Here is a 57671-nt window from a genome sequence, read left to right as displayed (position 1 = left end):
GCCCGTTCGGACACACGCCCCGTGAAGCCCTGGCGATGCGGCGTCACCCTGCGCGGGCGATTCCTCGGTGGAGCTACGGATGCGTCGCTCCGTAGGCCGAAATGTGTCATTCCTCAGGCTCGGCGTAGTCGTTTGCAGCAGCAGGCGGTGAGGCCGACAAGGGGGACGGCGTTCGTGTCGATGGTTGAGTCGGCTACCCGGTCACCCGGGACATGGCGTGTTCGATGCCCCATCTGGCGCGGCCTGAGCGTTTGCCGGACTGGATGCGCTTGCGGGCGATACGGACGCCGATGTGCTCGGCACGGACGGGGTGGAGATGGGTGACACCGCCACCGGCGCGGTGCTCTTCGAGCTCTTGCATCCGCGTGACGTGAACATCGCCACGTGACTCCTGAGGGACAGCCGAGGGAGGCCTGTCACTCCGGGAGGGCAGCAGGCTCGTCGTCCCAGGCCATGGAGGACATCCTCCAGCCTTCGCGGGTCCGCAGGAACTGGGTGGTCTTGTGGCCGCACCCCTCGAAACGCGCTCCGTCCCGGACACCGGCCTTGCGGTACTCGGAGAACCGGTGCGCGACCGATCCGAAGAGCTCCGTCCGCTCCGAGACCTCCCACTCGGAGAACTCCGTCAGCGTTCCGTCGGTGAGCATCTTCTGACGGGGCTCGACGAAGGCGTCCACATCCATGATCACGGGGTCGTTCCCGATGTTCGAGATGAACCGCCCCTCCGGGACGAACACCTCGCGGATGATCCCGAGGTCGGCTCGCCTGCCACCGGTGTTGGTGAAGGAGTCCATGAACTGGCTCATCAGCCGGTCGATTTCCGCCCGGTCGTCGGCCGGGGGAGCCGACCGGTCCTCTGCGGGAGGCCACTCCTGCGCCAGGACGGACCACACCTCGCTGTCGTGCCGGAGCCCGCGGTAGGGATAGCGCTGCCGGAGCACGCCGTCCCGGGTCATGCCCAGACGGCGCGCGGACGCGATGCTGCGGGTGTTGCCGGACGCGACCCACCACTCGACTCTGCTCATCCCGCGTTCGGTGAAGGCCCAGTCGATCAGAACCCTGCACGCACGGGTCACCAGCCCGTGCCCCTGCCCGGCCTCCTCCAGCCAGCAGCCGATCTCGCACACTCCCGAAACGGTGTCGAAGCGGGTGAACATGACGCCGCCGACGAGCACACCGTCCAGCCGGATCCCGTATATCCGGCCGCTGTCGGAGGACGAGCGGTCGGCGTAGCGCTGGAGGGTCGTCCTGGCCGAGGCGAGGTCGGTGGTGAGCGACGCCCAAGGGATCCACGGGTCGACCAGAGGGCGGGCCCGGTCGATGTGCGCGAGGAACTCCGGTGCCTGCCAGGGTTCCAGAGGACAGAGCTGAGCGTGGTCGTCGAGGGGATGGGTGAACATGGGCGTTCCGCCTTTCAGGTCCAGCCGGCCGGATTCTCGGGCAGGAAACTGCCGACAGGCATAGGGCGAGCGGGTACATAACAATCGTTTGGTACGTAGGATAGCGGCATGGCACCCCCCGCACCCGGAGATCACGAAGCCCGCCGCAAGGACGTGTCCGAGGCCGTATGGCGCGTCCTTGCAGCCAAAGGGTTCGGTGGTCTGACGCTGCGCGCCGTCGCCGCCGAGATGGGCGTCTCGACCGGCTTGCTGACGCACTACTTCCCGAGCAAACGGGCCCTCGTCACGCACGCGTTGGACCTGCTGGAACACGACACGGCGGGACGCCCGCGCCGGACTCCTCCCGCCGACGGTCTACCCGCCGTGCGGGCCATGCTGCTCGACATCCTGCCGCTCACTCCGGCCGACACCGCCCGGAATCGCATCTGGGTCAGCTCCTGGGACCTGTCCCTCGCCGACGAGACGCTGGCCGCCGAACAGGGCGACCGGTACACGAGGTTGCGCGACCGTTTCATCCCTCATCTCGAGACGGCACGTGACCGAGAGGAGATCCCTCCGAACACCGACACCGGTCAACTGGCGGCAGCCACCGTCGCCTTCGTCCACGGACTCGTGGTCCAAGCACTCTTCGACCCCGGCCGGTTCTCCGAGGACGTGCAGATCGCCATGGTCGACGACTTCGTCGCCCGGCTGGCCGGGTCGGGGCCCTTCACCGGACAGGTCGCTCCCCATGCAGCTGCTTCCGACGCCTCCGCCGCCCGCCGCCTGAGGCGGGCAGCCGTGACCGGCGAGCACTGATTACTGGCTTCGGGCCGGCGGTGTACCAGACGGCCTACTTCGCCTCCGTGCAACAGGCCGGGCTGACCGTGGCCACGGGGGTGACTCGGGGCGCGGCTCCGGTACTGGTCGCCGCCGGAGCCCGGCTCATGCCGGGCGAGCGCACCGGTCCCGCCGCAACCGCCGCGCTGGCGAGCGCGGTCGGCGGCCTGGCGCTGCTGACGGCCGGACGGGCGCACCGCCCCGCCCCTCTGGTGGGCATCGGATACGCGCTTCTCTCCGCCGCCGGCTCCGCGGGCGTGACTCTGCTGGGCCGTCTCTCCCGGCCGGGAGAACGCCGGTGGCACGAGGGGGTCCACGGTGACCGGCTTCGCGGTCGGCATGGTCTGCCTTCTGCCGCCGGCCCTGGTGGAGGGCCTGTTGCCTGACGTGGCGCGCCCGGGGTGGACGCTGGGCCGGGTCCTCTACCTGGGCGCGGTGCCGGCGGCGCTGGCGTACACGGTGTTCTTCGTCGGCCTCGGCGCCGTCAAGGCGACCCCGGCTTCCGTGGTCGCCCCGGTGGAGCCGCTCACCGCAGCGGTCATCGGTGTCCTGTTCTTCGGCGAGCGGTCCGGCGCGATGGTGCTCGGCGGCACGGCTCTCCTGCTGTTCGCCGTGCTGTTCCTCGCCGCCGCCGCGGGGGCAGGCCGAGCGGCGTCCGGACCGCTTCCGTGAGGTCGGCGCGGGACCGCTCGCCCGCGGAACTGCCGCGCTCTGCTCCTCGGCTACCGGGGCCCCGGCCCGCCTTCCGGCCGGGAAGGGCCAGCAGACGCCGCCTCGTCGGGCGAGAGCTGGAAGATCCTGCGTGACCGCCGACTCAAAGGCGACGGAGGGCTGACGGTGTCGCGCCCGGCTCTTCCTCCAACAAATCCAAGATCGTTACGGGGCGACCCTCAGCCACACCGAGGTTGTCACACCCCGCTCCTATGGTGGACCCATGACGCAATTCCACGACTTCAACTTCAAGCTGCTGGTCATCGAACAACTCATGTACTCCGACAAGACGCTCGCCCCCACGTTCGAATTGGGATCCCATCTCGTGGAGCAGGGCCTGATCAAGGACGACGGGGATCCCGCGTACGCGTACACCGTGCGGAATGGTCTGAGTTATCAGGTGGTGCCCATCGCCCGGAACTACTTCGAGGCGTTGGAGATCAGCCCTGAGCTGCTGGCCACCGTAGAGGAGCTGTTGCTCGACGGTGGACACAGCGTCTACTTCCACTGCTCCCCGATCTGGGACGGGGAGGACGACCTCTACGATGTCCACTCCCTCGACGACCTGCAGCTCCTGCCCAACCTCAAGCACATCAGAGGTGCCGACGACTTCTGGCCGCCGGAGTTCCTGGAGGTCCTGCGCGAGCGGGGGATAGCGACTGATGGTTAGGACCTGTGCGCCGGATCATCGTTCAGAGGAAGAGTTCCCGGGCTCGACGGGCCACCTCGTCCGGCGTGAGGTCCTCCAGGTGTGTGAGGAAGACCCAGATGTGGCCGTAGGGGTCCTTCATCATGGTCGTGCGGTCGCCGTGGAACTGGTCGGCCGGGGGCTGCAGGAGTTCCGCACCGGCCGCGGTGGCCTGCCGCGCCAGAGCATCGACGTCATCGACGAAGACGTGCAGGACCACGGTGGTTCCGCCGACAGCCGTCGGTGCGCTGAAGAGTGGTCCCTCGGCGTCGCCCAGCATGAGGGTGGAGCCCTGGATCCTGACCTCTGCGTGCATGATGCGTCCATCCGGGCCGTCGAGGCGGAAGAGCTCTTCGGCGCCGAAGGCCCGGGCGTAGAACTCGATGGCGTTCGCGGCGCCGTCGACCATGATGTGGGCGACGACGGCGTTGCGGTAGGTCTCGGGAACGGCGGTCTCGGTCATGGGAACTGCCTCCTCGGATGGCTGCTGCCGATGACCCTGAAGGTAGAAGCTGAACCGCGCTTGAGGTCAAACGTCGATCGATGGGCGACCGAGACGACTCCCGGGCTGCCCATGGCTCGGACAACGACCTCACGCCTTCCCAGCCCGGCCCCGTGGCGCAGTGCGCCAGGAAGGACGGCTGATCACAGCCGTACTCACTGAGCTCACCGACCAGGACGTCTCCATGCAGGAGCTGCCATCGCGTATCTGGTGGCCCAGTGCCTCCCCCCGGTCGAGTCTGCTGCACGCTGGGTGCGTGCCTGCGTGCCTGCGTGCCTGCGTGCCTGCGTGCCTGGGTGCCTGGGTGCCTGCGTGCCTGCGTGCCTGGGTGCAGGTCTTGGGCCGTAACAGAGCAGGCGGGCTTCTGCCTGAGGTGTTGCCGGGCCTCGCCAATAGACTCCGATGCCATGGTGGCTGCCACACCCGTATCGCCCGTCCCGGTCGCGCCGGACGGTTTGACCAGCAGGGCCAAGAGGTTCGTCGCGTGTGAAGGCATCCTTGTCGCCCGGCAGGACATCGAGCGTCACCGACACGCCTGGATCGAGCACGGTGTCCCGGCCGTGGAGGTCGATCGCGCGGTGGCTTTCGACGACCTGTGGGGCGGTCTCGCGCTGCCGTCGGCGCCGTTTTACGAGAGCGGCCCGCGCGTCTTGGGCGCGGACGCTCCCGAAGGCTCGGACGCTGAGGGCTGGTGGATCCCCGCCGGGGACTGCCGCTATTCCATGGCCTACGGATTCATGATCGGCCCTGGTGGCGAGTTCGGGATCCACGGCTACCACTGGGCACCGTTGCATGCCAGTACCGAAGGCTGGGTGGAGTCGCTGGCACTGGCCTGCCATGCGAGACGCTGGGCCGAAACCATCACGAGGATCACCGGCGAAGCCGTCGAATCCCTGGACCTCGAAGGGTACGAGCCGGTACCTGAGGTACGGGGCTTGACCGACACCTGGTGGCGAGGCAAGGACTCCCTCATCGCCCTGTACCGGGGTGAGGCCGTCAGCATGGACGCTCCGGGATGCCTTGAAGCCCATGTCTACGGTGGCCTTGACGAGTGGGGACTTCACGGCGGCTGACTGCTGGCCGGCCGGGTTCTGAAGATGGTGCCCCCTGAGACAACACCAGACGCAGCCGCCGACAGCGCTGAGCCCAGTCACCGGATCCGCCAGACACCGGGCTGAAGCACACAGCGGTTCGGGAAGCGGAAGCCCGCCACGCCCGACGCCACTCAAAGATCATTTGCGGGGCAGTCCACAGGCGCGACCGGACCGCATGGCAGAAGTCGTTACTTTGGCCGGGCCGCGGCGTTTGTCTGATCACCAGGAAGTGATCGCGTTCGCACCCTCGATGAGAGTCCTCGATGAACACGCCTCTCGAACTCGCTGAAGCCTACGAGACCGACAAGAACCCTCTTTTCTCCGTTCTGCACTCCCTTGGGTGGGGAGACCTGCTCAACCTCGGCTACTTCACACCCCTGACACTGCTCCGCCTCCCAGGCGGCCTGTCGTCCTTCCAGGAGGACCTCGTCAGCCGTTCGCTCGGCCTGCTGCGGATCCAGCCGGGCGAACAGGTTCTCGACGTCGCCTGCGGCGCTGGACACACCACCCGCCGGATCGCCGAGCAAGGCGCCTTCGCCACCGGCATCGACCTCTATCCGCCTCACGTGGCGCAGGCCCGCCGGCAGCACGGTGACGATGTCCGCACCAACTTTCTGCAAGCCGACGCCACCGACCTGCGTTCCGCCCCCGCTTTCGGTGACGCCGCGTTCGACAAGGTCCACTGCCTGGAAGCCGCGTTCCATTTCGGGCCCGATGGCCGCCGCGCCTTCCTGGAAGAGGCCTACCGTCTCCTCAAGCCCGGCGGCCGGCTCGTTATCGTCGACTTTGCCTGGGCCACCGGTGATCCCGCCGAGATCAACGCGGCCGACCCCGGGCGTGTCGTTCGCGACACGTGGGCATTCGAGGAATTCGAACCGCTCGACCGCTACATCCGTCATGCGATCGACATCGGATACCGCCCGTGCCATGTCCATGATTGGACCCGTCCCGTCGCCCGACGCTTCATGACCGTCGGCGTCCTTGGCGCCGGCCTGGCCCTCTCACCCGCCGGGCGTGGCCTCCTGGGACGGGTGCTGCCCCCTCTGAAAGATCTGACCCGTGCCCAGTGGCTCTCCTTCTCGAGCATCGTTCTGGCGCACGTGCCCGTTCAGCGTGCCAGCCGTTACATCGCGCTCGTTCTGGACAAGCCGGCCCGTGAGGCGTGACCGTTGCATGTGTCGTAGGGCACCCGGACGTGGTCGACGGGCGGGGTGATTGCCGAAAGGAGGGCGAAACCCCGATGCCGATTCCTCGTTGAACGGGTCCTGGACCGAAACCGAGGAGGATCACCTTGGAGCTGACGGGCGCACGTGCCCACGAAGCCCCCGAGCACCGGTGGGGCGCGGGGCGGGGGCGGACGAGCTGGCGGCGGTTCGCTCTCGCGGCAGCCGGCTCGTCCGCACTTGCCGTCGGTACGATCGCGACCACGACCGCGGCGGCCGTCCCCGTGTCGTTCGCCATGGCGGGCAACCCCTTCTCCGTGACCGCCCAGCGACTGGAGGCGGAGGGCGCAGTGCAGTTCGCCTCCTTCCGTGAGAACGCTTCGGGCGGGCAGACCCCCGTCGCGGCCGTCGGCCTGCGCAAGGCCACGCTGTACGGCTTGTGCCAGTCAGCGGTGGCCCGTACGCCGCTCGGCACCGCGACGCTGCTGATCCGGGCCGACGAGCAGAAGCCGGTACGGGTCTCGTCGATGGCTCTTGACCTGGCCCTGTTGCAAGGGGACATGACGTTCGGGCAGGTGGAGATGGGCCGGGACGCGGCCACGCTCGAGGGTGGCGGTGTCACCGGGCCGTCGGGGACTTACGGCCAGCAGGCGGGCACGCTGACGATCGAGCACATGCGCCTTGAAGCCTGGTCCGTCACCGCCGGGATGTTCTCGCTGAACGGCGCCACCATGCAGGTCGTTGCAGGGAAGCACCCATGCCGGTGAGGAGCGGCCGCCGCCCTGTCGCTGCAACGGTGTGCACCGCCGCTTCCGGCGCGGAACTCGGTTATTTCCCACTGGCCGACCCGGGGCTGCTGCCCGTGCAGGGCACCAGTGGGGCGACGGCGGTGATGCTGGCGTTCGCGCTGGCCGGCTGCGCTGTTCACATGTGGACACGGCCCGCGCGGGCCGCGTACAGCGGGAGTGCCGCTATTGCATTCGGGCTGCTGTCCTACCCCTTGGCCAACCTCGGCGGCTTCCTCCTGGGTCTGTTCCTCGCTCTGCTGGGGGGCTCACTGGCGCTGGCCTGGCAGCCGCCGCTCGCTCATGTGCCGACCCCCTGGGAGGCGCAGACGGAGCCGGTACCGCACACCGGCGCCGACGCCGGGAACAGCAGGTGAGTCATCGCTCCGTGCTCCGACGACCGGTGGTGGTAGCGGCATTCACCCTGCTCGTCTGCTTGGCTCCTGCCGGGGCACAGGGCACCCCTGGCGCGCCGCCGGGCGGCCGGGCCGAAGCTGGGGCGGCCGATCGCGCCGACGGTGCTGCTCGGCCTGACCGCGGCTGTGACCCCGGCGGGTTGCCCTCCGTCGCTCCGGACCGCGGCACACGCGAGCCCGCGGCCCGTGCCGTGGTGGCATGCATGTCCGCGGCGGTCCAGGACAGCGGTGCCGCCCTTGACGGGGTCACGTTGCGGGGGGCCACGCTCACCGTCGCCGGTCTCTACTGTCCCCCCGCCACGGACACCTGCCGGGCGGTCTCGATCGACCTGCGCAAACCCCGTATCCGCTACTCCGGCGGCGCCGGGGCCTCGTGCATGACGGCCGAACGCATCACCCTTTCGGGAGCCGTGCGTTTCCGCGCCTCCCACCTACGCGGAAGGGTTTTCGGGGTTCTGCCTGTGACCCTGTCCAGTCGCACGGTGCCTCCGGTGCCCGTGCCGTACCTGGAGCTCGAGGGCGTCGTGGCGCACGGTCTGTGGACCTCGGCAGGCCGGGTTGAGGCTACGGCGACGAGCATCGGCCCCGGCAGCGCCTGCGAGAGCGTACTGCGGCATCACGCTGATACGGCGTCGGTCGGTACGTAGGCCGGGGCAAGGCAGTTCCCCTCGGTCGGCTTCGCGTCGGGGAGGTCGCCGACCGCGGCCGACAGACGGTGTCCGGTCATAGGTACGGAGTTGGGCGCGCTGCGGTCGAGGATGTGGGCCCACGGCGCGGCGAGCTCTTGGTGAGGAGTGGTGTCGGCGGCGCCACCCTGGCGTCCCTTTCCGTGCGGCCCTGCTGAGCGCACGGCCGCGGGCGGCCCTGACCGGAAAGCACACTCCAGCGTCCCCCAGGCACCAGCGCCGTCAGTCGCTGTGCCACCGCGGGGCAGTGCACGTCTCAAGGAGTCGCACCATCCGGTTCATGCGCTGAGAGGGCGACGATGGTCGGGGAGAAATCATCGTACAAAATACTCCTTAAGGCCCATTCGGGTGAAGTCCGCTGCTCCAGATGGCCGTGCCGTTTCCGAGCCGACTTCCCACCGGTTGTTCATGGCAGTGGGGCGATGGGTGAGACAGGCCTGGGAGTCCCGACAATTTCGCACACCGTCGCAAGGCGGCCGCGTCCTGGTTCCTCCGAGCTTTGGAGCTGCTGAAAGTGCATGTCGCTCTTACCGGTGCCACCGGGTTCCTTGGACTGCGCCTTCTCCGTGAGCTGCTCACGCGCCACGACTCACTGACAGTTCTCGCGCATTCCGGTGGAGCGTGCGCGCTCAGACGGATCACGAGGTTCATGGAGCTGACCGGCGCGCCCGCCAGTCTGGTCGAGGAGCTTCCCCGCAGGCTGCGCACCGTAGACGTGGATCTGGGACGACCCCGGATGGGACTTTCGGCTGACGCATTCCAGGAGTTGGCAGATGAGCTGGACGTGATCTGGCACAGCGCGGGCAACATCAAGTTGGACGACGCTCTGGTGAATCTCCGTCAGGTCAACGTCGAAGGCACCCGGACCGTACTGGAGCTGGCCGCCGTGGGCGTCCGGAAACCGGTGGTCCACCACATCAGCACCGCCTTCGTCGGCGGAGCGCGACGTGACGGCGTGCTCTACGAGGACGAACTGGACGACACGCACGGCTTCGAGAACGGATACGAGCAGTCGAAGTACGAGGCCGAGGTCCTCGTACGTGAATGGTCCCGGGTGCATGGACGCCCGGTCGTGATCATGAGGCCCGGCGTCCTGGTTACCGACCTGCCACCCCACCCGGACCTGCCGCGCCATCCGATGCAGTTCATCCGTGAGGCCGGGCAGAGCTGGCTGCCTGAGGTCACCGGCGCCATGTCACACGGGAACCGACCGGTGCTGCGGATGCCGGGCCACCCCCACGGTCACCTGAACCTGATGCCTGTGGAGCATGCGGCCGCTGTCATGGTCCAGTTGGCGGGCATGCCGTCCTCGGGGCGGGTCGACACCTACCACGTCGTCCACGAGCACGACGTGTCGGTCGACGTCATGACCGCACTGACCGAGCGGTTCATGCGCGTGCAGGTGAAGATCGTCGACGAGGCGCCGGAGGATCCGACCCCCCTTGAAGCAGCCACGGACCTCTACCCCGGGTTCATGGCCTATCTCAAGCATCGTCGCCGTTTTGACGACACCCGCGTACGGACCCTGTTGGGTCCGGTTTCCTCAGGTATCCGTGTGGGTGTGGAGTACCTGTCCAGCGGCCTCACCACGAAGGCGACGGCAGTGTCGGGTACGGGGGCGCGTTGATCCCGACGGGCTGAAGCCGTCTCCCTGCCGCCGATTTCCCCCTCGTGACGCGACGTCCACACCCCCTTCGAGAGGAACCCGACCCTTGTCCGTACTGGCATGTCCCGACGAAGCCGACACCGCGTCGCCGGCGTTCACCGCCGAGCAGATCGAGGTCTGCGTCCGGCGGATTCGCGAGCATGCGCACATTGTCACCGGCACCACGGGCCGGGAGCTGGGCCTCGTGATGGGCCCGAGACCCGCGGGCCCGGTCGTCGGCACGCTGCCGCCGCTGTATCCGGAGTGGCTGGGCGGGCGGGACTTCTGTGACGCGCATGGCGTCCGCTTCCCTTACGTTGCCGGCGAGATGGCGAACGGCATCGCGTCGACGCGGATGGTGGCCGCCATGGCCCGGGCCGAGATGCTCGGGTTCTTCGGCGCAGGCGGCCTCGGACTCCCCGAGGTCGAGCGTGCCGTGCACGAGTTGGCCGCGGAGCTGGCCGGCGCGTCCAACTGGGGTGTGAACCTGATCCACTCGCCCGGCGAACCCGAGCTGGAGTACCGCGTCGCCAAGCTGCTTCTGCGGCAGGCCGTCCCCTGCATCTCGGTGTCGGCGTTCATGGGGCTCACCCCCGCCGTGGTGCTGTGTTCGGCCGCAGGGTTGCGCCTGGGGGCGGACGGGCAGATCGCGCGTCGCACGCGGCTCTTCGCCAAGGTCTCGCGACCGGAGGTCGCCGAACGCTTCCTCTCTCCGGCGCCCCCCGAGCTGTTGCGCCCCCTGGTGGAACGAGGAGAGCTCAGTGCGGAAGAGGCCGCGCTGGCCGCACGGGTGCCGGTGGCCGAAGACATCACGGTGGAGTCCGACAGCGGCGGACACACCGACAACCGGCCACTGGGTTCCCTGCTGCCACGGATCCTGGGCCTTCGGGACGAACTCACCCGGCGCGTCGGCTACGCAAGGACGGTCAGGATCGGTGCCGCTGGAGGATTGGGCACACCCGAAGGGGTGGCCGCGGCGTTCGCACTCGGCGCGGCCTACGTGGTGACGGGGTCGGTGAACCAGGTCGCCGTCGAAGCCGATGTCTCCGACGACGCGAAGGCGATGCTGGCCGCCGCCGACATCGCGGACGTGATCATGGCTCCGTCCGCCGACATGTTCGAGCTGGGCGTCAAACTCCAAGTTCTTCGGCGCGGGACCATGTTCGCGCAGCGGGCCGGGCGCCTCTACGAGGCCTATCAGGCCCATCCGTCCCTGGAGGAACTGCCGCCACAGCTTCGCTCCAAGATCGAACAGGAGGTTCTGCGGGGCCCGATCGACGAGATCTGGGCGCGGACCAGGCGGTTCTGGCAGCAGCGCGACCCGGCTGAGATCGTGCGCGCGGAGAAGGACCCCAAGCACCGTATGGCCCTGGTCTTCCGTTGGTACCTGGGGAACTCCAGCCGCTGGGCCATCACCGGGGACAGCGCCCGGCGCAGCGACTACCAGATCTGGTGCGGTCCGGCGATGGGCGCGTTCAACCGATGGACCGCCGGCAGCTTCCTGGCCGAAGGGGCCAACCGCTCCGTGGTTCAGATCGCGCTGAACCTGCTCGAAGGCGCCACGGTGACCACTCGTGCGCACCAGCTCCGCACGTACGGCGTGCCGGTGCCGACATCGGCGTTCGTCTTCACGCCGCGCCGCCTCGCCTGACCACGCCCACCCACCGAACGCGCCAACCGTACCTTCGAACCAAGGGACAGCATGTCCGACATCCGCCCCACCCAGGTCCCGATCGCCGTGGTCGGTATCGGCGCGCTGCTGCCAGGTTCGCCGGGCGCCGACGGCTTCTGGCGCACGGTCGTGGCAGGCCGCGATCTGATCACGGACGTCCCAGCCAGCCGCTGGCTCGTCGAGGACTTCTACGATCCCGATCCTGCCGCCCCGGACAAGACCTATGCCCGCCGGGGGGCCTTCCTCCCAGAGGTCGGGTTCGATCCGCTGGCCTTCGGGATCCCGCCGAACACCCTCGCCACGACGGACACCGCGCAGCTGCTCGCCCTCATGGTGGCCGAACAGGTCCTCGTCGATGCCGGCGGGCTGGCCGGAATGGACCGCGAGCGCGTCGGCGTCATTCTCGGCGCCGGCTCGACGGAACTGCAGATGCACATGGCGGCGCGCGGTCAACGCCCGGTGTGGCTCAAGGCCCTGCGGGAGAACGGCATTCCCGAGGACGAGGCGCAGACCATCTGCGACAGCATCACCGACCACTACGAACCCTGGAAGGAGTCGACCTTTCCGGGGATGCTCGGCAACGTCGTCGCGGGCCGGATCGCCAACAGGTTCGACCTGCACGGCACGAACCACATCACCGACGCCGCGTGCGCGAGTTCCTTCGCGGCCCTTTCCACGGCGGTGAGCGAGCTCTCCCTCGGCCGGTCCGACCTCGTGATCAGCGGTGGCGTGGACGCCTCGAACGACGTCGGCATGTTCATCTGCTTCTCCAAGACGCCGGCCCTGTCGCCCAGCGGCGACTGCCGGCCGTTCTCGGAGGCGGCCGACGGCACGATGCTCGGCGAGGGCATCGCCATGTACGCGCTGAAGCGGCTGGCCGACGCCGAGCGTGCCGGGGACCGGGTCTACGCGGTCATCCGGGGGATCGGCACCTCGTCGGACGGCAGGAGCACCGCAATCTACGCGCCCTTGCCCGAGGGGCAGTCCCGGGCTCTGCGGCGTACCTACCAGGAGGCCGGTTACGACCCGGCGACCGTCGAGCTGGTCGAGGCACACGGCACCGGGACGAAGGCGGGGGACGCCGCGGAGTTCGCCGCGCTGCGCGAGGTCTACGAGGAGTCCGGCCGGGCGGACGGGCAGTGGTGTGCGATCGGCTCGGTCAAGTCGCAGCTCGGCCACACGAAGGCCGCCGCCGGTGCCGTCGGGCTCCTCAAGAGCGTCCTTGCCCTGAACCACAAGATCCTCCCGTCGACGATCAAGGTGGATCGGCCCAATTCCGCGATGGGGATCGACGACAGCCCGTTCTACGTGAACACCCGGTCGCGCCCATGGGTGCGCGCCGGCGACCACCCGCGCCGCGCATCGGTGTCCAGCTTCGGTTTCGGCGGAACCAACTTCCACGTCACGCTGGAGGAGTACGTCCCCTCCGCCGCCTCGGGCGGCCGTTCGGCATGGCGGACCCGCACGGCGCCCACCGAGCTGATGCTGCTCAGCGCTCCGTCGGCAGCCGCCCTGCTCGAACGGAAGCTCGACGGCGACCGCCCGCTGGCGGACATCGCCCGGGAGAGCCAACGGGACTTCCGGGCGACCGACCCCGTACGGCTCGCCGTCGTCGTGTCACACGAGGACGACCTGTCGGAAAAGCTCGAGCAGGCCTTCACACTGATCCGTCGGCAGCCGGACACGGGATTCTCCACACCGACCGGTGTCCATTACGCCAACGGCAGCCCCTCCGTCGGCAGGATCGGATTCCTCTTTCCCGGACAGGGCGCCCAGTACGTCGGCATGGGCGCGGACGTGGCGATGCTGTCCCCTGCCGCCCAGGCCGTCTGGGACCGTCTGGGAGCCGTGGAACTGGGCGACCGTGGTCTGCACCGGGTGGTGTTCCCGCCGCCGGCCTTCAGCGACGAGGAGCGCACCGGCCAACAGGCGCTGCTGACCGCTACCGAGTGGGCGCAGCCCGCTCTGGCGGTGCACAGCCTCGCGCTGCTCGAAGTACTGCGCGGTCTCGGCCTGCGGCCCGACTGCGTGGCAGGGCACAGCTTCGGCGAGCTGGTGGCCCTGCATGCCGCGGGTGCACTGGAGGCCGAGGCGCTCGTGGGACTCGCCCGCAGACGCGGTGAGCTGATGCGCGAGGCCGCCGCCACACCGGGTGCGATGCTGGCAGCAGCGGCAGGACGCGACCAGGTCGAGGACGCCATCGCCGGCATCGGGGCCGAGGACGTGTGGCTCGCCAACCACAACGCCCCGGCCCAGGTCGTGGTGTCCGGCGCGACGGAGTCGATCGAGGCCGTCGAGCGGAAGCTCGCCTCCGAAGGAGTCCTCACCCGACGGCTGGAGGCCGCGACGGCCTTCCACAGCCCGGTCGTCGCACCGGCCGGCAAACCTCTCCTCGCGTACCTGCGGGAGGTCGCGCTCGGCGAACTCCGGCTCGAGGCCTACGGGAACGCCGACGCCGCGGTGTACCCGTCAGAACCTGACGAGATCCGGCGCAGGATCGCGGACCACCTCGCCTCACCCGTGCTGTTCCGCGACGAGATCGAGGCGATGTACGCCGCGGGGGTGCGGACGTTCGTGGAGGTCGGCGCGGGCGACACGCTGACGGGCCTGGTGGGCCAGATCCTCGGCGAACGCGAGCACGTGGCGGTCGGTCTGGACCGCAAGGGGCGCAACGGAATCACCTCCCTTCAGGAAGCGATCGGGCGACTCACCGTGTGGGGCGTCTCTCTCGACCACGAGGACCTGTGGGTGCCGTACGCGCCTCCCGCAGCAGCAGCCAAGGAGCACAAGCCCAGGATGACGGTACAGATCAGCGGAAAGAACCAGGGTCGGCTCTATCCACCCGCCGGTGGGGCCGACGCGCTGCCCGCACCGAATCCGCCCCGCTCGCCGGAGGAACCCCCGCGCTCCGCACCGGCCGCGCCGATCCCGGCGCCGATCACCGCGCAGGTCACCGAGCCCGCACCTGGCGGGCTCGGCGCGCGGGCCGTCCCTGTGCCGGCCGGGGGGCCGGGCCTGGACGCCGACTGGTACGCGCTGCTCGACAACGCCCAACGGCAGACCGCGGAGGCCCATACGGCCTGCCAGCGCATGCTCATCGACAGCCACCTGGCCTTCCTGCAGATGACGGAGACGACGTTCGCCGCGCTGCTGGGAGCGCGGGGCGGTGAAGGTGCGCCCGCTCCACAGCCGGTTGCGGCGCCCAGCCTGCCGACCGTACGGACGGTGGTGCCCATGCCGCGCGAAGACGTCGGACCCTTCGAGACAGCCGTGCCCTCATCGGCCCCCGCACCTGCTGCCGCACCTGTCGTACTTCCGAATGATCCACCGGTCCCGGCTCCAGCTTCTCCGGCCACGCCCCAGGACCTGTCCCCGACATCGTTCGAGGCGCTCCTGCTGTCGGTAGTGGCCGAGCGGACGGGCTATCCGGTCGAGATGTTGAACGTGGACATGGAGCTGGAGTCGGACCTGGGGGTCGACTCGATCAAGCGGGTGGAGATCTTCTCCGCTGTGTCGGAGCTGGTCGGTGGCCGTCCGGAAGCCAACGGCGATGTGGGGGAGCTCCTCAAGCTCCGCACCCTGCGTCAGATCGTCGAAGCGTTCACCGCCACCGTTACCGCCACCCCCTCGGATTCCCCTGCCGCCGGTCCGGCCGAGACGCGGAGTACGGATCAGCGGATGCCGGCCCCGCACCACGCGCCCGCCGAGCGGGCCGAACTCAGCAGGCTCGCCGTCCGCACCCTTGACACGCCCGCGCCCGGTCTGACGATGGCCGGTCTCGGTGACGATCCGGTCGTGGTGATGGATGACGGCTGTGGCACCGCCGAACGGGTGGCGGCCAAGCTGATCGACCACGGCATCCAGGCCACCGTCGTGCCCAGCGTTCCCGCGGACGCTCGCGCGGTCGTGTACCTCGGCGGCCTCGCGCCGCTCAGCACACCCGACGACGCGCTGAAGCTCCAGCGGGACGTCTTCCGCGCGGCGCGGTCGGTCGCATCGGGCTTCACCGCCCAGGGCGGCGTGTTCGTAGCCGTACAGGACACCGGCGGTGACTTCGGGCACGATGGCCGGCAGCCCGACCGCGCCTGGCTGGGAGGCATCGCCGCACTGGTCAGGACCGCGGCCAGGGAATGGCCGAGTGCCTCGGTCAAGACCATCGACTGTGAGCGCGGGGGGCGCGATGCCGAGGCATTGGCCGAGGCGATCGTCGGGGAACTGCTGGGCGGCGGGCCGGCGATGGAGGTCGGCCTGCGAGCGGACGGAACCCGCACCACCCCGAGCGCGGTCCCGGCAGCGGTGGAACCCGGTCCGGCCGTGAACATCGGACCGGATTCGGTGATCGTGGCGACCGGCGGGGCCCGCGGGGTGACCGCAGCTGCGCTGCTGGACCTCGCGAGAACCCACCGGCCCCGGATCGTGCTGCTGGGCCGCTCCGAGCCCACCGAGGAACCGGCAGGACTGGCTGCGGCCACGGACGAGGCGGCTCTCACCCGTGCCCTCGCCGAGCGCTCCGGCACGAAGGCTCCCGCCGTGATCGGCGCCGAGGTCCGCGCGATCCTGGCGGCCCGTGAGATCCGCTCCACGGTGGCGGCCCTGGAAGGCGCCGGTTCCCAGGTCCGGTACGTGACGGTCGACGTCCGGGACGGCGGACAGCTCCGCACGGTCCTGGAGGGCGTACGCCGGGACTGGGGGCCGATCACCGGGGTGGTGCACGGCGCCGGAGTTCTGGCCGACAAGCTGATCGCCGACAAGACCGACGAGCAGTTCGAGAGCGTTCTCGCCACCAAGGTCGGCGGCCTGCGCGCGCTGCTGGCGGCGACCGAGGGCGATCCGCTCGACACGATCGTCCTGTTCTCCTCGGTGACGGCCGTGGTCGGCAACGCCGGGCAGAGCGACTACGCCATGGCCAACGAGGTGCTCAACCACGTGGCCTCCGCCGAGCGCGCCCGGCGCCCCGACTGCCTGGTGCGGTCCATCGCCTGGGGCCCCTGGGACGGAGGCATGGTCACCCCCGCGCTGGCCGCGCACTTCGGCCGGGCCGGCGTCCCCCTCATCCCCACCGAGCAGGGCGCCGCGGCCTTCACCGCCGAGCTGGGGGACCCGGGCGCCGACACCCGGGTGGTCGTCGCGGCCGGTGACGGGTTGGGCCCGATGGCAGCCGCCACCGAGCCCATCGAGGCTCAGTTGCGGATCCGCGCGCACACACATCCCTACCTCGCCGACCACGATGTCGCCGGAGTCCCGGTGCTGCCCGTGGCGATGGCCCTGGACTGGTTCGTCGGTGCCGCCGCGGCCTGGCGGCCGGATGCCGAACACGTGGTGCTGCGTGACCTGCGCGTCTTCAGCAAGGTCGGGTTGCCGCACCTCGACAGTGCGGGCCATCGGCTCACCCTGCGTGGTCGCCGCGCCCTGACCGGACTGCCTTCGAGCCTGGAGGCCGAGCTGCTCGGGGAGGACGGCATGCCACACTTCCGGACCCACCTGGAGTTCGAGGCAGGTCCCCCTCACCCGGCGATCTGGGACAGTCCGCGGGGACTCCTCCCCGCGCAGCGCACCGAGATCTACGACGGCCGGGTGCTCTTCCACCGGCAGCGCTTCCAGGCCATCCGCTCCCTCCACGGGATCGGGGCGGACGGGGCCGAGGCGACAGTGTCCGGTCTGACCGAGCTTGGCTGGGGCGGCGATCGCTGGCAGCTCGACCCGGCGGCGGTGGACGGTGGCTTGCAACTCGCCCTCCTGTGGGCAGAGCAGGCGCTCGGGGATGCCACCTTGCCGATGGCGGTCGCGGAGTGCCGGGTGCACCGGCGCGGCCCGGTCGACGGCCCCGTGCGATGCGTGGTGAAGGCCAGGAAGGTGCACGAAACGGGCGCACGCTGCGACGCGGCACTCGTCGACGCGGACGGCTCCCCCCGCGTGGAGCTGATCGGCGTGGAACTCGTCCGACGCCCCTCCTGACCCCGCTTCCCCGGCTTCGTCCGGGTTCGTGAAATGAGACTGGTCACCCGTATGGGATACGAACCGATCGCCATCGTCGGCCGGGGATGCGTGTTTCCCGACGCGCTCGACCCCGACACCTTCTGGGACAACATCGCCGCACGCCGGTGCAGTCTGTCGCCGGTCCCGGAAGGCCGATGGAGGCTGCCGCACCGGTGGGCCATGGGCACCGTCGACGACCACCTCGACCGCACCTGGACCGACGTCGGCGGCTACGTCCGGGACTTCGAAGCGGCGTTCGACCCGAACGGTTTCCTCGTCACCCCGGAAGAGATCCTCGGCCTGGACCCGCTGTTCCACTGGGTGCTGCACGGTACCCGGCAGGCCCTGCGGGAGGCCGGACACGACGAGCCGTCGGCACGCGCGGGACTGGTCCTGGGAAACCTGTCCATTCCCACCAGCGCGGGCTCGGCCTTCGCCGAACACGTGTGGCTGTCCGAGAGGACACCGTCCCTGCTGTCCGGCGCGAGGCGAGCCAGGCCCGACGCCCGGAACCGTTTCTCCTCGGCGCTGCCCGCGCACCTCGCGGCCAGGGCACTCGGGCTCGGTGCAGGGGCCTTCGCGCTCGACGCCGCCTGCGCCTCGTCGCTGTACGCGATCAAGCTGGCCTGCGACCGCCTCCACGACGGCACGGCAGACGTCATGGTGGCCGGGGCGGTCAACCGGGTCGACAACCTCTTCCTGCACGTGGGGTTCTGCGGCCTGTCCGCGGTGAGCCGTACCAGCCGCAGCCGTCCCTTCCACCGCGACGCCGACGGGCTGCTGCACGGCGAGGGCGCCGGATTCGTCGCACTGATGAGACTGCGCGACGCACTCGCGCGGGGCACGCCGGTGCTCGGTGTCGTCCGGGGGATCGGGCTGTCCAACGACGGCCGCGGACGGGGACTGCTCAGCCCGGCGCAAGAAGGCCAGGAGCGGGCGATGCACCTGGCCTACGCCATGGCCGGAGTCGCACCGCGCACGGTCTCCCTCGTCGAGTGCCACGCGACGGGGACCCCGCTCGGCGACGCGGTGGAAGTCCGTAGCATGGCACGGGTCTTCGCGGACGGTTCCGATGTGCCGATCGGCTCGGTGAAGTCGAACGTCGGGCACCTGCTGGCCTCGGCCGGCGCCGGCGGACTGCTCAAGGTGCTCGGTGCGATGAAGGCGGGTATCCGTCCGGCCACGCTCGCCGCCGAGGAGCCGCTGGCCGAACTACGCGGTACCGGGCTGCGGGTGCTGGGTGAATCCGAGCGGTGGCCCGGCCTTCGCCGGGCGGCGGTGAGCGCCTTCGGCTTCGGCGGGACCAACGCCCATCTGATCGTTGATGCCTGGAGCGGTGCCGAGGGCGGGGGAGTGGCGTTGCCCGCACCGCCGCGTCCGCCGAGCACGCCCGTGGCGATCGTGGCCGTCTCCGCCCGAGTCGGGGAGGGGGCCGGCACCCAGGACTTCCGCCGCTCGGTGCTCGACGGTCGGCGGCAAGGGCCGATGACGAGGATCGGCGTGGGCCTGCCGGGTCTGTGCATCCCTCCCCTGGCTGTCGAACAGGCACTTCCCCAGCAGAGCTTGATGCTGGAGGTCGCACGGGAAGCGGTACGGGACGTGAAGGTGCCGCGCGAGCGGACCATGGTCCTCGTCGGTGCCGGGGTGGACCCGGAGATCGCCCGCGCCACCGCACGCTGGCGTGCGCCGCACTGGCTGGAGGAAGCCGGGAGCACCGACGCCCCGGGCCTGGTAACGAGCCTGCGGGACGCTTTCGCCCCCTCTTTCGGAGCGGAGCGGGTCGTCGGCAACCTGCCCAACCTCGTGGCCAACCGGATCAACACCCAACTCGACCTGGCCGGCCCTGGATACACGGTGTCGGCGGAGGAAGCCTCCGGTCTGGTCGCACTGGACCTCGCGGCCCGCGCGCTCAGGGCCGGCGAGGCCGACGCCGCGCTCGTGGGCGCCGTCGACCTCTCCTGCGAACCCGTCCACCAGGCGGCCCTACACGAGCTCGGACGGGAGACGGACACCGGGGACGGCGCGGTCGTGCTGGTGCTCAAGCGTCTCCGTGACGCCCGCAGGGACGGCGATGCCGTGCTCGCCGTTCTCGATGACGCATCCTCCCGGCAGCCCGACGGTTCCGCGGGCGAGCCGGATGTGTTCCTCGGCGACGAGGCGAACGCCGGATGTGACCCCGCCGAACTGTTCGGCCGCGCCCACGCGGCCCACGGCCTGTTGTCGGTCGCGGTCGCGGTGACCGCTCTGCAACACCGTGTACTGCCGCGGGCGGGAGGTCCCGCCGAATGCCGTCCGGGGCTGCGTACCGCCGACGTCGTGGTGTCCCCGCTGGAAGCGCCACCGGTACGGGTGCGGCTGCGCGCCGCTGACGCTGAACCCTGGGTGCCCGGACCGACGCCACGACTGCACGTGTACTCCGGTCAGGACCGGGAAGGGGTGCTCGCGGCGCTGAGGGCGGGTACCGAGTCCAGCGAGGGCCCGGCGCGCCTGGCCCTCGTGTCGGACGGTGACCCTCGAGAGCACCGCGAGGCCGCGCGCCGCTGGCTCGCGGAGGGCGGCGTCAGGCCAGCCGGCGCGGCGTATCGCGAAGCCCCGGTGGTGGGTGAAGTCGCCTTCGTGTTCACCAACGGGTCGGCCGCCTACCCGGGCATGGGCCGTGAGCTGCTGCTGGCCCTCCCGGCACTCGGTGACGCGACCGCCGCCAGGTACGGGCCGGCGGCCTTGCCGCCCACGTCCGGATCCGCGCCGACCGTACTCGACCAGATCTGGGGGGCCGCCCATCTGGCGGCCGTTCACACCGAGTTGACGCGGGACCTGCTCGGACTGCGGCCTGACGCGGCCATCGGCTACTCCTCCGGCGAGTCGGCCGCCCTGGTCGCCCTCGGCGCGTGGCAGGACGTCTCGGCCCTGCGCCAGGACAGCTGGGAGAGCGGCCTGTTCACCAGCGAACTCACCGGCGAGCTCCGAGCGGTTCGCCGTGTCTGGGAACAACTCGGCGTTCAGGGCGACCGTTGGTCGAGCTACCTGGTCACAGCGCCCCTCGACCGGATCCGCGCGGAACTCGCGGGCGAACGAGCCGTCCACCTGCTGGCGATCAACGCCCCCGGTGTCTGCGTGGTCGGCGGCGAGTCGCGGGCGTGCGGCGCCGCCATGGCCCGCTTCGGAGCCGCACGGGTCATTCCGATCGACTACGACCTGGCCGCCCACGCCCCGGAACTGGCCGGAGTGCGCGACCGGTGGTGGAACCTCCACCACCGCCGCACCAGCGTCGTGCCGGGAGTGCGGTTCTACAGCGGGGCCACCACACACTGGTACACCCCGACCGCCGATCGGGCCGCCGACGCCGTCACCGCGCAGGGCGTCGGGACCATCGACTTCGCAGGCACGATCGAGCGGGCGTGGGCCGACGGGGTCCGCGTCTTCGTCGAGCACGGGCCGCGTGGCCTGTGCACGGGGTGGATCAAGCGCATCCTCGGTGACCGTGACCACGTGGCCGTAGCGCTCGACTCCCAGGGGGGTGGAGTGTGGCCGATGTGTCGCGCGGTCGCCGAGCTCGTCGCCGCCGGCGTACCCGTCCGGTCCGAAGCCCTCTTCGAGCAGCTGAGGGCGGCCGCACCGGCTCCGGCCGATGACGTCCCCACCCTCACGGTGCCCGCCCACCCGGAGATCACGTTGCCGTCACTCGAACAACTTGCCATGATCATGCCTCGGGCGCCCCGGCTGGCACCTCTCCCGGCGTGCCGGGAGACAGAGCCCGTCGTCGTCGACGCCGTTCCTCTCCCAGCGGCGGTGACCGAGCCGCCGGCGACGGATCTGCGGACGCTCGTCGCCCGGCAGGTGCAGCGTGTGGCCGCGCTGCACCAACAGGTCCTGGCCGACCACGCGCGGGTGCATCAGAGGTTCCTCCAGAGCAGGACGCAGCTCACCACCGCGCTCGTACACGCGGCGGCCGGATCGACGGCGCCGCCGCTTCCGCCGCTCCCGCAGGCGCCTCCTCCGGTCGCCGCGCCGCCGACCGCACCCAACGACGCCGGGCCGCAGAACCACGTACCGGGCCCCGCGTTCGACAGGGCCCAGCTGGAACACCTCGCCTCGGGCCCGGTCTCCCACCTGTTCGGACCGAAGTTCGCCGCGCAGGACGCGTACGAGGTACAGACCAGGATGCCCGGACCGCCGATGCTGCTCGCCGACCGGGTGACCGAAATCGATGCCGTGCCCGCGGCCCTGGCTGAACTCGGCCCCAAGCGCGCCACCGGCACGATCCGGACCGAGACCGACATCCGCACCGACAGCTGGTACCTCGACTGCACCGGACGCATTCCGGCCGGTCTGCTGATCGAGGCGGGCCAGGCGGACCTCCTCCTGATCAGCTGGCTCGGGATCGACCTGCTCAACGGGGGCGAACGGGCCTATCGGCTGCTCGGCTGCGAGATCACCTACCACGGCAGTCCGCCTCAGGCCGGGGAGACGTTGCGGTACGAGATCCACATCGACGGGCACGCCCAGCACGAGGGTGTCCGCCTGTTCTTCTTCCACTCCGACTGCTACGTCGGCGACGAGCTCCGGCTGAGCGTCCGGAACGGGCAGGCGGGCTTCTTCACGAGGGCCGAACTCGAAAGCACCGATGGCGTGCGCTGGGATCCGGCCACCGCCTCACCGGCCGGCAGCCTCCCACTCGACGCCCCCGCAGCACGTTGCACACGGTCGTCCTTCACCGAGGAGCAGGTGAGGGCTTTCGCCGACGGCCGCCCGTGGGACTGTTTCGGACCCGGCTGGGTCCTCACCCGGACACACGTGCGCTCACCCCGGATCGACGACAGCCGTCTGCTGTTCCTGCGCGAAATCACCGAGTTCGACCCCGCCGGCGGACCGTGGGGCCGCGGCTACCTCCGCGCCGAGGCCCCCGTCTCACCGGACGACTGGTTCTTCGAGGGGCACTTCGAGAACGACCCGTGCATGCCGGGAACGCTGATGTTCCAAGGCGGCCTCCAGGCAATGGCCTTCTACCTGGCGGCCATGGGCTTCACCGTCGCCAGGGACGGGTGGCGCTTCGAAGCGGCCGGCGATCGGCCCTATGCGGTCCGCTGCCGTGGGCAGGTCACCCCGGCCAGCCAGAGCGTGGTCTACGAGGTGTTCGTGCACGGAGTCTCGGCCGGCCCGGTGCCGACGTTGTACGCCGACCTTCTGGTCAGCGTCGACGGAGTCAAGGCGTTCCACGGCCAGAACATCGCGCTCCAACTGGTTCCGGACTGGCCCCTGTCGCACTGGAGGCATCTCGGCGGGCACACGGAACAGACCAGCGGAACACCGGTGCCGCTCCCTGTTCTCGGCGGCCTGGTCGGCCATCGCGAGCCCAAAGCGGTCGCCGTATCCGACGACGGGCTCGCGTTCGGGTACCCGTCGCTGCTGGCGTGCGCCTGGGGAAGGCCGACCGAGGCTTCCGGTCCCATGGCCGAGGTGTTCGACGGCCCGCGCCGTACGGCGCGGTTGCCCGGGCCGCCCTACCTCTTCATGTCCCGCATCGTCTCGGTGGACGGTCCGCCGGGCGGCATGCGGCAGGGCAGCAGAGTGATCGCCGAGTACGACGTACCCGACCATGCCTGGTACTTCGAGCAGAACGGCGGCGCGGCCATGCCGTTCGCCGTGCTCATGGAGATCGCGCTGCAACCGTGCGGCTGGCTGTCCGGCTACATCGGCGGCGCGCTGACCAGTGAGGGCGATCTGCTCTTCCGTAACCTCGACGGGACGGGCACGGTCACCGGCGAGATCACGCCCACGACACGGACCGTGCGTACCGAGGCAGAACTGACCAGGGTCTCGCGGGTCGGCGAGGTGATCATCGTGTCGTTCGCGGTGCGATGCCTCGCTGACGACGATGAGGTCTTCGCCTTGTCGGCGGTGTTCGGATTCTTCCCGCCTTCGGCCTTCGAGCATCAGAACGGGCTGCCGGTGTCGGAGGCCGACCGTGACGCGCTGGAAGCTCCCTGCGAGCGCTCGGTCGACCTGACGACAAGGCCCGCCCGCTACTTCGCCCGTGCGGCCCGCCTGCCCGGCCCCATGCTGCTGATGCTCGACCGGATCACCGGTTACTGGCCGGAGGGCGGCAGCGCCGGACTGGGGCGGCTGCGGTCGGAGAAGGACGTCGACGCGGGCGAGTGGTTCTTCAAGGCCCACTTCTTCCAGGACCCGGTCCAGCCGGGCTCCCTGGGTATCGAGGCCATGTGCCAACTGCTGCAGTTCTACATGATCGAGCGGGGCCTCACCGACGGCGTGGCGTCACCCCGGTTCGAGCCCGTCATGCTCGACCACGAGGTGATCTGGAAGTACCGCGGGCAGATCACCCCGACCAGCGGCCTGATCAGGGTGGACATGGAGATCCTGGAGGCCGGCGAGGATGCGCGCGGGCCGTACGCGATCGCCGAGGCCCGGCTCTGGGGAGACGAGATCTGCATCTACCACGCCTATGGACTCGGCATCCGCGTCGTGCCCGGAGAAGGCCCGCCGGCGGTGTCGGAGAGGACGCTCGATCCTGCCGTCGACACGTGGGTGGGCGACCATCGTCCGACCTGGACGGTCCCCGCGCTGCCGATGATGTCCGTCGTGGACCGGATCGCGCAAGCCGCGGCGGACCACAGCGGGCAGGACGTGATCGCCGTGCGCGAGGTCCGGCTGCGGCGCTGGATCGCGCTCAGTGATGCCGTCCGGCTCCGGACCGAGGTGGTGCCCGCACCGGCGGGTCTGGAAGTGACGCTGCTGACGTGGCGGGAGGCGGCGTCGTCCGAGCTGTCCCGGTTCGAGGAGGTCGCGCGCGGCACCGTCCTCGTGGGCACCCGGCCGGAGGGCCGCCCCGAACGGTTCGACCCGTTGCCGGACGCTGTGGTCCACCCGGACCCGTACGCGTCCGCCGAGCTCTTCCACGGACCGGCGTTCCAGTACCTGACATCGCTGGCGATCGGCACGGCCGGATCGTCCGGCGTGATCGAAGCCGCGCGCGGCACGGTGCCGGTGGGGTGCCTGAACCAGGGAGTGCTGGATGCGCTCCTCCACGTGGTCCCGTGGGACGGCTTGCAGCGATGGGAGCCGCAGATCGAAGGCGGCAGGGCCGGCTTCCCGCTCAGGGTGGTCTCGCTGGATCTGTTCGAGGACCTGCCGGAGTTCGGCGAGCTCGAAGCCGAGGCTCGATTCGCGGGACTCGATTCCGGGGACGTGACCCTCGGGCCCACGCTGACGATCGACTTCCAGCTCTGCGTGGAGGGACGGGTCGCCGCCGTACTGCGGCTGATCAGCGTCCTGCTGCCCCTCGGGCCGTTTTCCCACATGTCGCCCGTCGAGCGCCGGGAGTTCTTCTCCCACCGCCGGGCCGTGGAGGGGATGTGGCCGTCCGGGACCGTCGAGGGAACGACGGAATTCCTCGCAGGGGACGTCGAGGCCTTGGACTGGTTCAGGGGCACGATGGCGCACGCCTTCGGTCTCCCGCCCGGATCGCGAGGCGTGGACCATCTGGAGGTAATCGCCGTCAAGGCCCATGTCGGCCGCCTGACCGGGGTCCACCCGTCCCTCGTGGAGGTGAGCGAGGACCTCCGGTCCGCTCGCACCGCATCCGGGCAGCACCACCACGTCCGGGTCGTCCGCAACAGGGACAAGGTCACCGTGCACCCTGTCCGCGACGAGCCATGACCAGAGGGTTCGTCGCTGATGCCCCGCGCGTCGGCTCCGGACTCGACGGCAGCTCCCGGAACGCACGGAGCGGAACGTCGGGAGGAAGGCGCCGGCCAGGCGCAGCGCGCCTGCCCACACAGCGATGCGTACGTTCGTGGCCTCACCGATGAGGCCACCCAGGGCGGAGCCGATGGCGTTCATGTGGCCGAGTAGCGGGTCCGGAGTCAGGTGCCGGCGCAAGGTGACGCCGAGGACGTTGTCGATGCCCGTCTTGGTCACGGCGGCCACCATCCTGCGCCGGTCACCCACACCCACGGACCGGTGTCGACCAGTGCAGCCACCTGCGCGGCGGGTGCGAACCACAGCCCGGCCAATGCCAGGGTGCGGCCGTGGCCGAGGCGGGCGGCGAGGGGACGGGCGAGACGGGCACCGAGCAGGATGCCCAGGCCGCCGGCTGCCCAGTACAGGCCGAGCGCTCCGACGGGCAGGTGCGGTTCGCGGGTGAACAGCACCGGCAGCATGGCGTTGATCATCTGTGCGCCGAGGTGGGTGAGGGATGCGGTGAGCGCCCGGGGCCGCAGCTCGCGGGTGCCGAAGACGTGGCGCAGCCTTTCCGCCATCTCGGGCCGTAGCCGTCGCCTGGCGGACGAGGGCTTGGCGCGAGTGTGGTGGCAGGCGATCCCGGTGAGCCCGCAGGCGGAGGCGAGGTAGAGGAAGGCACCGCCGAGAATCGCCAGGGGCGCCGTGAGGAGCTGGACCATGAAGCCACCGGCGCCGCGGCCGGCGATGTTGGCGCCGGCCACCAGGCTGACGATGGCGGCGTTCGCCGGCACCAGGCGCTCGCGGTCGGCCAGTTCGGGCAAGACGCTCTGCGAGCGACGTCGAAGAACACCGTGGCACAGCCGGTGGGCAGCACCATTGCGTACAGGAGGCGCCGGGCGCTCGCCATCCCCGCGGCCTGGCCCCGGACGTGTCCTCGGCGATGAGCCGCTTGACGTAGCGGTTGAAGCCGAGGTCGCGAGCTGCGCGGCGTCCTTTCCAGCCGCGAGCACTCCAGGTTCTAGCCGGAGCTGGGTCTGTTTCTTGGGGGATGCCAACAAGCAAGGCAGCAGGGCGGTAGCAAAGGTGCGATCGGGTGAGTCGGTGCCCGGCTCCGCTGTACGTCGGCGTGCAGCCGGTCCGCCGTTCTGCAGAGTGCGGGAGCTTGTTGGGTCACTCTCCTTCTAGCGCTGTACGCACAGCTTTGGAGTCTGCGCTTTCGGTCTCGAAGAGATTGACCGCCTGGTCGACGAGCCAGGTGCCGCGTTCGTCGGGAACAAGCCGCAGCGCGACTTGAACGACCATGGCGAGTCGCTTGGAGTCCACAGTCACCCCCACTCCGATTCCCGCCGGGTGCGGACCGAAGGCCGGGACCTCGATCGCCTCACTGGTGCTCATTCGTGCGTCCCTGTTGTCGCCGGGTTTGGGCGCTGCAACAGCTTCGACGCACTCCGCTATGGAGTCCATCCCCCGACTCCGCCGCATGCGTTCGGTTGTAGCCTCGCAGGCGGCCTGCCAGTCATGGTCCAATTGGGCTTGCTGATAGGCCCGGGCGGCCTCGATCGCAGCCGTCGCACGCTCCTTACTCCCAGCGCCGTCCGCGCTGTCATCGGTCGCGACGCACCCTGCCAGCGGCAGGGTCACCGCCATCACCAGCACCCAAGCGGCACGTCCAAGCCGAGTAGTCACGCCCTGCCCCCTCACCTCTCATCGGCCCTTCCCGGAACCGTTCGGAGGATTACAACACAGGGTTGAAGCCGATTGATCTTTGAAGGCGTATCGGTGCTGCATCCCCGGCGGTTGGCCGGCAGATACTCGGTACGCCCCCACGGGAAGCGCGCTGATCATCGATCCAGTCGGCCGCCACCGCCGGGGGCGGACGGGCGAGCTGATCGGCACGTGCGACGAGCACCGTGATGGGGCGCCACCGTGATCGCGCCAGCTTCAGCGACCCTCGGGCTGCATCCTCCGGCCGTGGTCGGCCGCCTGACGAAACTGACTCCTGGTGCTCCGGCAGCAGGGGTTCACCGGGGCGAATGCGCTGCCTCCTTTCGCAGCCAGAGTGCCTCAGAGCGCACCAGTGACCGTGACGCTCGAGTCCGGGCCTGCGGGCGCCGGAAGTATCGACGACTTCGAGCTGTTCTACGCTCGCCGAGCTCTGGACCGCTTCAGGAGGCGGCTGGGCCGCCAGGGGCTGCTCGACCTGCTGGCCGCGGACATCGAGGAAGGCAACGCCTTTCTACGGGAGGGCGCCCGTGCCTCCGGCGGCGTCTTCAAGGCAGGCACGACGGTGCTCGCCACGCGGGGTCTGTCCTCCTCCGCGTTCATGGCCTGGATGGAAAAGGCGTTCGCGGGCGACGAGGGCGCACTCCTGGCGGCGCACCCCGAGCACTACGTGATGGCCCCCGGGGCCGACGGAGCGTTCAACGTGGTGGAGAACATCGGGCCCCACGTCTGCTCGTTATACATGGGGGGCTGGGGGACGGAGGCGATGGCCTGGGCCGTCGACGCGGACGAACTTCTCCCCGAGTCCGAGTATCCGCACAAGATGTCCTCGAACCTGTTCCTGGCCGACGGCACCGTCGTCGGGCGGGCCCTGACCCAGTTCGGTGACACCGCCGACGGCTTCTCCGCAAGCCTCACGGTCTACGTGCCCGCCGCCTGCCCGCAGGACGTCCTGGAGCACCACCTGCGGCACTACGCCGTCGAGTTCAGGAACTGGATCAACGCCGCAGCTGCGGCCCGCGCCTGAGTTCCTTGGTCTGGCGTCGAGTCGCCTTCAGTGCCGGTGGCGGGTGGCCCGACGGCAGACGAGCCGGCCGCGTGACTGCAGTACGCGCGAGGGTGCTCACCGACCTGGGCGCCGCTGCTCTGAGGCCACGTTGCACGGGCCTCACACTGCGTCACAGGCAGTGGCGCCCTTGCAGCTCAGTACAGAGCCACGGCAGGGTGCATGAAGAGGAGCGGCAATGGTCATCGAGGCGGGACAGGCGCAGGCTTGGGACCTGGAGGCTCGCATGCCCTGGCGGCCGATGTCCGCCGATAAGGCGCGGGAGCGGGATGCCGCCGGGCTTCCGTACGTGGCGGTGTACCGGAGCCGGGCCGGGAGGCTCCGCTGGAAGTCCGGCTCGTCTCCTGGCGAGACCACTACGTCCGGCTGTGGGTCTACGACGCCGAGGGCCCTCGCCCCTACAACCTGGACACGCGGCTGCTGCGCCGGTATTTCGTCGTCTGGTGCTGCACAGGCCTGGAGATGGCTTGCGGGTTTCGTTCAGCCACTACAAGCCCGCTTCGCTCCTCTCCCTCCACGTCGATTCGCAGCGAAGCACGGCACCATCTGGGAGTTCACCGGCGAGATCCACTTCGATGAGCGCGCGCATCCCGGCAGTCTCCCTTCGGGCGACCTGAAGGTCGTGCGCCGTATCGCGACCGGCGACCTCACCCTCGCGAAGGCATCTACGGGGTCCAACCAGGGCTTGACGCACACTGACCGGCGGTAGTGGCGGTATCGCCCGCCGACCGCCGCCACGGTGGCACCGTCAGCAGCGAAGCGCGACAGCGCCGGCTCCCCGAGATGCGGGAGTCGGCGCTGCCTCGGTCAGCGGCTACGGGTTGACGCAGCCGATCGAGCCGACCGGGAGATTGTTGCCGGTCGATGTCGCTGTGAATCCGAAGGTGACGCTGCCGTCCGGTGGGATGGAGCGGTTGTAGTCGAGACTTCTGACCGTGACCGTTCCGTCGGACCCAGTGGTCAGCGCGCCGTTCCACACGCTGCTGATCTTGGCTCCGGCACCGGGTGTCCACTGCACGGCCCAGCCGTCACGCGCCGTCGTGCCATGGTTCATGACCTCGACGGAGCCCTGGAATCCACCGCTCCAGTAGTTGGTCACGCGGTAGACGGCCATGCACCCGCTGTGCGGGTCGGTCGGCGTGGGGGTCGGGTCCGGGGTCGGCGTGGGCGTGGGCGTCGGGTTGGGGGTGCTGCCCGAGCCCCGGATGCCGGTGACCTCGCCGTTGCCGCCGTCGAAGACGACGTCGGAGCAGGAGAAGAAGTTCTCCTGGCTGTCCGAGCGCACCCACTGGATGAACATCACCGCGTCACCCGAGCGGCCCGAGGGCAGGTCCAGATCCCAGTAGTAGTGGCCGCCGTCCGTGCCCGGGGAGCCCGTCTGGGGCGGGTTGGTGACGGTCTCGATCAGGTCCAGGTCGTCCCAGCCCAGCTCGGTGCTGGGAGAGTAGCCGGGCTTGGACAGGTACACCCGGAAGGAGCCCGGGTGCGCGGCCCAGTTGCTGTGCTTGACCTGGATCGTCCGGCCGGCCGTCAGGTGCGTCCGGGGCCAGTCGGAGCGGGCGGCGTTGTATCCGGTGAAGTTGTACGGCGACCGGTCGCCGGCGCTGCACAGTTTGCCGTCCGGGACGTAACCGGCTCCTCGCCCTCCCGCGTTGGAGTCAAGCACGGCGAACCAGTTGTACAGCGCCGTCGAACCGCTCTCGCTGAGCGCGGCCTTACACGCCGGGTTGGTCGGGTCCAGGGAGCCGGTGCTGGTCTTGGCGTCCAGCCAGCAGAGGTAGGTACGCGAGCCCGGAGTCATCGTCACGCCGTGGGCCTGCGCGTTGCCCTGGCCCAGCAAGGTCAGGGCAATGCCGCCTAGCAGGGTGGCGAACACCGCCGCCAGGGAAACAAGTTGTCTCTTGCGTCGAGCCATGGTCTCTCCTGTGCTTGTGTGGGGATGTCTTCTGATTGCGCCTGTCTCCTTCTGCCACCGTCCGGTGACGGCACCTCGTCCTCCGGGGAAAACGCCCGCCTCGAGGGGCGAGGGATCTGGGGGAGTACCGTGCGTGGGCCGGGGCGGCGGTAGGCCCGGGGCGGTCCGCGGCGAGGCGTGCGGGGAGGGCGGGGCCCGCCCCGCCCGTGCGGGGAGGTGAGGAGGCGGCCCGTGGTCGCGCGGCGGACTCAGGCGCAGCGGGCGCCGTTGAGGCTGAATCCGGACGGCTGCGAGAACGTGCCGCTGTAGGTCCCCTGGAAACCGAACGTCTGGCTGGCGCCGGCCGCTATCCCGGCGCTGTGCGCGAGGCCGGTCGCCGTCACCGCTCCGGAAGGCCCGCTGAGGGTGGCGTTCCACGCGTTGGTGACGCGTTGGCCGGAGGGCAGGGTGAAGGCCAGCTTCCAGGAGTCGACGGGCGTCGAACCGGTGTTGGCGACCGTGACGTCGGCAGTGAAGCCGCCGGTCCAGACGTTCGTCGCGTAGGTCACCTTGCAGGCCGTCACCGGGTCCCCGGGCTCTCCAGGATCGCCGGTGCCCGGAGTGCCGAGGTTTACGGCCGAGGAGAAGGAGTTCACCGCGAGCCCGGCACCGTTCTGCCACGGCTCGAAGCCGGCCTGGACACTGGTGAGATACCAGTTGTTCTGGGCCATGCCGCGGGAGACGGTGTTCCGGACGAAGTCCATGACGTCGAAGCTCCAGCTGGAGACGGCCGACGGGGCGACGAAGGAGATGACGTCGTTGGAGCCGTTGCTGCCCGTCCACACCTGCCAGGTGCGCCCGCCCACGGAAGCGGTGCCGACCTGCGAGCCGATCGGCTGGATCGGGCCGACCTTGTTGAACCAGATCATGATCTCGGTGCGGTTCACCCCGTCCTTCTTGGGCGTGGGGTCCAACCAGATGTCGTACGACGCGTTGTACACGGCGTCGCCGACGTAGCCGTAGGAGATGCTGCTGGGGGCGCTGGCGATTCCGCTGACCTGCGCCGGGAGGTTCGTCCCGGGCGAACAGTTGGTGTAGTGACAGCCGTTGAAGACCGAGGGATAGGACTTCGGGGCGCCGTTCGTGGGGACGGAGCCGTCGGCCTGGGCCACCCTGAAGCCGCTGTCGGTAGCGGTGACGCACTGGGGGGCGCTGGTACCCCAGCGGTTGTTCTGCACCACGTAGCGGCCCTGGATCGTAGTCGAACCGTACTGTTCGCAGATCAGGGTGTCCGCGTGGGCCGCCGGAGCAGCGGTCAGGACGGCCGCCAGGGTGGCGAGAGCGAGGAGCAGCGCGCCGAGCAGGCTGCGGGAGGTATGGGGGCCGTGCGGTAACGCTCGCATGCGGGACCTCTCCAGGAGGGATGATCGGGTGGGGCGATCAGGGAATCGGGAGCGCCCAGCCGTCTTCGATTGGGAGCGCTCCCACCCGCTGGTTCGTAGGGGACTGTAGGAGCATGGGTGTGTCCCTGACAACCCATCGGGACGGAATGCGGCAAGCGGCTTCGCAAGGGGCACGTCAGGGGCAGGGGTTGAGCCGAGCGGGCGAGCTCCGGGCCCTCGGTGCCAACGGCGATGAGGGACGGCGCTGGCTCAACCGCCCCAGGTTCCCCTTGGGAGCCGTTTCGGCGCCGACGCCCTGCTCGACGACGTCGCGACGGCGCTCGATGACGTACCACCTGCCGAGGAGCACCAGGCCAGACTCCCGGCACGCGTTCGCGGCACCTCGTCCACCTCGTCGACATCGCGCTCGGCGGCGCGGCGGACGTCGAAGACGACCTCGCACTTGCCTCGATCCCGGGCAGCGCGAGGATCACCGCGGCGCGCGAACGGTCGTTTGCCGACAGCCACGAACGCAGCCCCAACCTCCGCTTCCGGCCGGGAGGGGCACCGGGTGAATCGAGGCGGGAACACTTTGGGGCCGGAAGACGACGTGACTCCCGCGCTTGCCCCGGCCGGGGTGTGATCGATGCGCAACCATTCCTGCCACCCGATGGTCATTTCCGTGCCACCCGTGTACCGGGTAGGCGTGGTCAGCTCCGCCTCTGCATGCTCTTGAGGCGCTGGAACGTAGGGGAAACGCCTTCATGGATCACCGCACCACCGTGGCAGGCCTCGTCGGGGCCCTCGCCCTGTTTGCGCTCGCGCTGCCGACGGCCGCCCAGGCGGATGACTTCGCGGGCGACATCAAGATCACGAAGGTGGTCGTCAACGCAGGGAATGACATCGTCCTGGGAACCACGGACGTGAAGACGTTCACCGTCGCGGTGACCGCCACGGACGACTCGGGCATCGAGGTCGGAAGGACATTTCCCACCCTGTGGCACACGCCCCTCCCGAATGGCGACTCCTACGGTCTCGTGGTGCCCGACAACATCGCGGGCACGTGTGTGCACCCGAGCTTCACCACGACCACCTGTACCTACACCCTGAAAATGAATCCGCGTATCCACCTCCAGGACAACACCACCGCCGGGACCTGGACCGTGAGAGCCCATGCCCTGGCCAACGACGGTGACTACATGACCAAGCCTTCCGCCGCGAAGGCGAAGGTCCTGCGCAACTCCAAGCTGACGGTCAACGCCTCGCCGGAACCGGTGAAGAAGAACAGGACAATCACCGTCACGGGCGCCCTGACCCGCGCCAACTGGGAGACCTACAAGTACGGGGGCTACGCCAAGCAGCCGGTCAAGCTCCAGTTCAAGAAGAAGGGCACCAGCACCTACAAGACAGTCAAGACCGTCACGACGGACAGTAAGGGCAACCTGAGGACCACGACGGCGGCCATGGCGGACGGTTACTTCCGTTACTCCTTCGTCGGTACGTCCACCACCCCGGCGGCCGCCTCCGCAGCCGACTACGTCGACGTGAGGTAATCCTCGGGTGGGCATCCACCCTCCAGCAAGCGCGGGGAAGGCCCAGGCCGGTGACCCTTCGGTCTGCGCCTTCCCCGCCCTCACCGCTGTGGGGCATGGGGGCGATCAGAACGGCGGCGGCCGAAGCGGTGAGCAGGAAGCCGTCCGCAGAAGACGGATACCGCGACTGGCCACGGCGGTCTCCGCTCAGGAGCCGTCGCCCTCGTCCCTTGCCCCGTCGAACCACCGGTGTCACCATCGGTTCGAAATTGCGAGGCGCGGCGCGGCGGAGGGCACATGGGCAGGACCACGAGGCGGGCGGGCGGCGCCCTGGCGGTCGGGGCGGCGGTCGCCGGTCTGGGCGCGGGGGCGAGCTGGCTGTGGCGGCACCAGGCCGACATCGCGTTCTCCCGGCCGGTTAACGAGTGGGCGTTCACGCACATGTCGACGGTGCTGCCCACCGAGCCCGTGTCCCGCGCGGCGACGCCCCGGCTGTTGCCGTCCGAGCCAGGGCTGCGCGACTTCACGTACGAGCATGCGGGCGAGCGGCGTACCCTGGCGGACCTTCACATACGCACGCACACGACGGGCTTTGCCGTACTGCACCGCGGGGTGCTGGTGCGCGAGGAGTACCCGGGCCGGTTCGCCTCCCGGGCGGCCAGGTTCCAGCTGTTCTCGTTGACCAAGTCGGTGACGTCGATGCTCATCGGGATCGCGCTGGAGGAGGGCGCCCTCGGATCGACGGCGGACAAGGTGGTCTCGTACGTTCCCGGTCTGGCGGGCAGCGCGTACGACGGGGTGACGGTCGAGGATCTGCTGCACATGAGCAGCGGCGTGGAGTTCGTGGAGGACTACGCCGACCCCGAGTCGTCGTTCGCGCGGTTCGAGCGGGCGGTGTCGGGCGGCGGCTCCCTGCTGGACGTGGTGCGGTCGTTGCCGCGGACGGCCGAGCCCGGTGGCACCTTCAACTACTCGACGGTCGATTCCCAGGTCCTCGGCTGGGTGCTCGAAGGGGCGACGGGGCTGCCGCTATCCCGATACGCGCACAGCCGTCTGTGGAGCCACATCGGCGCCGAGCGCGACGCGTACTACTTCCTGACCCGGGGGCGGCCGCGCACCGCGCTCGGCGGCGGATCGTTCAACGCCTCGGTCCGGGACATGGCGAGGGTGGGCCTGCTGATGGCGCGCGGCGGCGAGCTCGACGGGCAACGGATCGTGCCCCCTTCCTGGGTGGAGCGCAGCCGTGGCGTGGACGCGCCGCATCTGGCGGTCGGGGCGCTCGGCACCGACTTCCCCGGGCACTACGGGTACGCCAACCAGTGGTGGACCCTCGCGGGCGAGCGCCGGGCGTTCACCGGGATCGGCATCCACGGGCAGTACCTGTGGGTCGACCCCGACGCCGATCTGGTGGTGGTGAAGACGAGCGCCTGGAACACCGCGGAGGACGAGGACCGCGACGCGGAGACGGTGGCCGCCCTGTCGGCCCTGGTCAGGCACGTGGAGGCACGCGGCTGACCTGGAAGGGGACGGGCACCGGTCGACAGGAAAGCGGCCATGACGGCACCAGGCGCCGAGCAACCGCCGCCGACGAGGGCCCGGCGCGGTCGTCCGCCGTCTCGACGTGCCCAGGCTCCCCCGGCGGCGTGGGCGATCAGGTCGGGGAGTCACAGCGTCGCGCGGACGGGGACCTGGTGGTGCAGGGCGGTGCTGTCCGCGTGGTCGCGGCCGAGGTGATCCTCCTCGCCGGACACGTAACCCTCGTACCCCGTCCACGCGTGCCGAGCGGTGTGCTGCGGGGGAGACGGACGTCGGCGAGCGGCGCGCCGATCTTGTACGGGTCTGCTTGGCGGCGAAGCCCGGGGCACGCCGCGGTGACCACGTGAAGGGTGTCGGCGGGCGGGCTGGGCACGGTCGGGGCTTCGCTTCGGGCACGGTGACTGACCTTTCCTGGCTGCGTGGACCCGCTCCAGCAGCCGGGCCTGGCGCGGGGCAGGGGGGATGGCAGCCTGTTCCGTACCCTGGGGGTTATGCGTATGCGCCCCACTCTGAGCTGGACCCCCATCGGGGACCCGTCCCCGGGCGCCACGGCCCTGGAACCGGTCGTGGACGCGCTGGACGCCGGTGGCGTGCTGGTGCTCAGCGGTGCCGGCCTCTCCACGGAGTCGGGTATCCCCGACTACCGAGGGGAGGGCGGGAGCCTGAGCCGGCACACGCCGATGACCTACCAGGACTTCACCGGCAGCGCCCAGGCCCGTCGCCGGTACTGGGCTCGCAGCCATCTCGGCTGGCGTACTTTCGGTCGTGCCCGCCCCAACGCCGGGCACCGCGCCGTCGCCGCCTTCGGGCGGCACGGTCTGCTCACCGGTGTGATCACCCAGAATGTCGACGGTCTGCACCAGGCAGCGGGCAGCGAGGACGTCGTGGACATCCACGGGAGGCTGGACCGGGTCGTCTGCCTGTCCTGCGGCACCGTCAGCCCGCGACGCGAACTGGCCGCGCGCCTGGAGGCAGCCAACGCGGGCTTCGGACCGGTGGACTCCGCGATCAACCCGGACGGTGACGCCGACCTCTCCGACGAGCAGGTCGGCGAGTTCCAGGTGCTACCGTGCACGGTCTGCGGCGGCATCCTCAAACCGGATGTGGTGTTCTTCGGGGAAGCCGTACCGCCGTCACGGGTCCAGCACTGCCGAGCGCTGGTCCGCGAAGCGACAACCCTGCTGGTCCTGGGCTCCTCGCTGACGGTCATGTCCGGGCTCCGCTTCGTCCGCCAGGCCGACCAGTCCGGAACGCCCGTGCTGATCATCAACCGGGACCCGACCCGGGGCGACCGGCATGCCGTCATCCGGATCTCCCTCCCGCTGGGAGTGGCACTCACCACAGTCGCCGACCGCCTGGGCCTCACGACCGGCGACGAGGCGGCGGGGTCGATGTGACGGTGGGTACCACCGGGACGTGACATGCCTGCGAGGGGACCTCGGCCCCGTGACCTGCGCAAGCCGGTTACGGAAATCGTCGGCGACGACGCGCGGCCGCCTCCTGCGGCGCCCGTGCCGGACGGCACCGACACCCGCCCGGTGAAGCTCCGGGCGGTCGTCGCGGTCCTCGGCACGACGTCCCCCCAGGACACCAGGACCGTCAGCACGCCGTCGCTGCTGGCGACCGCGCGGTCACCCACCCGCTGGCTGAAGGCACGCGCGCATTTCTCTCGTGGAACTCCGGACCGAGCGGGACCTGAAGCGCTGCTGCGGGGAGGCAGGCGCTGGTGATCAGTCCCGCGCTCCGCGTGGACGCCCACGATTTCGCCGGCACCGCGCCCGTACTCGCCCAGGGCTGCGCACCGCCGGCCGCCGTGACAGAGCCCTTGGGATCACGGGTGACGACCTGCTGCCCGGCTGGGACGAGGCCGGGCGCTGGGTGCCCTGCCACCCGCTCCTCCGGCCGTCTCGTCAGCGCGATGCTTTGCGGGGCGGCGGAGGCGCCCCGGCACGCGGTACGGCACGGCGCCGGGGGTACTGCGTGGTGCCTGCAGTGATCGCGCAGGCAGGGTCTCAACGGAATCCCGACGTTGGCGCGGTCGGCATGTCCGTGTCGTGGGAAGTTCTCCTGCGCGAAGACCGGTCGGTGAGGGTGGCGGTGGCCGTACCCGTACGAAGGGCGTGGCCGTCGTCCGTTGACGGAGAGGATTTCCCCTATGAGATCGCGCCTGCACAGAGCGGTCACGGCCGCCGTACTGGCTGCCGCCGGCTGCGCCGGGCTCCTGACGGCCTCGCCCGCCTCGGCCGCCGGGAAAGGGCCCGGCCACGGGCCCCGGCACTTCGACCTCCAGGCTCACCGGGGCGGGCTCGGGCTGACGGTGGAGAGCACGCTCGCCTCCTTCTCGCGCGGGCTGGAGGTCGGGGTGAGCACCCTTGAACTCGATGTGCAGATCACCGAGGACAAGCGGGCGGTGGTCACCCACGACCGCCGCGTCTCGGCGGCGAAGTGCCGGGACACCGGGCCGGTGGCGGCGGGGGACCCGGAGTACCCCTACGTGGGCAAATACATCGTGAATCTGTCGCTGGCCCAGGTGCGGACCCTCGACTGCGGTTCGCAGACGCTGCCGCAGTTCCCGGGACAGCGGCCGAGTCCGGGGGCCCGAATGCCTCTGCTCACGGAGGTCTTCGACCTGGTCGAGGAGCGCAAGGCGCACCGGGTCGGGCTGAACGTGGAGACGAAAGTCGAGGCGGGGGCACCGCACGAGACGGCGCCGCGCGAGGACTTTGTCCAGGTGGTGGCGCGGGAGGTGCGCGCCTCAGGGCTGGCCCGGCGGGTCACGGTGCAGGGCTTCGACTGGGGGGCGCTGATGCGGATGCGCCAGGTCGCGCCAGAACTGCGCCTCGTCGCGCTCACCAACGGCAACCAGTTCCTGCAGCCCGGGCAGCCCGGTGGCTCGCCCTGGCTGGGCGGTTTGGACATCGACGACTTCGGCGGTGACCCGGTGGCCGCCGTCGCCTCCTTCGGCGCGGACGCCTTCTCCCCCGTGCACGGCTCACCTCAGGACGGCAAGGTCACCGATCCCGGATATGTCCCCTACACCACGCAGGAGTTGGTACGTCGAGCGCACGAAGCCGGGATCAAGGTGATCCCGTGGACCGTCGACGACGAGGCGACCATGCGCAAGCTGATGGACGACGGAGTGGACGGGTTGATCACCGACTACCCGGACCGCCTGCGTGCGGTGATGGCCGAGCGTGGTCTGAAGCTGCCCAAGCGGTATGCCGCGCCACCGCTCGTGCCGCAGAACTGAACGCCTTTGCCGGCCTCCGGCAGAACGCCATCGCCGCACGGGCTCTGGAGACGTCACCGAAGCCAGATCTTCGCCCGCCAGGCCGGAGGCGACCGCATGACCGTCCAGAAATGGCTCGGGAAGTAGCCGACCTCGTACGTCTGGGGCCGTTCCTGCCGATGCCGGCGCGGCCCCGCTGGGAGCCAGAATCGACAGGGCCCTCGTCTGGCGCCGGGTGAGCAGACCTTCGGGGACGGCGCCACGCTCGTACCCGGAACCAGCGGGTTCGCAGCGCGCTTTCCGGCCGCAGTGGTCGTACACCCAGCGGGCTCGTTGCGCTCGTTGGGCGGGGAGCCAGGAGACGGGATTGTGGCGTGGATGTGGAGCTCGGGCCGCCGGAACTCCGGACGGAGGACGGGGGAGCGGTGGGGAAGTTGTGGATCATGGGGCGGAGGCTCAGCCCGCGCAGGGCGAAGTCGGAGGTTCCTGCCCAGGCCAGGACGGCCAGCCCGGAGGCGACGATGCGGCTGGCTGCCGGTGCCGCCGACCCGACCATGACGACCGAGACGCAGCCCCGGACGGTGAACGTGAAGCGGGCTCTGGTGTTGCGGAAGAAGCACCGACCAGCCCAGACAGCCCGGCCGCTTGCCTGCCCGTGTAGACGGTGGCTGTGTGGAGGGGGGAAGGCGGGCCCGATGTGATCTCCGGATTGCCGGCTATCGGCAGGGGTTGGCGGTGTCACCGGACTCGCCCGGTGAGACGAGTCCTGTCTCGTAGGCGAGGACGACGGCCTGGGCCCGGTCGCGCAGGGTCAGCTTGGCGAAGATCCGGGCCACGTGGGTCTTGACTGTCGCCTCACTGAGCGTCAGTTCCCGCGCCAGTTCGGAATTGGAGAGACCCCGCCCCATGAGCGTCAGCACCTCGCGCTCGCGCGGCGTCAGCGCGGCCAGGTCTCGGTGGACGGCCGGGGCGGCGAGTGCCGAACCGGTTCTGGGGGCGCTGGAGGCGAAGCGCTCCACCAGACGGCGGGTGATCGAGGGTGCGAGCAGGGCGTCACCGGTGTCGACCAGGCGTACGGCGGCGGCCAGATGGGCGGGGGTGACGTCCTTGAGCAGGAATCCGCTGGCTCCGGCGGCGAGGGCCGCGTAGACGTAGTGGTCGAGGTCGAAGGTGGTCAGCATGATCACCCGGCAGTCCGGGGACTGCGTCAGTATGCGGCGGGCGGCTTCCAGGCCGTCCATGGTGGGCATGCGGATGTCCATCAGGACCACGTCGGGCCGCAGCCTCCGCACGGCGGCCACAGCCTCGGCTCCGTCGCCGGCCTCGCCCACCACGTCGATGCCGCGGGCGGTCAGGATCAGACGGAAGCCGGTGCGGACCAGCTCCTGGTCATCGGCGATCACGACGCGAGGGGCGGATTCGGTGAGCGTCGTCATGGCCGGTCCAGCGGGATCCGGGCGCGGACGCGGTAGCCGCCGCCGAGGCGGCGTCGGGCGTCCATGTCGCCGCCGTAGAGGGCGACCCGCTCCCGCAGGCCGAGCAGCCCGCGTCCCGTTCCGTCCGCCTTGCCCGGGACCGGTTCACTCCGCGCGGGCCGACTGCCCGACAGGATGCTCGGTCCTCCGTTCAGCACCTCGACTCGCAGGTAGCGGTCCGCGTATCGCACCGTCACCTCGGCTTTCGCTCCGTCCCCGTGTTTGAGGGCATTGGTCAGGGCCTCCTGGATGATCCGGTAGGCGGTGACATCGATCCCGGTCGGCAGCGGGCGCGGCTCGCCCGAGATCCGCATTTCCACGGGCAGGCCGGCAAAGGCGATCCGGTCGATCAGCGGGCTGAGTCGGCTCAAGCTCGGCTGCGGTGACAAGTCCATACCGTACGGCTCGTCGTCGCCGTTCTGCGCGGGTGCGAGCAGGCCGAGCAGGTGCCGCAGCTCGGTCATCGTGTTCCGCCCGGCGGTTTCGACGGCGCTCAACGCCGCCGCGGCCTCGTCCGGCATCGTGGCCAGCACCTCGCGGGCAGCCCCGGCCTGGACCACCATGAGGCTCACATTGTGACTGACGATGTCGTGGAGCTCGGTGGCGATCCTGGCCCGCTCGGCGTCTACAGCGGTCCGCGTTGCGCTCTCGCGCTCCCGCTCCAGCAGCCAGCCGCGCTCCTCGATGGCCGCCTGGTGCAGCCGCCGCGCCCGCACCACCGCCACGCACAGACACCCGGCGGCGCCAACTGCCGCCGCCAGGGCAATGACCAGCCAGATCGTCCCCGAAGCCCACACCGGCTCATCTTCGCAGCTGCACGACGCGCCCGGCATCAGCCCCCGGATGCAGCTCCGTACATCCCCAGGATGACCTGCCCGGACGGATACATCCGAGAGCCGACGCCCCCTCCGTGGACTCCGTCCTAAGTTCGAGCCATGACAACTGATCACGACGGTGCCCGGCAAGTGATGGTGCGGCTGGACGGCGTGCACAAGGAGTACGGCGAGGCGAAGGCCCTGGACGGGCTGTCGCTGGAGATCACGGCGGGGGACGCGGTCGCCGTGATGGGCCCCTCCGGCTGCGGCAAGTCCACCTTGCTCAACATGGTGGCCGGCCTGGACCGGCCGACCTCGGGCACAGTCGAGGTACATGGTCATGACCTCGGGAAACTGAACGAGACCGGCTTGGCACTGTTCCGGCGGCGGAACGTCGGCATGATCTTCCAGTTCTTCAACCTCGTCGACGATCTGCCGGCCCTGGACAACGTGGCGCTCGCCGCGCAGCTGACCGGCACTCCGGCCCGCCAGGCGCGCCGCCGTGCCCTGGAGCTCCTGGACGAACTCGGTGTCGCCGAGCGCCGGAACAACTATCCGGCGTCGCTGAGCGGTGGAGAGCGCCAGCGCGTCGCCGTCGCACGGGCGTTGATGAACCGCCCGGCCCTGCTGCTCGCCGACGAGCCGACCGGCGCCCTCGACAGCCGGTCGGGCGAGCAGGTGATGGATCTGCTGATCGACCTCAACCAGATCGGCCAGACCCTGTTGATCGTTACCCACGACCCGCAGCTGGCCACCCGCTGCGCCAGCCGGCTGATCGAAGTCGCCGACGGCCGGGTCGCCCGAGAGAGCACGCTGGAGGCGACCGCGTGAGCGCCGTATGGAGGGCCTCGCGCGCGGCCGTGAAGCGCCGTCGGCTCCAGACCTTCGTCATCGGGCTCGTCGTGCTCGGCTCCACCACGACCGTTCTGCTCGCGCTGGTGCTGCTGAGCGCCGCCTCGGGCCCGTTCGACAAGGCTTACGCCGAACAGCGCGGTGCCCATACGGTGGCGACCTTCGACACCACGAAGGTCTCGCAGGAGCAGTTGGCGCGGACCGGCCGGCAGCCCGGAGTGGAGGCTGCGGCCGGACCGTTCGGGCAGGCCGTCGTCGACATCCCCAAGGACTGGCTCTGGACGGCGGGCGGTACCCTCACAGTGGTGGGCCGGGCCGGTCCAGCAGGCCCCGTAGACCGGATCGAACTCCTCGAGGGCCACTGGGCCACCGCACCCGGGGAGATCGTCGTCAACTGGTCCGCCCAGGGCTCCCCGGGCACGGCGCTCCTCGGCACCAAGCTGGAGACCCCCGGCGGAGCGACGCTGACCGTCGTCGGGTTCGCCACCAGCATGAGCAAGTCGGCGAGCGCCTGGGTCTCGCCCGAGCAGATGGCCGCACTGCGACCGGCCTCCGCCCAGATGCTGTACCGCTTCACGGACTCCTCCACGGACGCCCAGCTGCGCGCCTCGCTGGCACGGGCGACCACGGGTCTGCCCACGGAGGCGCTCACCGGCGCACAGACCTACCTCACCCTCAAGCGGGCCTTCTCCGCGCTGGCCGACTCCTACCTCCCCTTCATGACGCTCTTCGGCATCCTCGGCCTGCTCGTCTCCACCCTGATCGTCGGCAACGTGGTCAGCGGGGCGGTCGTCTCCGGGTACCGGCACATCGGGGTGCTCAAGGCCCTGGGCTTCACCCCGAACCAGGTCGTCGCCGTCTACCTGACGATGCTCTCCGTACCGGCGGTGGTGGGCTGCGTGCTGGGAACGCTGGCCGGCAACGCGCTGGCCCGGCCGATCCTGAAGGTCGCGTTCACCGGCATCGACGTGGGCCGGGCCTCGGTCGGCGACATCAGCCCGTGGGTGTCCGTGGCCTGCCTCGTGGGCATGCCCGCCCTCGTCCTGCTGGCCGCGCTGATCCCCGCCCTGCGCGCCCACCGGCTGCCCGCCGCGCGGGCGATCAGCGCGGGCGACGCGCCGCGGGCCGGCCGCGGGCTGCGCGTCCAGCGGATGCTCGGCGCCACCTGGCTGCCGCGCCCGGTCAGTCTGGGCCTCGGCCAGCCGTTCGCCCGTCCCAGCCGCACCCTGCTGACCATGGCGGCCATCGTCCTCGGGGTCACCACGGTGACCCTGTCGACCGGACTGACCAGCACCATGGTGGCGTACGGCAAGGTCGGGCGGGAGGACGGAGGCGCCAGGATCCACGTCACGACCGGGGGATCGGGCAACGACCGGACCCCGCCCCGGCTCAGTGACCCGCAGATCGAGATTCGGCTGCGCTCCCTGCCGCGTGCGGAGGGGGTACGGGCCCGCGCGCTGTCCCAGGTGAACATGACCGGGCAGACCCAGCCCGTCTTCGCCGACTTCTACCGTGGCGACGATTCCTTGTACGACCACACCATCGTCAAGGGCCGGGCGCCGACTGCGGCGGGCGAGATCGTGGCCGGGCCGGCCTTCCTGACACAGCGCGGCCTGAAGCTCGGTGACCGGGTCACGCTGGAGCTGAACGGCAGGAAGATCACCGCGACCGTCGTGGGCCAGCTCGTCGAGGGCGACGCCCGGGCCCTGGAGGCCACCTGGCGGACCCTCGTCCAACTGGCACCGGACGCCCACGCAACCGAGTACACGGTACGGCTCGCCTCGGGCGCTGACGCGCGCGCCTACGCCGAGGCGGTCGCGGCGCTCGACCCGGACCTGCACGCGTCGGTGATGGACTCCGGCAACGCCGGCACCACCACCGTCGTCACCTTCTCGACTGTGTTCACGGTATTGCTGACGCTCGTCGCGTCGCTCGGGGTCTTCAACACCGTCCTCCTGAACACTCGTGAGCGGCGCCGGGACCTGGGCATGCTCAAGTCGATCGGGATGACCCCCCGACAGGTGGTGGTGATGACGGTGACCTCGGTCGCCGGGCCGGGAGCGGTCGGCGGGCTGCTCGGCATCCCGCTCGGGATCGTGGCGCACCGCCTCGTCGTGGACAACGTCGGGGTGGTCGACTTCCCCGCGTCCATGAAGGATGTGTGGCACGCGCCGCAGCTGGCCGCGATGCTCATGGCGGGTGTGGCGATCGCAGTCCTCGGCGCCCTGGTCCCGGCCCGGTCGGCGGGCCGGATGACCATCGCCTCGGTACTGCACACCGAGTAGGCGGTGTCAGAAAGGCGATGTGTGTGCCAACTTGTGGGGCGCACTCTTCTGTACGATCCGGCGGTCGCACGCCGCCGCCGATCTCCTCGCCCCTGTTCCGGCCATACGGACCGGCGACCTCGTGGGATGCGCATGCGTGTCCCACGAAGGGACGGAAGGGCGTGATGACCAGCAGTCCGCATGCATCGTCGAACGCCGACGCACACGGCATCGTCGAATTCCGGCAGCGCGAGCAGGCGACCATTCCCATTTCCGGCATCCAGGCTTCTGGAAAGTCGACGGTCGCGCAGGCACTGACCGAGCGGGCTGCCACGCTCCGTACAGCCTATGACGGCCGCTCGCGCCGCCGTCACGCCGAAGCCGTGTGCGCGCCGTGCGAGTGCGGCTGGCAGACGGCCGCGAAGTACCCGCTGGACTGGGCGGCGAACGGTGATCAGGCCTTGCACGAGGCGGACACCGACCTGGCCGGGCCGCGCTCGGACTGGACCGCGCGCCTGTCCGTCGGCCGCGACAGGACCGTGCCCCTGCCGGAACCCTTGGCCGCCTGCTGGCCGACCTCGCTGACCAGCTGACCACCACCGCCGTGGACACCCCGCGCGCCGCCGACATGCTGGAGCGTCACCACCAGGGCTACCGGGGCGGCCGTCGGCATGCTGAACGCCGATGTGTCCCCCGAAGCGGTTGCCGCCGCGCTCGGTATCAGCCGGACCAAGGCCCTGATCCTGCTCCTGACCGCCCAGGAGCGGTAACGGCCCGGCGTACGACGCCCTGCCCTCTTCACGGGCGGGGGCCGGGGCGTTGATCCACTCCCGCGAAGACGTTGGGACGGCCGGTGCGTTCGGCGTCAGGGTGCGGCCTGGTCTTCCCGAGGTGGCTACCCCGAACACGGCAGGGATGGCCTCGCTTCACCTGGTGATTTACCGTCGGCTGCCGAGGTTTCGCCGTGCTTGCCGTTTCAGGGAGAGTCATGACTGCTGAGATCACAGCCGATATTCACGCTCGGCTGGCCGGATACCGAGACCGCTTCGACGCGGTCTTCGCCCGCTACTTCGACACGCTTGCCCAGCAGCGGCTCCCGCGTAGCACCTTCGTGCCCGAGGCGCTGGAGCTGGTGCGTGACATGTCGCTGCGCGGCGGCAAGCGGCTACGCGTGGCGCTGCTCTACGAGGCGGCGAGGTTGGTGACCCCCGATCCCGTGCCGGGGCTGGAGGAGGCAGCCCTGAGCATCGAGCTTCTGCAGACGCACGGCCTGATCCACGACGACATCATCGACGACTCCCCGGTGCGCCGGGGCGCGTCGTCGGTGTACTACGCCTACCGTGATCGCTATCCCGATCGGGAGCAGACTGCTCTGGGACTCGCGGTGCTGGCCGGCGACCTGGCCGCGTTCTGGTCGGTGCAGGTACTGATGAGCGCACCGGTGTCGCGGGAAGCGCGCCGGGCCATGGCGGCAGTGCAGGCGACGGCAGGGGCGGATACGGTCGTCGGACAGGTCCTCGATCTGGAACGCGACTTCGGCCCCCTGCCCGACCGGGAGGCGCTGGATGCTGTATCCGAGTACAAGAGTGCCCGGTACTCGGTTCTGGCCCCCTTGCAGCTGGGTCTGCTCGCCGCAGGGGCCGACCCGGCCGACCACCACGAGGAACTGGCTCGCTACGCGCGGCTGGTCGGGGTGAGCGGCCAGCTACGCGACGACTACCTCGACCTGTTCGCAGATACGGCCACGCTCGGCAAGGCGGCCGGTACCGATCTGCGCTCGGGCCGCCGCAGCTACGCCGTCTGCGCAGTCCTGGCCGCGACGGCCGACCAGGAGCGAGCGCTCGTGGAGGCTGCGCTCACTGCCCCGGGCTGCCCTCCGGAGACGGTCGAGCAGGTCCAGCGGATCGCCCGGCGCCACGGGGTTGACCAGCAACTGCGTGCTGACATCCGGCAGAACGCGGAAGGCGCGGCAGCTGTCGCGGCGGGATGGCGTGGACGCTGGCGTGGGGACGCTGTCGAGTTCTTCGAGTATCTGCCGTTGTGGGCTGCAGAACGCGCGCTGTGACTCCTGGGCCGAGCGCGGGCTGGGGGAGCGAGGTGAAGACCCCGCCGGTGACCGCCGCCCCGAGGAATGCGCCGACAACTACGTGGGCGCGGGTGTGGCAGCCCAGCCGTACTCGCGCCCAGCCCACCAGCTCCACGCGTGCCAACGATGACCGCAAGGTCATCGCCGAGCAGGGCGGACGGGTCGAGAGCAGCGCCGCCATGAGGGCTACATCCAGCAGGGGAACCCCTGGTCACGGTGGTGCAGGGAGGGTATTCGCCTCCTGCAGTACGGTGAGGGCGTTGACCAGGGCTCCGCTCGGCGCGTCGTCGCTCACGGGGTGTTTCTCCCGGAGGACTCCGGCGGCTTCGGGCGCGCTTGTCATCGCCATCTCGACTCCACGGGACCACGTGTACAACTCGAGGGGCCGGGAAGTTCCTCGTTCGCCGCCCCGGTCTGCTGCCTCACCGTCTCCACCTGGACGGACTCACCAACCGAGGCTGTGCGCGCTGTGGAGGTACGCCGGAGAAGCCGCGGGATCCCGTCGAGACACCTCTCCTGCGCGGGTGATGACGAACGCTTCTTCCTCCTGGCGCGCACCGGGTGATGGATGCTGCCGCGAGGGAGACGCGTCAGCGCGTGAAACAATCAGCGGCAGGTACGGTGCGGAGGCGGGGGTCCCAGGCGACGGTGTCCGCCCGCCGCCCCGGGCATCCACCGGCCCGACGCGCGCACGTCCCCCGCCCCCTCGGGAACCGATGATCGATTGGGAGTTTCGTGTGCTCACAGCACAGCAGTGGATCGAAGCCCTGGGGCTCGAACCGCATGTGGAAGGCGGCTTCTTCCGGCGTACCTACCAGGCAGATCACCGTCCACCGGTGCGGACCGAGCAAGGCGAGCGCCTGCTGCTCACGTCCATCCACTACCTGCTCACCGAGGCGTCACCCATCGGGTGCTGGCATCTCAACCGTTCGGACATCCTCCACTTCCACCACTCCGGTGCACCCCTGACGTATCACCTGATCCACCCGGACGGACGGGCGGAGTCCGTCACCCTCGGCCCCGACCCGTACCAGGGGCAGGTCCTGATGCTGGCGGTTCCCGGTGGTGTGTGGAAGGCAACCTCTCTTGACGGCGGCGATCACGCCTTGATCAGTGAAGCCGTGGCCCCCGGCTTCGACTATGCGGACATGACGCTCGGCCACGCCGACGAGCTGGCGAACCGTTTCCCGCAGCACACGGAGCTGGTCCGGCGCTACCGGACCCGGTGAAGCGACCGCGGTCACGGGCCGGGGCTGAAGGTCTGTCACAGATCCACGTGGTCGACGACCTCGTATCGCCGCAGGTCACGATCAGCCCGGTGCCCAGGGAGGCGCCGTCCGCGATGACCGTTGTCCCGGCCGCGATGGTGGGCAGGTCCGATTCTCGCCAGGCGTGGGTGTCGGCCTTGTTCCCGGGGACGGGGCGGGCTGAGGCGGTCACCAGGCGGCTGTCCGCGTAATGACGACCTGCACGTTCGCCGAGAACCGGTAGGTGCGGGATGACGCGGCGACCTTGCGGTCGCGGACCGGGACCAGGGTTCCGTCCACGATCCACAACCGTTCGACGAGTGGTGCTCTCGTCGTGATGGCCGAGTACCTGAGCGATGACGGGCGCCGGGTGAACCGTTCAGCCACCTCCCCCCTTCGTTGTCATCGAGGGCAGACCGGGTCGGTTCGCGTTCCCTGAAGGTACTGGGAGCGTTCCTCCTGGGTGAAATCCCGGTGGAGGGCATGGCAGATCTGTTCGATCGCTGCTGCCGTGTCGGGGAGCGCCATGTCCCACAGCCGTACCGCGCCGTTCTTGTCTCCGGAGGCCACGGCCCGCCCGTCCGGGCTGAATGCCAGTGACACCACCTCGTTCGTCGGGCTGGTCAGTGGCACCCTTCGCTGCTGGCCGGAAGCCAGATCCCACAACGTTGCCGCACTCTCGTCGGTCCGCGCGGCCAACGACCGGCCATCCGGGCTGAACGTCAGCGAAGCCACCAGTTCGTCCGTGCCCGTGGGGAGTTCGTTCCGTTGATCCCCCGACGCCGTCTCCCACAGTCGTACCGTGCCGTCCTCGCTGCCCGCGGCCAGTGTCCGGCCGTCCGGACTGAACGCCAGCGATCCCACCAGGTCGTCGTCGCCCATCAGGAGCTCCCCGCGCTGCCGCCCCGACGCCACATCCCACAATCGGACCACACCGTCACCGCTCCGCGCGGCCGACGAGCGGAAGTCCGTACGTTCGCCCCTGCCTGCGGCCAGTGTCCGGCCGTCCGGGCTGAACGCCAGCGACAGGACCAGGTCATGATTGCCCATCGATAGCGTGTCGAGCAGTTCTCCCGACGCCGCGTCCCACAGCCGAACCGTGCCGTTGTCGCCGCCTACGGCCAGTTTCCGGCCGTCCGGGCTGAAGACCATCGACACGACCTCTCCCTTCAGGGCGGTCAGTGGCACCGGCCGCAGTCGGCCCGTGGCCCGATCCTGCAGCCGCACTGTGCCGTCCGCCCAGGCCACGGCCAACGACCGGCCGTCCGGGCTGAACGCCATCGACATCACCGAGTCGTCCTCGCCGGTGCGCAGCGTCTCAGGCTTTTCGCCCGAAGCCGGGTTCCACAGCCGTACCGTGCCGTCCTGGCTGCCTACGGCCAGCGTCCGGCCGTTCGGGCTGAACACCGACGCCACCACCCAGCCGCTTTCGCCGACCCGCAGCTCCTCCCGCTGTCTCCCGGAAGTCAGATTCCACAGCCGTACCGTGCCGTCCTCGCTGCCCGCGGCCAGCGTCCGGCCGTCCGGGCCGAACCTCAGCGACGCCACCGCGCCCGCCTGGCCGGTCAGCAGCTCACGCTGCTGCTCAGCTGCATCGACATCCCACAACCGAACCACACCCTCGCTGTCACCCGCGGCCAGCGTTCGGCCGTCCGGGCCGAACGCGACCGACACCAGCAAGTCGTTCTCGCCGGTCAGCAATTCCGACCGCCGTTCTCCCGAAGCCACGTCCCACAGCCGCACCTTGCCATGGCCGCCGCACCCTGCCAGGGTCCGGCCGTCCGGGCTGAACGCCATCGACATCAGCGAGTCGGCCTCGCCGGCGCGTAGTTCCGCCCGCTGTTCTCCGGACGCCACGTCCCACAGCCGCACCACGAAGTCGGTGCCGTACGAGGCAAGCGTCCGGCCGTCCGGGCTGAACGCCAGTGACGTCACCCACGCGCCGTGCCCGCCCAGCGGTCCCCGGAGGGGCTTTCCCGAAGCCACGTCCCACAAGCGAACGGTGTCGCTGAAATCACCCGAGGCCAGTGTCTTGCCGTCCGGACTGAACGCCATCGACATCACCGCACCGTCCTCGCCGGTACGCAGCTCCCCGCGCTGCTTTCCGGATGCCACGTCCCACAACCGCACCGCGAATTCGTCGCCACCCGGGTCCGAAGCGTCCAAGGCAAGCGTTCGGCCGTCCGGACTCAACGCCAACGGCAAACCGCCCACCGGCGGTCCTCCGTGGCCGACGAAAGGCCTTCCCCGCTGTCGACCCGAAGCGATGTCCCACGTCCGAGCCGTGCCGTCGCCGCTGCCCGAGATCAGCGTCCGACCGTCGGGACCGAACGCGAGGGCGTCCACATCGTCCAAGTGGCCGGTCAGGAGAGAGGTGAGTCCCAGGTCGGCGGCTTGGAGGACGCTCGCGCGTGCCTCGTCGGTGCGTGAGGTGCGGTAGGCATGCACCGCCAGCAATGACGCCAGCTCCGGCTCGATGTCGATCAGGGCCTCGGACTGGGCGGCAAGCTGCCGGGACTGGGCCTCACGCTCTGCAGTGACGGCTTCCTGGCGTTGCCACGTCGCCAGGCCGACGGCGATCAGGGCAAGGGCGAGCAGACCGGCGAGGATGCTGTTGAGACGCCGGGTGCGGCGGACAGCGGCTTGCTGGTGGCGCTCGCTGGCGGTCACGAAGTCGGTGATCTCCGCGGGCAGCGAGCGTTGCCCGGACCAGTCCATGCTTTCGGCGAGGTCGGTGCCGTCGAGCAGGTCCGCTGAGAGACCTGTCCGGGTGTGGCGGTCATGCTGCTCGGTGACGCGGTGCAGCCACATCTGGAACCGGTGGTCACGAGTGACCCATTCGCGCAGGTCTCCCCAGTCTCGGATCAGTGCGTCATGCATGAGTTCCGCGATCGGCTCACCTGGCTCACCGTCAGGCCGCGGAAAAGTGCCGGTGATGATGATCCGATCCCGGCTCAATGCGGCCATAACCTCGTCGAAGATCTCGCCCGGGCCGGAGCCGGCACTCGTCGCGTCGGTAGCCAGGGCCCGAAGCCGCGCGAGCGGAACCTGCTGACGAGCGGCCGGGATGCCGCGGACGTCGTCAGCCGGGCGGACCAACGCAGTCAGGAGCCGGCGCGCGGTGGGCCGGTGCCCGGCAGGCAGCCGGCCCACCGCGTTGTTGCACCAATCGGTCAGGCTCCCGGAAACCCTGCCGATGCGCCGGTACGCCCGATGCGTGAGACGCCCGTCGGTGCGACGTTCCCACAGCTGGGCCAGTGCCAACTGGAGAGGGGGCAGAAGGGTGGCCGGAGTTCCCCCGTCCGGGTCGGCGGCGCGGAGGTCGTCGACGATGCCCTCCGCCAGCCCGTCCTCGAAACGGGCACCGGCGTCCAGCGCGGGGCGGGTAATGATGGTGTGCAGCTCGGAGGCCGTGAGCTGGGCGGGGACGTTCACCGAACCGGGCGTCGCAGCTGCCAGCAACAGGGGGCACACCTCGGCCAAGCGGGGAAAGAAGTCGTTGCGCATGACCAGGACCACGTTGGTGGTGGGGCACCCGTCCACCACGGCGAGCAGGTCGTCGACGGTCCGGCGGACGTCGGCACGTGGTCGCGCGAGGAGTTCCTCGAACTGGTCGATGACCAGCAGCAAGTGCTCCCCGTCCGGTCCCGCCGCGAGTCGGCCCTCGACCGCGCTCCTGATGCCCACGGCCCCGGCTCCGGGCAGGCCTGCACGCTCCAACTCCGCCGCCAGGTTCTGCCCCGGCCGGGTCACCACACGATCCCACCGGTCGCTCCCGGGCAGTCGCCCCTCGGACAACGCGTGCAGAACGCCCGCGTGGACCAGGGACGACTTGCCCGCGCCGGACGGACCCAGGAGCAGTACCAAGCGCTGCCGACGGAGCGCCTCCAGGACGCTGTCCACCGCCGCGTCCCTGCCGTGGAACCACTCGGCGTCCTGTGCGGTGAACGGCTTCAGCCCCGGGTAGGGACAGATCCGCTGTTCCGCCAGCCCGGGCACCACCTCGCGCAGCACTTCCGCAGGCGTGGCGTAGGCGATGCCCTGCCCCCTGCCGTACGGATCCGGAGCGGTGATCGCCGTCACCATGCCGATCACAAGACCGGTCATGTCATCAACCACCGGCCCGCCGCTGAAACCGGTCGTCAGATCGTTGGCACGGGTCAACTGCAGCTGAGTGCCCATGCGTGCCGTGGGCAGCGTGCCACCGGCAGTTCCGTGCCCGAAGTGCCCGAACTCCGGTGCCTGGGTGGGAAATCCGAACGAGCTGACCGGGTGTCCCTTGCTTCCCTCCGCCGACCCCAGCGCCAGAGGGCGGGCCGACACCGGCACGTTCGCCATCCGGACGGCCGCGACGTCCTCCGCCTCTGGTGCCCGCCACGCCTCCGCGAGGACCACACCCGCCACCACAGGGGCCGACGGCAGATGCGGGAAACGCACTTCCACCTCGTCGCCCAGGTCGTGCCCGGCGGCCCGCAGCACGTGCGCACAGGTGACGACAATGCCCCCATCTGCCAGGAATCCCGCCCCGGCCACGTCGCCGGTGCCGGTAAGGACTTGGACGACCGCGGAAGCCCACGAGCGTTGCCTGTCACCGAAGCCCCGAACGCCGCCCCGGCCGGAACCCGCCTCATCGGCCGCCGAACAAAGTTCGTCCCCCATCGCCAAGCCCCCTCGGTCACGACGCGTCGCCGGCGCCCGCTCCGTCCCGCCACAGCACCCGAACCTTCAGATGCGCCGTCGCCTCGCCCTTGCTGATGACCGCACCCGCCTGCGCCGACAGGGTCACCCCGAACTCCACCTCGACCTCCGCCGGACCGGCCTCCCGCAACTGGGCCACCGCTGCCTGAGTCATCTCCCGAATCGGCACCAGGGCATCCTGCACCGTCCGTGGCAGGTCCCTCACCGCGTCCGCCACCCGACCGGCCTTCACCGGTCCCTCGCCCACCGGCGGCCGCGATTCCGGCGCAGACTCGAACAGGATCTCCCCGCCACCCGCCAGTGGCATACGCTCCACGGCCACCCTCGGCTCCCTTCCTCCCACGTCGGCAGCGGTGCGACGGCTGCCCTCATCCGACCCAGTACAACATCCAACATCGGTTGCACACCGCCCGTTTCAGATATTCTGGTACGCCTCGGCCCTGTTCCCCGGGGTGGCTGGCCTGCGTCGGTCAGCGCGGGAGCGGTGCTCCCGACGTGGCCCGGGCCGCAGCACAGAGTTGGTGAGAAACCGAGTATCTTGCCGGGACCATCCAGCCCCGAGATTCGCGTCGCCACGACACCACCGCAGCCGGCACTCTGGCGGCCGTTGCCTCGCCGATCTAGGTCAGCGCCGTCAGTCCCACCGGCTCATGGGCGAGGGCATCGGCCTGCTGCCCATCGGCTGTACCGCTACTACTCAACCCCGAACTCCGGCTTCCAGCAGGGACGACGGCTGGGCGCGCCTGAGGCCTCGTCCTGCTGGACCAGGTCGCCGAACAGGCCGGGAGGAACCGTCCGTAAGGCTTCTGTCGACCAGGGCTTCAAGTACCAGGTCCTCGTACACGGCGTCGGCCTGGGCATCGACGTAGAGATCGTCACGAGCGAGCAAGCTGGTCCAGGACCGTGCCCGTAGTCGGGCCGACCGCTGCGGTCGGATCGTCGGCGGTGAACGATGGAGAAGGGCCGGGTCGAGCACGTGGTGTTCGATCATCGCCGGCCTACCGTCCCAGCAGCAGGCCGCAGACCTGTTCCCGGCTCGGAGGTGAGCACCGAGACCCCACCGACCTTTTCGGCCTCCCCGGTGCCGACCGCGTTCTTCGGCCGACTCCTACACCGCCAACTTCGGCATCGCCCCCGTGCACAACCAGGACAACCCAGCGTCTGGTCTTTCCAGGCCACGGAGAACCCTATGCAGGCGTGGTGGGCGGCACGGCGAGCACCGCGGTCAGGCCCATAGCTGTGCCGTCCCCCGCCGGGGCACGCTGTCTGCTGCTGCCGCTTCTCGAGCAGCTCCGGGCGCAGGTCGACCGCATCCGCCCGGGGGTAGCGCAGTTCCATGAGCACGTGGGCGTAGCGAGGGGTCCCTCCGCCTCCGACCCCCAGACGTCGTACGGCTTCGGCCTTGTCCCGAGGCAGGCCGGTGCATACCCGTTCGGATGCTGCCCTCGTTCCCGCCGGGGAGCGCGGGAGGCTGAGGCCCGGCCGCCTTCCCTCAGACGGAGGGAAGCCCCGGTACTGAGGATCCGTTCAGTGCCCACAGGGCAGCCGTGTACCAGAGGAGGGCCACGCCGAGCGCGAGCAGGGCACCCGCCACAGGAAGGAGCCAGCCAGGCAGGCGCCTGCTGCGCACAACGATCACCTTGGCCACGAATGCGCCATAGAGCGCACACCCGGCGAAGGAGTGGATCGCGACCCGCGGGGACGCTGTCTCGATCCCATAGGTCTCCAGACAGTGATACGCGATAGGCAGCGAGGCGAGGAGAATGAGAAACCCGAGCAGTCGGTGTCCCAAGGGCACCGAACGGGGTGCGGAGCGGATGCCGGGCACGCGACCGTACATCCACAAGGCGAGGCCGGTCTGGACGAGGGCGAGGCCGAGCAGCGCGGTGCCCATCCGGGCTTTGAGGTCGACAGCGGCGGTGCCGTGTTCGCCGAGGAGTCCGTTGTCGTAGTCGGGCGTGTGGTGGGTTCCGAAGAGGTAGATCCCGTAGCCGACCGCGACAGGTAGGAGGACGGCTGACAGGGTTCCGACGGCGAGGTTCCTGCCGCTGTCGCGTCGCCGGGAACCCTTGCCGTTCAGCCGGATCAGCCCTCTACCTTGTTGCCCTTGGTGTCAAGGACATACCACTCGGCGCCGAACTGGTCGAGGCCCTGGCCGTTCGTCTGGCCGGGCTTGGTGTCGCCGGCGTAGTAGTACAGGGGGTGTCCGTTGTATGTGACTTGCTCGTGACCATCGGAGCGCTTGGTGACGTCGAGCAGCTTCTTGTCCGCTCCCTTGCCGACTTCTGCGGCCCCCTTGGTGAGCAGGGGAGGCCACGCTTTGGCGCAAGCATCTGTGCAGTTCGATTTGTTCTTCTTGTCGGCGAGGAAGAGATAGAGGGTGTTGCCCTTGTCGTCCACGAGGATGCTGCCGAGTTTGCCTGCGGACTTCGTGTCCACCGTCGCCGCCGTCGAAGGCGAGGCGCTGGATGAGGTAGGCCCGTACGCCTCACCCGGGGAACTGTCGGAGCAGCCGGCCAGGGCGGCGACGAAAAGGGAGGCAGCACAGGTGGCCGCTGTGGCGGTGCGTCTCATTCGAGTTCTCCGGGGATGGGGATGCGGGAGGCTTCATGGCTTTCCCCACCTGAGCCCGTCCGCTCACGGCTTCGCCTTCAGGACCACTCCGCCGGAGGCGCTCCCCACGTCCCACTTGAGGGGTCCCGCCGGCCTCGCCCGCGCCGGAATCGGGTGTTCTGGCGGGCATCTGTGCGGCGGGAGTCGTTCCTGCCACTCTGGAAGCCAGGGAGACCGCTAGCTCGGCAACCCTGACGGACCGTCTGGATCGGCGAGGGACAGCGGGGACAACGGATGCCAGGGTTCTTGACCGACTTACCGACCTTCTGGGCCTTCGCGGCGGTCTGGGTCGGCGCTTTCACGACGTTCATGGCGTTCTCGCTGGTCCGCCTCCGATACGTGCTCCGGCGCGACCGGCAGGCCATCGGACGCTTCTTCGAGACCGGCGGCGCGAAGCCCGTTCTCGCCATGTATCACCTTGAGGGAGAGCGGGCCGCGACACAGGCCGGGATGCTGCTGCTCTCCGCCGGGCCCCGCTCCTTTCACGGTCGGCGCCGGGCGATCGCGGAAGCAGGACCGCAAACGCACCGCCTGCTGGGGTCACTGCAGACGGCCATCGACGACGCCGGAGGGAGCGGCTCTCTGGAGGAGGTGAGAGCATCGTCCCGCTTCCCGGCCTTCCGCTCCCAGTTGCGGCGTACAGCACGGCGCAACCTCCCCGTTCGTCGCACGCGCGACGTGCCCGGTGCGAGGGAAGGGTGGGCCGCGGTGTGCGGTCTGTTCGCCGTCCTCGTCCTCGGCGTCGGTTTCTACGCCCGCCAGCCGGGCGCGGAGGGACTCTGGTTCATGATTGCCCTGGCCGTGCATGTGCCGGTGGCGATCTGGCTCGGTGTGGCGGACGGGCGGAGGGGACCGGAGCAGTGGCCCGAGTTCGGGGCGCTGTGCGAGCGCTGCGTCGCCGAGGCGGGCGTTCGCGTCCTTGAACCGGAGCGGGTTGCTGGTACGGGCTCCGCGGCTACCTCCGGCTGGGCCCACGACGGCGGTGTCGGCGCGTCCAGTTCGTGCGGCGGTGGCTGTGGCGGCGGGGCATGAGCCGGCGTCCGTTTCCGGGACGCCCGAAGGAGGGCAAGGGCCTCAAGGCGACGATCCGCAACCGGCTGCGCCACTGCGCCACCGAACCCCGCCCGTCGCCGCCGTGGACCAGGCCGCGGTCGACGCGTTCCCCGCGATGCTTGGTGCAACGCGAGGGGCATGCAGGGAATCGCGCGTGGCCCGGGAGGTGGGGCTGTAAGGACGTCGGGGACAGCGGCTACAGGGTTTGCGACCAGGTACCGCGTGTCAGGGTGGTGGCGCCGTCCGGGGTGATGGTGACCCGGGTGCCGTAGACGGGCAGGGTGCTCTCGCGGTTGAGCCGGTTGCGTACCCGCTGGAGTTACCGCCCCAGGCGTTGCGGCCCGCTCTGATGAACGACCGGCTCGCCCCAAGGAAATCAGTGGTAGCCAGCGCGCAAGAGCCGTCAGGGTTCAGCAGCCACACGGGGCGCTCGTCGCCGTCTCAGCGGAGTCGGTAGTCGATCCTGGGGACCTGCAGGGCCCAGCACCGACCTGACCTCCCAGAAGTCCGACGGGTAGAGCGCGGGTATCGGCAGATCTCGGTGTTTTCCCCGGCGGCTTCCCACGCCTGTTCCCACACCCTGCTGGTGGGGGAGTCGTGGTCGTCGCCGTGGCGGGTGCGCATGAAGAGCCGGCGGGGGCAGGTGCGATCCGGCCGGCAGTGCCTCCGTCCGCGGTTCTGTCGGCGGTGACGATGAGCCCGGTGCCGACGAGGTCGTGATCAGGCGGCCACCGGGCTGGAGTGCGTCCAGCCACGATGTCGGGACCGGGCGCACGGACACCGTCGAGATGATCTGGTCGAGGGTCCCGGGGAGGGGGCCGGGGACGTCGACGACGTCATCCGTGGACGGAGCCCGAGCCCAGCCAGTCGGCTGCTCGCGGCCCCGACCAGGTAGGGACCGACGTACACGCTGGTCACCTGCTGGTCTCCGAGCCGCCGGCACATCAGGGCCGTGCCGTAGCCGGTACCGGTGGTGACCAGGACGCCGGAGTCATCGGCGACCATCGCGTGCCGGTACATGTTCACGACCAGGCTCGGCAGCGTCGACGAGGACGTGGGCAGAACCGCACCCGAGGCGGGCCACCGTGCAGACATGCGCGCTGCAGCGATTCCTGCGCTGCCGCAACCAGAACGCCCGATTCTGGCCGCCCGCCGGCGCGAACGCGCACGTGTCCGCGGTGAGGGGGAATGCGGTGGGGCGGCAGACCACAGGCGGCAGCGGTCTGAGGTGTCCGCCACGGCGGTCTACCCGGCCACATCTCCGGGAGAGCGACGGGTGATCTTCTTGCCCGCTTCGGTCTCCACCAGAGTCACCGCACCGATCCAGTTGCCGTCATCCGGGCACTCCCAGTGCTCCCCGCGCCTGCGGGGATGGTCCCTCGACCCCGCGCCGCACGGGCAGCCATACTGCCGCCCCCACGCTTGCGCGTCGCGACGCTCTTCCTGGACGGAAACGCCCTGTTACGGCACTCCTTGTTCCCGCCTGCCCGCTACTGCTCCGGTGCTGGTTGGGTTTCGGCCTGCTGCCACTGCGCTGGCAGAACCCTTCCCTCGCCGGCCCTGATGCCCCCTTGCAGCGCGGGTGCAGGGCTGCCGTCCTGGGAGGCTGGAAGCCCGCCGCTCGGCTCTTCGAGGAAGTTGGCCAGGACTGGGGAAGGCGTTCCCTGTGTGCCCAGCGCTTGGGTTACCTCGCGGCCGGGAGGAGCGACCGGTGGCTGAAGGCGTGGCAGCTGGCCCGCCCCGGAAATCCGGACTGCACCGGTGACGCCGGTCCCGCGCGGGGCAGGTGCGCGGGACCGGCGTTGCAGCTCAGTGGAGCGGGATGTTCGGGAGGTGGTTGAGTGCTGCCTGGACGACCTCGGGCATGGACGGGTGTATCCAGTACTGGCCGCGTGCCCCGGAGCGGGCGTCCTGGCCGAGCGACATCGCCTGGATCAGAGGCTGGATCAGAGTGGGCGCCTGCGGGCCGATGATGTGCGCCCCCAGGAGCCTCCCGGTGGCGGGGTCGGCCAGCACCTTGGCGAAGCCAGTGGTGTCCTCCATGGCCCAGCCGTAGGCGATGTCGGAGTAGTCGGAACGGCCCACCACGTACGCTGTGCCGGTTTTCTTCGCCTCCTGCTCTGTCAACCCCACGGCGGCGATCTGCGGGGAGGAGAGCACCGCGTGCGGGACGTGGCGGTGATCGGTGGCGATCGGGTCCTGCGGGTGGAGGACGTTATGCATCACCGTCTCCGCCTCGGCGTTCGCCACGTGCTTGAGCATCCACTTCGAGGAGACGTCACCCAGCGCCCATACGCCGGGCACCGACGTGGCCTGCTGCTCGTCGACCACGATCCGGCCGTCGGGACGCGTGGCCAGACCGCCGGCCGCCGCGTCCACCCCATCGGAGTTGGGACGCCGGCCGATCGCCATCAGCACCTCGTCGACCTCGACCTCTTCGCCACCCTGCGGACCTTCGAGGCTCAGTACGATCCCGTTGTCGCTTCGCCGGGCTCCCACCATCTTGCGTTCCAGGCGGACGTCCCACTGCTGCTTCGCCAGTTCGGTGAAGCGCTGGGCGATCTCCGCGTCCTCGCGGGCCAGGAGCTGGTCGAGCATCTCCACCACGGTGACCTCGACACCGAACGACGAGAACACATGCGCAAGCTCGGTGGCCACGAAGCCGCCGCCCACCACGGCCATCCGGCGCGGCAGCCGCTCCATGGTGCGGACATCGTCGCTGGTACGGAAGCCGACCTCGGCCAGCCCCGGAATCGGCGGCACCACCGGACGGCTGCCCGCTGCCACCACGACCTGGTCGGCGGTGAGTTCGACCGTTCCGTCCGCGGTCTCCACTTCGAGGCGGCGCTCACCGGCATACGTGCAGGACAGGGCCCGAGAAACCCGCAAAGTATTGCTGGAATCAGCCGCACATCTATTTTTCGAACGGGGATATGCGGGAACGAGCGT

Annotated in this window: 36 protein-coding genes and 1 pseudogene; 22 read left to right on the top strand and 15 right to left on the bottom strand. The window is 70.1% G+C overall.

The features are described 5' to 3' along the window. Window positions 1-193 precede the first annotated feature (193 nt). Both ACFY8O_RS16310 and ACFY8O_RS16305 read right to left on the bottom strand, forming a co-directional pair. Window positions 194-361: a hypothetical protein gene (locus ACFY8O_RS16310; protein ID WP_387902670.1), complete on the bottom strand. Its 168-nt coding sequence runs from the start codon at window positions 359-361 to the stop codon at window positions 194-196. Between the two features lie 55 nt (window positions 362-416). Continuing rightward, complete coding sequence (locus ACFY8O_RS16305; RefSeq protein ID WP_387902667.1) at window positions 417-1400, bottom strand: GNAT family N-acetyltransferase; 984 nt, start codon at window positions 1398-1400, stop codon at window positions 417-419. Between the two features lie 108 nt (window positions 1401-1508). Here ACFY8O_RS16305 and ACFY8O_RS16300 point away from each other — a divergent pair, with 108 nt between their 5' ends. The 3 genes from ACFY8O_RS16300 to ACFY8O_RS16290 all read left to right on the top strand — a co-directional run bounded on the left by ACFY8O_RS16300 (window position 1509) and on the right by ACFY8O_RS16290 (window position 3600). Beyond that, window positions 1509-2198 (top strand): TetR/AcrR family transcriptional regulator, encoded by a 690-nt coding sequence (locus ACFY8O_RS16300; RefSeq protein ID WP_387902664.1) that lies wholly within the window; start codon window positions 1509-1511, stop codon window positions 2196-2198. A 339-nt stretch (window positions 2199-2537) separates the two neighbouring features. Next, window positions 2538-2891, top strand: coding sequence for an EamA family transporter (locus ACFY8O_RS16295; RefSeq protein WP_387902661.1), 354 nt, complete (start codon window positions 2538-2540; stop codon window positions 2889-2891). Window positions 2892-3153: 262 nt separating this feature from the next. Next, window positions 3154-3600 carry a DUF6892 domain-containing protein gene (locus tag ACFY8O_RS16290; protein WP_387902658.1) on the top strand — a complete coding sequence of 149 codons (447 nt, stop codon included), beginning with the start codon at window positions 3154-3156 and terminating at the stop codon, window positions 3598-3600. Between the two features lie 22 nt (window positions 3601-3622). Here ACFY8O_RS16290 and ACFY8O_RS16285 read toward each other — a convergent pair whose 3' ends face one another. Further along, on the bottom strand, window positions 3623-4081 hold the full coding sequence (locus ACFY8O_RS16285) for a VOC family protein (RefSeq protein WP_387902655.1): 459 nt from the start codon (window positions 4079-4081) through the stop codon (window positions 3623-3625). 446 nt (window positions 4082-4527) lie between these two features. Here ACFY8O_RS16285 and ACFY8O_RS16280 point away from each other — a divergent pair, with 446 nt between their 5' ends. From ACFY8O_RS16280 to ACFY8O_RS16245, 8 genes are all read left to right on the top strand, one after another. Next, window positions 4528-5193, top strand: a complete 666-nt coding sequence (locus ACFY8O_RS16280; protein ID WP_387902652.1) for a hypothetical protein — start codon at window positions 4528-4530, stop codon at window positions 5191-5193. Window positions 5194-5477: 284 nt separating this feature from the next. Then, a complete protein-coding gene (locus tag ACFY8O_RS16275) occupies window positions 5478-6380 on the top strand; it encodes a class I SAM-dependent methyltransferase (RefSeq protein ID WP_387902649.1) in 903 nt (300 codons plus the stop codon). A gap of 125 nt (window positions 6381-6505) precedes the next feature. Continuing rightward, the gene (locus ACFY8O_RS16270; RefSeq protein ID WP_387902646.1) at window positions 6506-7144 is read left to right on the top strand and encodes a DUF6230 family protein; all 639 of its coding nucleotides are present in this window, start codon (window positions 6506-6508) and stop codon (window positions 7142-7144) included. Further along, the gene (locus tag ACFY8O_RS16265) at window positions 7135-7539 is read left to right on the top strand and encodes a DUF6114 domain-containing protein (protein ID WP_387902643.1); all 405 of its coding nucleotides are present in this window, start codon (window positions 7135-7137) and stop codon (window positions 7537-7539) included. The genes ACFY8O_RS16270 and ACFY8O_RS16265 overlap by 10 nt, the downstream gene beginning before the upstream one ends. Before the next feature lie 1239 nt (window positions 7540-8778). After that, window positions 8779-9891: an SDR family oxidoreductase gene (locus tag ACFY8O_RS16260; protein ID WP_387902640.1), complete on the top strand. Its 1113-nt coding sequence runs from the start codon at window positions 8779-8781 to the stop codon at window positions 9889-9891. A gap of 85 nt (window positions 9892-9976) precedes the next feature. After that, window positions 9977-11560 (top strand): PfaD family polyunsaturated fatty acid/polyketide biosynthesis protein, encoded by a 1584-nt coding sequence (locus ACFY8O_RS16255; protein WP_387902638.1) that lies wholly within the window; start codon window positions 9977-9979, stop codon window positions 11558-11560. Between the two features lie 51 nt (window positions 11561-11611). Then, window positions 11612-17536, top strand: a complete 5925-nt coding sequence (locus ACFY8O_RS16250; protein ID WP_387902635.1) for an SDR family NAD(P)-dependent oxidoreductase — start codon at window positions 11612-11614, stop codon at window positions 17534-17536. Between the two features lie 51 nt (window positions 17537-17587). Then, window positions 17588-25234 (top strand): beta-ketoacyl synthase N-terminal-like domain-containing protein, encoded by a 7647-nt coding sequence (locus ACFY8O_RS16245; protein ID WP_387902633.1) that lies wholly within the window; start codon window positions 17588-17590, stop codon window positions 25232-25234. A gap of 257 nt (window positions 25235-25491) precedes the next feature. Here ACFY8O_RS16245 and ACFY8O_RS16240 read toward each other — a convergent pair whose 3' ends face one another. Together ACFY8O_RS16240 and ACFY8O_RS16235 are read right to left on the bottom strand one after the other, a co-directional pair. Continuing rightward, window positions 25492-26079, bottom strand: a complete 588-nt coding sequence (locus ACFY8O_RS16240; protein WP_387902631.1) for a hypothetical protein — start codon at window positions 26077-26079, stop codon at window positions 25492-25494. A 349-nt stretch (window positions 26080-26428) separates the two neighbouring features. Continuing rightward, complete coding sequence (locus ACFY8O_RS16235; RefSeq protein ID WP_387902628.1) at window positions 26429-26905, bottom strand: hypothetical protein; 477 nt, start codon at window positions 26903-26905, stop codon at window positions 26429-26431. Window positions 26906-27335: 430 nt separating this feature from the next. Between ACFY8O_RS16235 and ACFY8O_RS16230 the strand changes: the two genes are divergently transcribed. After that, on the top strand, window positions 27336-28007 hold the full coding sequence (locus tag ACFY8O_RS16230) for a hypothetical protein (protein ID WP_387902625.1): 672 nt from the start codon (window positions 27336-27338) through the stop codon (window positions 28005-28007). 853 nt (window positions 28008-28860) lie between these two features. On the opposite strand, the gene ACFY8O_RS16225 is transcribed toward ACFY8O_RS16230, so the two are convergent. Together ACFY8O_RS16225 and ACFY8O_RS16220 are read right to left on the bottom strand one after the other, a co-directional pair. Next, a complete protein-coding gene (locus tag ACFY8O_RS16225; protein ID WP_145807020.1) occupies window positions 28861-29961 on the bottom strand; it encodes a lytic polysaccharide monooxygenase auxiliary activity family 9 protein in 1101 nt (366 codons plus the stop codon). Window positions 29962-30209: 248 nt separating this feature from the next. Beyond that, a complete protein-coding gene (locus tag ACFY8O_RS16220; protein ID WP_387902622.1) occupies window positions 30210-31343 on the bottom strand; it encodes a GH12 family glycosyl hydrolase domain-containing protein in 1134 nt (377 codons plus the stop codon). A gap of 743 nt (window positions 31344-32086) precedes the next feature. On the opposite strand from ACFY8O_RS16220, the gene ACFY8O_RS16215 reads away from it, so the two are divergent. The 4 genes from ACFY8O_RS16215 (at window position 32087) to ACFY8O_RS16200 (ending at window position 37640) form a co-directional block, all read left to right on the top strand. Then, the gene (locus ACFY8O_RS16215) at window positions 32087-32875 is read left to right on the top strand and encodes a calcium-binding protein (protein WP_387902619.1); all 789 of its coding nucleotides are present in this window, start codon (window positions 32087-32089) and stop codon (window positions 32873-32875) included. Window positions 32876-33151: 276 nt separating this feature from the next. Continuing rightward, window positions 33152-34369, top strand: a complete 1218-nt coding sequence (locus tag ACFY8O_RS16210) for a serine hydrolase domain-containing protein (RefSeq protein ID WP_387902617.1) — start codon at window positions 33152-33154, stop codon at window positions 34367-34369. Window positions 34370-34881: 512 nt separating this feature from the next. Continuing rightward, a complete protein-coding gene (locus ACFY8O_RS16205) occupies window positions 34882-35787 on the top strand; it encodes an NAD-dependent protein deacetylase (RefSeq protein WP_387902614.1) in 906 nt (301 codons plus the stop codon). Between the two features lie 758 nt (window positions 35788-36545). Next, the gene (locus tag ACFY8O_RS16200) at window positions 36546-37640 is read left to right on the top strand and encodes a glycerophosphodiester phosphodiesterase family protein (protein WP_387902611.1); all 1095 of its coding nucleotides are present in this window, start codon (window positions 36546-36548) and stop codon (window positions 37638-37640) included. 695 nt (window positions 37641-38335) lie between these two features. Here ACFY8O_RS16200 and ACFY8O_RS16195 read toward each other — a convergent pair. After that, window positions 38336-39055, bottom strand: a complete 720-nt coding sequence (locus ACFY8O_RS16195; RefSeq protein ID WP_387902609.1) for a response regulator — start codon at window positions 39053-39055, stop codon at window positions 38336-38338. Beyond that, on the bottom strand, window positions 39052-39927 hold the full coding sequence (locus ACFY8O_RS16190) for a sensor histidine kinase (RefSeq protein WP_387902606.1): 876 nt from the start codon (window positions 39925-39927) through the stop codon (window positions 39052-39054). Before ACFY8O_RS16190 ends, ACFY8O_RS16195 begins: the two co-directional genes overlap by 4 nt. 102 nt (window positions 39928-40029) lie before the next feature. On the opposite strand from ACFY8O_RS16190, the gene ACFY8O_RS16185 reads away from it, so the two are divergent. From ACFY8O_RS16185 to ACFY8O_RS16165, 5 genes are all read left to right on the top strand, one after another. After that, window positions 40030-40740, top strand: coding sequence for an ABC transporter ATP-binding protein (locus tag ACFY8O_RS16185; protein WP_387902603.1), 711 nt, complete (start codon window positions 40030-40032; stop codon window positions 40738-40740). After that, a complete protein-coding gene (locus tag ACFY8O_RS16180; protein ID WP_387902600.1) occupies window positions 40737-43046 on the top strand; it encodes an FtsX-like permease family protein in 2310 nt (769 codons plus the stop codon). Before ACFY8O_RS16185 ends, ACFY8O_RS16180 begins: the two co-directional genes overlap by 4 nt. A gap of 164 nt (window positions 43047-43210) precedes the next feature. Next, entirely contained in the window at window positions 43211-43618 is a 408-nt protein-coding gene (locus tag ACFY8O_RS16175) for a hypothetical protein (RefSeq protein WP_387902598.1), read from the top strand. A 395-nt stretch (window positions 43619-44013) separates the two neighbouring features. After that, window positions 44014-45090 (top strand): polyprenyl synthetase family protein, encoded by a 1077-nt coding sequence (locus tag ACFY8O_RS16170; protein ID WP_387902595.1) that lies wholly within the window; start codon window positions 44014-44016, stop codon window positions 45088-45090. 758 nt (window positions 45091-45848) lie between these two features. Next, the gene (locus ACFY8O_RS16165) at window positions 45849-46340 is read left to right on the top strand and encodes a cupin domain-containing protein (protein WP_387902592.1); all 492 of its coding nucleotides are present in this window, start codon (window positions 45849-45851) and stop codon (window positions 46338-46340) included. A 76-nt stretch (window positions 46341-46416) separates the two neighbouring features. Here the strand turns inward: ACFY8O_RS16165 and ACFY8O_RS16160 are convergent. The 5 genes and pseudogenes from ACFY8O_RS16160 to ACFY8O_RS16140 form a co-directional block, all read right to left on the bottom strand. After that, a pseudogene (locus ACFY8O_RS16160) lies at window positions 46417-46676 on the bottom strand (transposase); the annotation flags it as partial. A gap of 84 nt (window positions 46677-46760) precedes the next feature. Continuing rightward, entirely contained in the window at window positions 46761-51017 is a 4257-nt protein-coding gene (locus ACFY8O_RS16155; protein WP_387903690.1) for an nSTAND1 domain-containing NTPase, read from the bottom strand. 16 nt (window positions 51018-51033) lie between these two features. Next, a complete protein-coding gene (locus tag ACFY8O_RS16150; protein WP_387902589.1) occupies window positions 51034-51378 on the bottom strand; it encodes a CU044_2847 family protein in 345 nt (114 codons plus the stop codon). Between the two features lie 1170 nt (window positions 51379-52548). Then, window positions 52549-53079: a DUF6529 family protein gene (locus ACFY8O_RS16145; RefSeq protein WP_387903688.1), complete on the bottom strand. Its 531-nt coding sequence runs from the start codon at window positions 53077-53079 to the stop codon at window positions 52549-52551. Between the two features lie 62 nt (window positions 53080-53141). Next, entirely contained in the window at window positions 53142-53630 is a 489-nt protein-coding gene (locus tag ACFY8O_RS16140; RefSeq protein WP_387902588.1) for a COG4315 family predicted lipoprotein, read from the bottom strand. Window positions 53631-53915: 285 nt separating this feature from the next. Between ACFY8O_RS16140 and ACFY8O_RS16135 the strand changes: the two genes are divergently transcribed. Next, the gene (locus ACFY8O_RS16135; protein WP_387902585.1) at window positions 53916-54701 is read left to right on the top strand and encodes a hypothetical protein; all 786 of its coding nucleotides are present in this window, start codon (window positions 53916-53918) and stop codon (window positions 54699-54701) included. Between the two features lie 1830 nt (window positions 54702-56531). On the opposite strand, the gene ACFY8O_RS16130 is transcribed toward ACFY8O_RS16135, so the two are convergent. After that, complete coding sequence (locus ACFY8O_RS16130; protein WP_387902582.1) at window positions 56532-57611, bottom strand: FAD-dependent oxidoreductase; 1080 nt, start codon at window positions 57609-57611, stop codon at window positions 56532-56534. Window positions 57612-57671 lie beyond the last annotated feature (60 nt).

This window comes from Streptomyces argenteolus (assembly GCF_042902585.1).
Taxonomy (GTDB): domain Bacteria; phylum Actinomycetota; class Actinomycetes; order Streptomycetales; family Streptomycetaceae; genus Streptomyces; species Streptomyces argenteolus.
This window is presented reverse-complemented; position numbering and strand designations above follow the sequence as displayed.

Bases quoted from the DNA above. Each gene is read 5' to 3' on its own strand.
- ACFY8O_RS16195 (WP_387902609.1), bottom strand. From the start codon at position 39,055: ATGACGACGCTCACCGAATCCGCCCCTCGCGTCGTGATCGCCGATGAC.
- ACFY8O_RS16205 (WP_387902614.1), top strand. From the start codon at position 34,882: ATGCGTATGCGCCCCACTCTGAGCTGGACCCCCATCGGGGACCCGTCC.
- ACFY8O_RS16305 (WP_387902667.1), bottom strand. From the start codon at position 1,400: ATGTTCACCCATCCCCTCGACGACCACGCTCAGCTCTGTCCTCTGGAA.
- ACFY8O_RS16200 (WP_387902611.1), top strand. From the start codon at position 36,546: ATGAGATCGCGCCTGCACAGAGCGGTCACGGCCGCCGTACTGGCTGCC.
- ACFY8O_RS16170 (WP_387902595.1), top strand. From the start codon at position 44,014: ATGACTGCTGAGATCACAGCCGATATTCACGCTCGGCTGGCCGGATAC.
- ACFY8O_RS16265 (WP_387902643.1), top strand. From the start codon at position 7,135: ATGCCGGTGAGGAGCGGCCGCCGCCCTGTCGCTGCAACGGTGTGCACC.
- ACFY8O_RS16155 (WP_387903690.1), bottom strand. From the start codon at position 51,017: ATGGGGGACGAACTTTGTTCGGCGGCCGATGAGGCGGGTTCCGGCCGG.
- ACFY8O_RS16285 (WP_387902655.1), bottom strand. From the start codon at position 4,081: ATGACCGAGACCGCCGTTCCCGAGACCTACCGCAACGCCGTCGTCGCC.
- ACFY8O_RS16220 (WP_387902622.1), bottom strand. From the start codon at position 31,343: ATGCGAGCGTTACCGCACGGCCCCCATACCTCCCGCAGCCTGCTCGGC.
- ACFY8O_RS16190 (WP_387902606.1), bottom strand. From the start codon at position 39,927: ATGCCGGGCGCGTCGTGCAGCTGCGAAGATGAGCCGGTGTGGGCTTCG.
- ACFY8O_RS16280 (WP_387902652.1), top strand. From the start codon at position 4,528: ATGGTGGCTGCCACACCCGTATCGCCCGTCCCGGTCGCGCCGGACGGT.
- ACFY8O_RS16310 (WP_387902670.1), bottom strand. From the start codon at position 361: ATGCAAGAGCTCGAAGAGCACCGCGCCGGTGGCGGTGTCACCCATCTC.
- ACFY8O_RS16175 (WP_387902598.1), top strand. From the start codon at position 43,211: ATGACCAGCAGTCCGCATGCATCGTCGAACGCCGACGCACACGGCATC.
- ACFY8O_RS16140 (WP_387902588.1), bottom strand. From the start codon at position 53,630: ATGAGACGCACCGCCACAGCGGCCACCTGTGCTGCCTCCCTTTTCGTC.
- ACFY8O_RS16245 (WP_387902633.1), top strand. From the start codon at position 17,588: ATGGGATACGAACCGATCGCCATCGTCGGCCGGGGATGCGTGTTTCCC.
- ACFY8O_RS16185 (WP_387902603.1), top strand. From the start codon at position 40,030: ATGACAACTGATCACGACGGTGCCCGGCAAGTGATGGTGCGGCTGGAC.
- ACFY8O_RS16275 (WP_387902649.1), top strand. From the start codon at position 5,478: ATGAACACGCCTCTCGAACTCGCTGAAGCCTACGAGACCGACAAGAAC.
- ACFY8O_RS16290 (WP_387902658.1), top strand. From the start codon at position 3,154: ATGACGCAATTCCACGACTTCAACTTCAAGCTGCTGGTCATCGAACAA.
- ACFY8O_RS16250 (WP_387902635.1), top strand. From the start codon at position 11,612: ATGTCCGACATCCGCCCCACCCAGGTCCCGATCGCCGTGGTCGGTATC.
- ACFY8O_RS16210 (WP_387902617.1), top strand. From the start codon at position 33,152: ATGGGCAGGACCACGAGGCGGGCGGGCGGCGCCCTGGCGGTCGGGGCG.
- ACFY8O_RS16235 (WP_387902628.1), bottom strand. From the start codon at position 26,905: ATGGCGGTGACCCTGCCGCTGGCAGGGTGCGTCGCGACCGATGACAGC.
- ACFY8O_RS16300 (WP_387902664.1), top strand. From the start codon at position 1,509: ATGGCACCCCCCGCACCCGGAGATCACGAAGCCCGCCGCAAGGACGTG.
- ACFY8O_RS16225 (WP_145807020.1), bottom strand. From the start codon at position 29,961: ATGGCTCGACGCAAGAGACAACTTGTTTCCCTGGCGGCGGTGTTCGCC.
- ACFY8O_RS16215 (WP_387902619.1), top strand. From the start codon at position 32,087: ATGGATCACCGCACCACCGTGGCAGGCCTCGTCGGGGCCCTCGCCCTG.